51 protein-coding genes, 1 tRNA gene and 1 other RNA gene (1 of these 53 running past the window's edge) are annotated in these 57,671 nt (G+C 56.6%); 17 read left to right on the top strand and 36 right to left on the bottom strand.

The genetic code is table 11. The features are described from left to right. Window positions 1-497: the 5' end (the start) of an NAD-dependent DNA ligase LigA gene (ligA, locus tag Q0V70_RS09185; RefSeq protein WP_297591058.1), read on the bottom strand. Its footprint begins 1,900 nt before the window's first position; 497 of the gene's 2,397 nt are visible here — the first part of the coding sequence; it begins with the start codon at window positions 495-497; the stop codon falls past the left edge of the window. 179 nt (window positions 498-676) lie between these two features. Between ligA and Q0V70_RS09180 the strand changes: the two genes are divergently transcribed. From Q0V70_RS09180 to Q0V70_RS09170, 3 genes are all read left to right on the top strand, one after another. After that, entirely contained in the window at window positions 677-1,240 is a 564-nt protein-coding gene (locus Q0V70_RS09180) for a DJ-1/PfpI family protein (RefSeq protein ID WP_297591038.1), read from the top strand. A 172-nt stretch (window positions 1,241-1,412) separates the two neighbouring features. Further along, entirely contained in the window at window positions 1,413-4,685 is a 3,273-nt protein-coding gene (locus Q0V70_RS09175) for an FtsK/SpoIIIE domain-containing protein (RefSeq protein WP_297591036.1), read from the top strand. A 136-nt stretch (window positions 4,686-4,821) separates the two neighbouring features. Further along, complete coding sequence (locus tag Q0V70_RS09170; protein ID WP_004008046.1) at window positions 4,822-5,085, top strand: WhiB family transcriptional regulator; 264 nt, start codon at window positions 4,822-4,824, stop codon at window positions 5,083-5,085. Between the two features lie 117 nt (window positions 5,086-5,202). On the opposite strand, the gene Q0V70_RS09165 is transcribed toward Q0V70_RS09170, so the two are convergent. Further along, window positions 5,203-6,669, bottom strand: coding sequence for a sensor histidine kinase (locus Q0V70_RS09165; protein WP_297591033.1), 1,467 nt, complete (start codon window positions 6,667-6,669; stop codon window positions 5,203-5,205). Between the two features lie 85 nt (window positions 6,670-6,754). On the opposite strand from Q0V70_RS09165, the gene Q0V70_RS09160 reads away from it, so the two are divergent. The 3 genes from Q0V70_RS09160 to Q0V70_RS09150 are packed head-to-tail and all read left to right on the top strand — an operon-like array spanning window position 6,755 to window position 8,757. After that, the gene (locus tag Q0V70_RS09160; RefSeq protein WP_297591031.1) at window positions 6,755-7,246 is read left to right on the top strand and encodes a DUF2505 domain-containing protein; all 492 of its coding nucleotides are present in this window, start codon (window positions 6,755-6,757) and stop codon (window positions 7,244-7,246) included. 55 nt (window positions 7,247-7,301) lie between these two features. Then, window positions 7,302-8,102, top strand: coding sequence for a thymidylate synthase (locus Q0V70_RS09155; RefSeq protein ID WP_297591029.1), 801 nt, complete (start codon window positions 7,302-7,304; stop codon window positions 8,100-8,102). Window positions 8,103-8,115: 13 nt separating this feature from the next. Continuing rightward, window positions 8,116-8,757, top strand: a complete 642-nt coding sequence (locus Q0V70_RS09150; protein WP_297591027.1) for a dihydrofolate reductase — start codon at window positions 8,116-8,118, stop codon at window positions 8,755-8,757. Between the two features lie 91 nt (window positions 8,758-8,848). On the opposite strand, the gene Q0V70_RS09145 is transcribed toward Q0V70_RS09150, so the two are convergent. From Q0V70_RS09145 to Q0V70_RS09120, 6 genes are all read right to left on the bottom strand, one after another. Next, complete coding sequence (locus Q0V70_RS09145; RefSeq protein ID WP_297591025.1) at window positions 8,849-10,468, bottom strand: succinic semialdehyde dehydrogenase; 1,620 nt, start codon at window positions 10,466-10,468, stop codon at window positions 8,849-8,851. 112 nt (window positions 10,469-10,580) lie between these two features. Then, window positions 10,581-11,843: a tyrosine--tRNA ligase gene (gene tyrS, locus Q0V70_RS09140; protein ID WP_282921795.1), complete on the bottom strand. Its 1,263-nt coding sequence runs from the start codon at window positions 11,841-11,843 to the stop codon at window positions 10,581-10,583. Window positions 11,844-12,018: 175 nt separating this feature from the next. After that, the gene (locus tag Q0V70_RS09135; protein ID WP_297591022.1) at window positions 12,019-13,497 is read right to left on the bottom strand and encodes a sodium:alanine symporter family protein; all 1,479 of its coding nucleotides are present in this window, start codon (window positions 13,495-13,497) and stop codon (window positions 12,019-12,021) included. An 80-nt stretch (window positions 13,498-13,577) separates the two neighbouring features. Continuing rightward, complete coding sequence (locus Q0V70_RS09130) at window positions 13,578-14,066, bottom strand: carboxymuconolactone decarboxylase family protein (protein ID WP_297591020.1); 489 nt, start codon at window positions 14,064-14,066, stop codon at window positions 13,578-13,580. Between the two features lie 41 nt (window positions 14,067-14,107). Continuing rightward, the gene (locus Q0V70_RS09125; protein ID WP_366126985.1) at window positions 14,108-16,144 is read right to left on the bottom strand and encodes an OPT family oligopeptide transporter; all 2,037 of its coding nucleotides are present in this window, start codon (window positions 16,142-16,144) and stop codon (window positions 14,108-14,110) included. Window positions 16,145-16,397: 253 nt separating this feature from the next. Further along, window positions 16,398-16,814: a (deoxy)nucleoside triphosphate pyrophosphohydrolase gene (locus Q0V70_RS09120; RefSeq protein ID WP_297591018.1), complete on the bottom strand. Its 417-nt coding sequence runs from the start codon at window positions 16,812-16,814 to the stop codon at window positions 16,398-16,400. A gap of 80 nt (window positions 16,815-16,894) precedes the next feature. Here Q0V70_RS09120 and msrA point away from each other — a divergent pair, with 80 nt between their 5' ends. Beyond that, window positions 16,895-17,515, top strand: coding sequence for a peptide-methionine (S)-S-oxide reductase MsrA (gene msrA, locus Q0V70_RS09115; RefSeq protein WP_297591016.1), 621 nt, complete (start codon window positions 16,895-16,897; stop codon window positions 17,513-17,515). Between the two features lie 102 nt (window positions 17,516-17,617). Here msrA and Q0V70_RS09110 read toward each other — a convergent pair whose 3' ends face one another. The 11 genes from Q0V70_RS09110 to pheS all read right to left on the bottom strand — a co-directional run bounded on the left by Q0V70_RS09110 (window position 17,618) and on the right by pheS (window position 30,467). Continuing rightward, complete coding sequence (locus Q0V70_RS09110; RefSeq protein ID WP_297591013.1) at window positions 17,618-17,770, bottom strand: hypothetical protein; 153 nt, start codon at window positions 17,768-17,770, stop codon at window positions 17,618-17,620. Between the two features lie 219 nt (window positions 17,771-17,989). Further along, window positions 17,990-19,393: an argininosuccinate lyase gene (gene argH / locus Q0V70_RS09105; RefSeq protein WP_297591011.1), complete on the bottom strand. Its 1,404-nt coding sequence runs from the start codon at window positions 19,391-19,393 to the stop codon at window positions 17,990-17,992. Window positions 19,394-19,500: 107 nt separating this feature from the next. Next, window positions 19,501-20,733 (bottom strand): argininosuccinate synthase, encoded by a 1,233-nt coding sequence (locus tag Q0V70_RS09100; protein ID WP_297591009.1) that lies wholly within the window; start codon window positions 20,731-20,733, stop codon window positions 19,501-19,503. Window positions 20,734-20,817: 84 nt separating this feature from the next. Continuing rightward, entirely contained in the window at window positions 20,818-21,309 is a 492-nt protein-coding gene (locus Q0V70_RS09095; protein WP_295027357.1) for an arginine repressor, read from the bottom strand. Then, window positions 21,302-22,552: an acetylornithine transaminase gene (locus Q0V70_RS09090; RefSeq protein ID WP_297591006.1), complete on the bottom strand. Its 1,251-nt coding sequence runs from the start codon at window positions 22,550-22,552 to the stop codon at window positions 21,302-21,304. Before Q0V70_RS09090 ends, Q0V70_RS09095 begins: the two co-directional genes overlap by 8 nt. 44 nt (window positions 22,553-22,596) lie before the next feature. After that, on the bottom strand, window positions 22,597-23,520 hold the full coding sequence (gene argB, locus Q0V70_RS09085; protein ID WP_297591003.1) for an acetylglutamate kinase: 924 nt from the start codon (window positions 23,518-23,520) through the stop codon (window positions 22,597-22,599). Between the two features lie 66 nt (window positions 23,521-23,586). Next, on the bottom strand, window positions 23,587-24,750 hold the full coding sequence (argJ, locus tag Q0V70_RS09080; RefSeq protein ID WP_297591001.1) for a bifunctional glutamate N-acetyltransferase/amino-acid acetyltransferase ArgJ: 1,164 nt from the start codon (window positions 24,748-24,750) through the stop codon (window positions 23,587-23,589). Between the two features lie 80 nt (window positions 24,751-24,830). After that, window positions 24,831-25,913: an N-acetyl-gamma-glutamyl-phosphate reductase gene (gene argC / locus Q0V70_RS09075; RefSeq protein WP_297590999.1), complete on the bottom strand. Its 1,083-nt coding sequence runs from the start codon at window positions 25,911-25,913 to the stop codon at window positions 24,831-24,833. Window positions 25,914-26,004: 91 nt separating this feature from the next. Then, the gene (locus tag Q0V70_RS09070) at window positions 26,005-26,706 is read right to left on the bottom strand and encodes a DUF1287 domain-containing protein (RefSeq protein ID WP_297590996.1); all 702 of its coding nucleotides are present in this window, start codon (window positions 26,704-26,706) and stop codon (window positions 26,005-26,007) included. Window positions 26,707-26,766: 60 nt separating this feature from the next. Beyond that, on the bottom strand, window positions 26,767-29,385 hold the full coding sequence (gene pheT, locus Q0V70_RS09065) for a phenylalanine--tRNA ligase subunit beta (protein WP_297590995.1): 2,619 nt from the start codon (window positions 29,383-29,385) through the stop codon (window positions 26,767-26,769). Window positions 29,386-29,387: 2 nt separating this feature from the next. Continuing rightward, the gene (gene pheS, locus Q0V70_RS09060) at window positions 29,388-30,467 is read right to left on the bottom strand and encodes a phenylalanine--tRNA ligase subunit alpha (RefSeq protein WP_297590993.1); all 1,080 of its coding nucleotides are present in this window, start codon (window positions 30,465-30,467) and stop codon (window positions 29,388-29,390) included. A 241-nt stretch (window positions 30,468-30,708) separates the two neighbouring features. Between pheS and Q0V70_RS09055 the strand changes: the two genes are divergently transcribed. Both Q0V70_RS09055 and Q0V70_RS09050 read left to right on the top strand, forming a co-directional pair. Next, window positions 30,709-31,767, top strand: a complete 1,059-nt coding sequence (locus tag Q0V70_RS09055; protein ID WP_297590991.1) for a methyl-accepting chemotaxis protein — start codon at window positions 30,709-30,711, stop codon at window positions 31,765-31,767. 50 nt (window positions 31,768-31,817) lie between these two features. Continuing rightward, a complete protein-coding gene (locus Q0V70_RS09050; protein WP_297590988.1) occupies window positions 31,818-32,690 on the top strand; it encodes a YwiC-like family protein in 873 nt (290 codons plus the stop codon). Window positions 32,691-32,799: 109 nt separating this feature from the next. Here the strand turns inward: Q0V70_RS09050 and Q0V70_RS09045 are convergent, their stop codons facing one another. Beyond that, complete coding sequence (locus tag Q0V70_RS09045) at window positions 32,800-33,705, bottom strand: diacylglycerol kinase family protein (RefSeq protein ID WP_297590986.1); 906 nt, start codon at window positions 33,703-33,705, stop codon at window positions 32,800-32,802. A 32-nt stretch (window positions 33,706-33,737) separates the two neighbouring features. Then, the gene (locus tag Q0V70_RS09040) at window positions 33,738-35,291 is read right to left on the bottom strand and encodes a C69 family dipeptidase (RefSeq protein WP_297590983.1); all 1,554 of its coding nucleotides are present in this window, start codon (window positions 35,289-35,291) and stop codon (window positions 33,738-33,740) included. A 154-nt stretch (window positions 35,292-35,445) separates the two neighbouring features. Here Q0V70_RS09040 and panB point away from each other — a divergent pair, with 154 nt between their 5' ends. From panB to ppgK, 3 genes are all read left to right on the top strand, one after another. Further along, window positions 35,446-36,276: a 3-methyl-2-oxobutanoate hydroxymethyltransferase gene (gene panB, locus Q0V70_RS09035; RefSeq protein WP_297590980.1), complete on the top strand. Its 831-nt coding sequence runs from the start codon at window positions 35,446-35,448 to the stop codon at window positions 36,274-36,276. Window positions 36,277-36,318: 42 nt separating this feature from the next. After that, window positions 36,319-37,239, top strand: coding sequence for a type I methionyl aminopeptidase (gene map / locus Q0V70_RS09030; RefSeq protein WP_297590977.1), 921 nt, complete (start codon window positions 36,319-36,321; stop codon window positions 37,237-37,239). A 129-nt stretch (window positions 37,240-37,368) separates the two neighbouring features. After that, on the top strand, window positions 37,369-38,112 hold the full coding sequence (gene ppgK, locus Q0V70_RS09025) for a polyphosphate--glucose phosphotransferase (RefSeq protein WP_297590973.1): 744 nt from the start codon (window positions 37,369-37,371) through the stop codon (window positions 38,110-38,112). 148 nt (window positions 38,113-38,260) lie between these two features. On the opposite strand, the gene rnpB is transcribed toward ppgK, so the two are convergent. The 3 genes from rnpB to Q0V70_RS09010 form a co-directional block, all read right to left on the bottom strand. Further along, an RNA gene (gene rnpB, locus Q0V70_RS09020) (RNase P RNA component class A) lies at window positions 38,261-38,638 on the bottom strand. Window positions 38,639-38,655: 17 nt separating this feature from the next. Then, window positions 38,656-39,381: a zinc ribbon domain-containing protein gene (locus tag Q0V70_RS09015; RefSeq protein WP_297590970.1), complete on the bottom strand. Its 726-nt coding sequence runs from the start codon at window positions 39,379-39,381 to the stop codon at window positions 38,656-38,658. A gap of 60 nt (window positions 39,382-39,441) precedes the next feature. Further along, window positions 39,442-40,329, bottom strand: a complete 888-nt coding sequence (locus Q0V70_RS09010) for a Nif3-like dinuclear metal center hexameric protein (protein ID WP_297590967.1) — start codon at window positions 40,327-40,329, stop codon at window positions 39,442-39,444. 49 nt (window positions 40,330-40,378) lie between these two features. On the opposite strand from Q0V70_RS09010, the gene Q0V70_RS09005 reads away from it, so the two are divergent. Beyond that, window positions 40,379-41,998: a class I adenylate-forming enzyme family protein gene (locus Q0V70_RS09005; RefSeq protein ID WP_297590965.1), complete on the top strand. Its 1,620-nt coding sequence runs from the start codon at window positions 40,379-40,381 to the stop codon at window positions 41,996-41,998. Between the two features lie 24 nt (window positions 41,999-42,022). On the opposite strand, the gene lipA is transcribed toward Q0V70_RS09005, so the two are convergent. The 5 genes from lipA to Q0V70_RS08980 all read right to left on the bottom strand — a co-directional run bounded on the left by lipA (window position 42,023) and on the right by Q0V70_RS08980 (window position 47,755). Then, entirely contained in the window at window positions 42,023-43,057 is a 1,035-nt protein-coding gene (gene lipA, locus Q0V70_RS09000) for a lipoyl synthase (protein WP_297590961.1), read from the bottom strand. A 175-nt stretch (window positions 43,058-43,232) separates the two neighbouring features. Further along, window positions 43,233-45,041, bottom strand: a complete 1,809-nt coding sequence (locus Q0V70_RS08995; protein WP_297590959.1) for an FAD-dependent oxidoreductase — start codon at window positions 45,039-45,041, stop codon at window positions 43,233-43,235. 49 nt (window positions 45,042-45,090) lie between these two features. Beyond that, a complete protein-coding gene (gene lipB / locus Q0V70_RS08990) occupies window positions 45,091-45,777 on the bottom strand; it encodes a lipoyl(octanoyl) transferase LipB (RefSeq protein ID WP_297590957.1) in 687 nt (228 codons plus the stop codon). 594 nt (window positions 45,778-46,371) lie between these two features. Beyond that, window positions 46,372-46,448 (bottom strand) — tRNA-Val (locus tag Q0V70_RS08985). An 80-nt stretch (window positions 46,449-46,528) separates the two neighbouring features. After that, the gene (locus tag Q0V70_RS08980) at window positions 46,529-47,755 is read right to left on the bottom strand and encodes a hypothetical protein (RefSeq protein WP_297590956.1); all 1,227 of its coding nucleotides are present in this window, start codon (window positions 47,753-47,755) and stop codon (window positions 46,529-46,531) included. A 188-nt stretch (window positions 47,756-47,943) separates the two neighbouring features. Between Q0V70_RS08980 and Q0V70_RS08975 the strand changes: the two genes are divergently transcribed. After that, a complete protein-coding gene (locus Q0V70_RS08975; RefSeq protein ID WP_297590953.1) occupies window positions 47,944-49,062 on the top strand; it encodes a sialidase family protein in 1,119 nt (372 codons plus the stop codon). Between the two features lie 117 nt (window positions 49,063-49,179). Further along, a complete protein-coding gene (locus Q0V70_RS08970; protein WP_297590950.1) occupies window positions 49,180-50,481 on the top strand; it encodes a YibE/F family protein in 1,302 nt (433 codons plus the stop codon). 62 nt (window positions 50,482-50,543) lie between these two features. Here the strand turns inward: Q0V70_RS08970 and Q0V70_RS08965 are convergent, their stop codons facing one another. Next, window positions 50,544-50,870 (bottom strand): type II toxin-antitoxin system RelE/ParE family toxin, encoded by a 327-nt coding sequence (locus Q0V70_RS08965; protein ID WP_297590947.1) that lies wholly within the window; start codon window positions 50,868-50,870, stop codon window positions 50,544-50,546. Continuing rightward, entirely contained in the window at window positions 50,854-51,081 is a 228-nt protein-coding gene (locus Q0V70_RS08960; protein WP_296183459.1) for a DUF6290 family protein, read from the bottom strand. The genes Q0V70_RS08965 and Q0V70_RS08960 overlap by 17 nt, the downstream gene beginning before the upstream one ends. 166 nt (window positions 51,082-51,247) lie before the next feature. On the opposite strand from Q0V70_RS08960, the gene Q0V70_RS09670 reads away from it, so the two are divergent. Beyond that, on the top strand, window positions 51,248-51,565 hold the full coding sequence (locus Q0V70_RS09670; protein ID WP_366126971.1) for a hypothetical protein: 318 nt from the start codon (window positions 51,248-51,250) through the stop codon (window positions 51,563-51,565). Here Q0V70_RS09670 and Q0V70_RS08955 read toward each other — a convergent pair. From Q0V70_RS08955 to Q0V70_RS08940, 4 genes are all read right to left on the bottom strand, one after another. Then, window positions 51,513-52,640 (bottom strand): IS1249 family transposase, encoded by a 1,128-nt coding sequence (locus tag Q0V70_RS08955; protein ID WP_297590943.1) that lies wholly within the window; start codon window positions 52,638-52,640, stop codon window positions 51,513-51,515. The genes Q0V70_RS09670 and Q0V70_RS08955 overlap by 53 nt on opposite strands. 775 nt (window positions 52,641-53,415) lie before the next feature. After that, window positions 53,416-53,766, bottom strand: coding sequence for a hypothetical protein (locus Q0V70_RS08950; protein WP_297590940.1), 351 nt, complete (start codon window positions 53,764-53,766; stop codon window positions 53,416-53,418). 259 nt (window positions 53,767-54,025) lie between these two features. Continuing rightward, window positions 54,026-54,526 carry a hypothetical protein gene (locus Q0V70_RS08945; RefSeq protein ID WP_297590938.1) on the bottom strand — a complete coding sequence of 167 codons (501 nt, stop codon included), beginning with the start codon at window positions 54,524-54,526 and terminating at the stop codon, window positions 54,026-54,028. 14 nt (window positions 54,527-54,540) lie between these two features. Beyond that, window positions 54,541-54,861 (bottom strand): hypothetical protein, encoded by a 321-nt coding sequence (locus tag Q0V70_RS08940; RefSeq protein ID WP_297590935.1) that lies wholly within the window; start codon window positions 54,859-54,861, stop codon window positions 54,541-54,543. Between the two features lie 365 nt (window positions 54,862-55,226). Here Q0V70_RS08940 and Q0V70_RS08935 point away from each other — a divergent pair, with 365 nt between their 5' ends. Next, window positions 55,227-56,126, top strand: coding sequence for a DNA adenine methylase (locus tag Q0V70_RS08935; protein ID WP_297590932.1), 900 nt, complete (start codon window positions 55,227-55,229; stop codon window positions 56,124-56,126). Here Q0V70_RS08935 and Q0V70_RS08930 read toward each other — a convergent pair. Continuing rightward, entirely contained in the window at window positions 56,071-57,567 is a 1,497-nt protein-coding gene (locus Q0V70_RS08930; protein WP_297590929.1) for a hypothetical protein, read from the bottom strand. The two genes, Q0V70_RS08935 and Q0V70_RS08930, sit on opposite strands and share 56 nt — an antisense overlap. Window positions 57,568-57,671 lie beyond the last annotated feature (104 nt).

Below are 57,671 nucleotides of genomic sequence, written 5' to 3'. Positions count from 1 at the left end.
GTTTTCACGTTTTCAGTCACGTCCTCGCCGGTAAAGCCGTCCCCGCGCGTAGCCCCGACCGCGAGCGTACCGTGAAGGTAGGTCAAACTCATCGCCACCCCATCCACCTTGACCTCGGCAGAAACCGAGAAATCCTGGCTCTCGAGGCTCTTTTCCACCCGCGCCCACCACGCGTCAACCTCCGCGTAAGAGAAAACGTCATCGATAGACCCCATCTGTTGCAGGTGGCGATGCGGGGGGAACCCCTCCGAGCTAGCCGTTTGCCCGCCACCCCCGACCGTTTGCGTTGGCGAGTCCGGGGTCACCAGACCGGGATAGGCCGCCTCCAACAGCTGGAGTTGTACGAACAGGGCGTCATATTCCGCATCACTCAGCCGGGTCACGCCGGTTTCTGGAGTTTCGTCGTAGTAGTCCGTGCGTGCCGCCTCGATTTGGTCCACCAGGTCAGCATGTTGGGCTAAAGCAGCCTCAGGGAGGGAGGTTTTTTTCTTCACGATTCCATCTTAAGGCCAACCCGGAAAGGCAAAATTTGGACCTTGGCGTACCCGGGACTTTCCGGTAAATACTCCGTGCTCTCACAACTTGCGGTGGAACTTACGAAGTTCCTGGGGTCTCAAATTAACCCGCCTCCTTGTAAACTGGGAACGAAAATGAAACAAATGATTAAGGAGACGAGATGGAAGCCAGTATTTTTATTGCTAATGGTGTTGAAGAATGCGAAGCCCTGCTGGTCGTAGATTTGTTGCGGCGCGGGGGAATCGAGATTCAAACGGTGGCGGTCAACGATGCCGCCGGCGATGATGAAAAGGCGCGAACCATCGTGAGCTCGCACCAGGTTCCTTTGATTTGTGATGTACACCTCAATAGCTATGCCCCCAGCGACGAAAAAGTCCTGGTCATCCCTGGTGGTAAGCTCGGGGTAGATAACCTCAAAGCGTCATCCAAACTGTCCCAGATTCTGCGTTCTCATCAGGAAAATCTGGCAGCAGTATGCGCCGGACCGACGGTATTGGGGGCACTGGGACTGCTCGATGAACATAAAGCTACGGTTTATCCCGGTTTCCAAGACGGCTTGGGGGCTGCAGATTATACCGATACCGGCTTGATTCACGACGGTCGGGTCATCACCGCCCGGGCGCTGGGCTCCTCCATCGACTTTGCTTTGGAAATTATTACTCTGCTGCGTGATGAGGCTCAGGCGCAACAGGTCGCTGCCCAGATTTGCTACCAAACTCACTGATTTTCCTGGTTTAGGTTCTTCCGGTTACTATCCTGGTTCTCTGGGTCAGAGCTACGCTCTAAACAGGTTTTGCACAACTTTTTGAGGGTTATCAACAAGTCCTCACCTACGGTTATCCACAGGCTGTGGATAACCGTTTGTGAAAATCGACTGTGGTCCCTAACTTGAGGGTATGGAACATTTTTTGCAACCACGGGCGGCTCTGACATCACCGCTGCTCTGGGTCGTTGTCAAAGGACCCGATTCAGGCCAAGCATTGCCCGCGATTCCAGGGATTTTTGGCAGACTGAGCGGGTTGAGCGACCCGCAAATCTCGCGTCAAAATCTGCACCTGGAGCCGTCGAAAAAAACTTTGCGCGCTTTGCCGTTTCCTGGTTCCGCGCCTGTGTACAAACTGTGGAAAACATTGCCCTGGACCCACCGGATACGTCGGGCCTGCCGTCTCAAGCCCGGTGCGCGCCTAAAACTTGGGGCCACCATCTTGCGCCTAAGCCACCGCCCACCCGACCTTCGACTGACTCCTCCCCCGGCACCGCGACAGTTTGCGGGACGTACCGCTTTGTTTATGTTCCTACCGCTGCTGCTCATGTTGGGATTGGGAGCTTTCCTGGGGTGGCGCCTGCTGGTGATTCTGGGCATTGCCGCCGCGATTGCCCTGGTGGTGTTCATCCGACGGGCGCTGACAGTACCGAATCCGGAAAAGCTGTGGCTTGCCTCCGCCACCCCTTTGGCGACGCCCTCGCAAAAGGTCACCGCGATTCGGGTGTTTTCGGGTCGGAAACTACGCCGGCGAGTCCTGCAGATTCAACCGGGGGAAACGCTGTGTTTCACCGGAGCGAGAGGCACGGACCAAGCCCGGTGGGTCATCGCACAAGCTATCCTGTTTGGTCAAGCTCGTCTCAGCGAAAAGAATCCAGACCCGTGGCGCGGAATCAAACCTCGCGAAGAACCGGGCCAGACCGCACCGCAACCCCTGGTAATTCGCGTGTTTGACCCCGACGAAACCCCACATTTAGAGACGGACGAAGTCGGGATGACCATCACCGCCGATACGCCTCCGCCGTGGGCGCAACGTATACTCAACCCGTCCCCACGCCGCCGCATTATTACAGCCGCCTGGTTCGACTCTCTCCTGGAGGCCTTGGGGGACAATCCGCAGCGCCTGAACTTGACCGCCATACCCCCCGCCGAAAGCCTGCCCGACTTGGTTGATGTCAGCCAGTGGGGGCAAACCAGTCCCGAGGCTATCGCCCAAAGCTGGCAGACACCTCCCCCAGGCTTGTGCGCCCAGCTCGGGGTGAGCGCCGCAGAACGTCCGTGGCGGATTGATTTGGTGAAAGAAGGACCTCACGCCCTGGTGGCGGGCACAACCGGGGCCGGGAAATCGGAGCTGCTGACCACCTGGTTGCTGGCATTGGCTCTGCGCTACTCTCCCCGTGACCTACGGTTTATTTTGCTTGATTACAAGGGTGGGGCGGCATTCGAGGCGCTCGGCGCGCTGCCCCACACTCACGGCGTGTTGACGGACTTGTCACCGCAGCTCACCGCTCGTGCCCTGGCGTCCCTGGAGGCGTTCCTGAAGCAGCGCGAGACGGTTCTGTCCCGGGTTAAAGCCCGCGACCTGGAGCACTATCACCAGCTCACGGGACAACGGCTACCTCGAATCCTCATCGTAGTGGACGAATTTCGCGCCCTAGCCACGGATCATCCCGAAACTTTGGAAAACCTGATTCGCCTGGCTACGCACGGACGTTCGCTGGGACTACACCTGATTTTGGCTACGCAAAAGCCCGGTGGGGTGGTTAACGGCCAGATTCTGGCTAATACCAACCTGCGGATAGCTCTGCGGGTTCGTTCTCCCCAAGACTCGACCGAGATACTCAGCGATACGCGGGCGGCGAGCCTCCCGCCCATTCCGGGACGTCTGTATTGGGAGGGGCTCACCTCCGGCGTGGCACAAGCCGCCTGGTGCGGCAAAGCCGACTGGGTACGACACAGTGTGGATCAGGTTCGCCAAGCCTGGGAGCAAAGCTGCGAAAATGCACCCCTACCGGAAATATGGTGTCCCGATTTACCACTGGCCACGCCGTGTCCCCCCGGCCGCTTCGCCCTGCTGGACTTTCCCCACCAGGCTCACCAAAGCTGGCGCTTGCCCCAAACGAGCTTGGGGATTTTCGGCAATCCCAGCAGCGGACGTACTACCGCCCTGGCCACCCTGACCACGACATGGCTGAGGCAAACTCGCTCGGTGATAGTCATCACCCCCAACCCGTCGGCGTTCTGGAACCGGTGGGGCAGGCTGCGCGAACCGTTGGCATCCCCACTCCAACGTATTCTCACCGTATTCGCCCCGAAAGACTTGTGGAAACTCGATCAATTCATGTCCTTAGCGGCAAACCGTGGTTTAGAGGGGGCTGCGGTGGCTATTGACCGTGCAGATTTGCTGGCTGACGAGCTGGAACGACTCTATCCAGGCCAAGGAATCAAGCGCCTGGAAACGTTGCTGAGCGAAAATGGGGCCGGGGGCTATTTGCTGGCTTTCACGGCTCCTTTGAGTGCTGGGCATACCGCTTGGGGAGCCTTGGCTGGGGAAAAGTTTGTGTTGTGCCCACGCGATACGGTGGATTTGCATTCTGCCGGCATTGAATCCAACGGAGTACGCGGGCGTCTGAGTGAGGCTTTGCCTGCCGTAGTTACGCCCGGCCGCGGGGTGTGGCAAATCGGCAACACGTGTGCTACCGCCCAAATCGGTCTGCCCAACTGCGAGGGTTTAGCCGAAATGGCCGGTACTGTGCTTCGCGCGGATTCTCCTGACGACGCACCGACGGCCCCGTGCGGTGAGGTAATTGTCATAACAGATTTGCCGAAAGTGTTTTCCCATCGAGAAATGCCCCACTCCGCTCAGCAAGTTACGCTAGGCTGGTCCTCATCGCGCCGTGATTGGCTAAGCCTCTCACCCGCGCGGCGTCACTGGGTAGTAGACGACCTCGCCGAGATGCGTCCCCTGGTGGCTCAATTGAAACGGGAATATCGCCGTCTCGGCTATCGGGTGATTGAGGCAGAAGATTTTGAACTTGAACACATCGACCGGGATATCTTTGTTGTTGTTTCCAATTCTGAACACAACACCCCTAACCTGAATATTTTACGGGAGTGTGTTGAGAGTAGCCTGAAGTTTGACCTAACATTCCTAGAATTACGTTCACCTGGGCTTATGTCGGGAAATTTAACCCTCTCATTACCAAATTTTACCAATCGGAAAGTAACGCTGGCCCGTTTAGGAAACACCATCGAAGCCAGACACCGGGTAGCAAATTACCTCGATATCGAGATGGACTTCGTCCGAAAACTCCAGGCTATTGGCGAATTTACAGCAATTTATCAGAACGGTACCGAAGTGGGCGCGCTGATCCCTCCGAGTGCTAATGTGACACATATCACCTGATTTTTGAAAAATTCTTCATTTACATCTCTTGAAAATGCGCTGGAATGATGTCACCCTTGTTAAGTCGAATTTATTCCACGCAAAAGTTTTACAAATCCCTAACCGAATCTTTTGCACCGAACTCTAAGGAGCAATTATGGACTGGCGCGATCAAGCAGCTTGCTTAACCGTAGATCCTGAACTTTTCTTCCCCGTAGGAAACACCGGCCCGGCATTGGCTCAGATTGAAGAAGCTAAGGCCGTGTGCGCGACCTGCCAGGTTGTGGACATTTGCCTGAAGTGGGCTCTGGACAATAACCAAGATGCCGGTGTCTGGGGCGGCACCAGCGAGGATGAGCGCCGTTCTTTGAAGCGTCGCAATGCCCGCAATGCCCGTGCGCGCCGCGCCTCGAGCCTCTAAGTTACACGCCTCTGGGGACGTCAACCCCAGGAAAGACCCCGCTGGTGGTGAGCGCATTAGGTAGCTCACCACCACGGTTTTTTTACCAGCTCCAGCAGGCGACCGGAAGCTGCCGGCTTACAGCTTGGTAGCGGTGAGGCGCACAATCGTACCGCTAGCGGGAGGCTCTCGGTTTTCCCACTGCACTGTCCCAACCAGTTCGGTTTTGACCAGAGTCTGGACAATCTGAGTACCCAAGCCCGAACCGACCGATTTGCCGGTGAGTCCGTGTCCGTCATCGGTCACGGTCACCACCAAAGTCTCGTTGTGGTCGTCCCGGTGGGCCTCGACCTCTACCACCCCGCTACGGCCTTCCAAACCGTGTTCAATCGCGTTGGTCACCAGCTCAGTAAGCACCAACCCGAGGGCGGAGGCCGCGTCCGCACCCAGCGTCCCAAAGCTGCCCAAGAAACGCGTCTCCACAAAGTGGTCCGAAGAGGCCGCGGTCGCCACCAAAGCCAGTAGCTTACGGAACGTGTCGTCAAAAGACACGGTCTCATCAACCGTATGTGACAGCGCCTCGTGCACCATCGCGATAATCGAAATTCGCCGTTCCGCCTGAGACAATTCCTCTTGAACCACCGCGTTATCCGAACGGCGAGCTTGCAGGCGCAACAAAGCACTGACCGTTTGGAGGTTGTTTTTCACCCGGTGATGCACTTCGCGAATGGTGGCATCTTTGCTCAACAGTTCCTTTTCACGATGGCGTTTTTCGGTCACATCACGGCACAGTAGCAGGGCTCCAATCCGTTCCCCTTCCTCGACCAGCGGTAGCGAACGAATGGTCAAATCCACTCCGCGCACGTCAATCTCGGCCAAGGCAGAAGATCGTCCCCGCAGCACTGTTGACAAATCCTCATCGATGACGGCGCCTTTTTCCAACAGCGGCAAGACGGAGTCGCTAAGTTTCGTGCCATGAAGCTGGTTGTGAAAACCAAGCCGTTTAAAAGCAGAAATCCCGTTCGGTGAACAATGTTCTACCAGCCCCTCATTATCCAGCATCAAAGCCCCATCGGCCACCCGGGGATTGCCGTGTTTGCCGGTGGTCGGGGTGACCTCAAAAGGAAAGTCTCCGGCCGCCACCATCTTCCACAACGTCCGGGAAACCGCTTTAAACCAACCCTCGCCACCAATCTCGCCGACCTGGAAAGCCAGGTTGGTTTCAATCGCCAGGACTCCAATGTTTCGTCCCGCAAAAGGCACCGGCACCAGCACCTCGGATACCGTGTTCATTCCCGTCCAACGGCGTACGGGGTTCTCAATAATTTCCCCTTTCAACAAGACCTGTTCCAGAAGGGGCAGACGGGTGGCAGGCAAGTTCAGTCCAATGACGTCATCGAGGTGAACCGTAGGGCCCGTAGCCGGGCGGCAGTGAGCCGCGCAAGACATTCCGTCATAACGGTTCGGCAGCCACAGCAACAAATCAGCTTGGGACAGGTCAGAAATAATCTGCCAATCCGACACCAAACGATACAGCTGTTCTACAGCTTCTTCGGTCAATGCCTGAAATGGGGATTCCCCCAGGGAGCGTTTAAACGTCGACACCCTCTCAGGTTATGCGTTGAGCTGTGTTTTGAGCAACCTGCATTTAGAATATAAAGGTAAATTGAAACTTCAGGAGAAACCCGACATGAAATTCACCCAGACCCTGGTTTATCCCGGATCTCGCGCCCAAGTCACCGCGATGTTGAAAAACCCGGAATACTACAAGAAACGCTGGGCGGATTTTGATAATCACGCCCAAGTCGATTTGAGCCTGACCGATAACCGCATCCGGGTATCATCCACCGTGTCCATTTCTACTGAATACCTAGACCAACTGGCCAACAAGCTCAATACCGGGCTGAACCTAAAAGTGGTGGAAGTCTGGGATTTGAATCAGTCCGGGTGGATTGAGAACGGCACTATGAGCGGCTCGATGGCAGGTGTCCCCGTAAAGTTTTCGACCACTATGGTGGCGAAATCTGAGCCGACCCCGCAGTCCGGCACCGAAATTACGCTAGAGGGCGAAGCCACCTGCGCGATTCCTTTTTTTGCGGTGGGAGTGGAACGAGCCGTAGTAAAGACCATTGTAAATGCCTTCGCCAAAGAGACTGTCAAGGCGGACGAATTTTTGCTGTAGGGGTCCCTGATACAGTGGTTTTATACCGCCTTCAGCGTGTTTAAGAAGGGAAGATATGACCATCACCGACCACCAATACGAGGACTTATTAGCCGACATTATGTCCCACGGCGTGGAAAAACCCGACCGTACCGGCACGGGAACCCGCTCGATTTTCGGGCGCCAGCTGCGCTATGACCTCTCGCAAGGTTTCCCCGCCATCACGACCAAGAGTCTGTACTGGCACGGCGTGGTCGGTGAGCTGCTGTGGTTCTTACGGGGAGGGACCAACAACCGCTGGCTAGAGGAGAACAACATCCATATTTGGGACGAGTGGGCGAACGACTCGGGGGATTTGGGACCAATCTACGGTCATCAGTGGCGTGCCTGGCCCACCGCAGCCGGCCCGGTGGATCAGGTGAGAAACCTGCTCGATACCCTGAAAAACGATCCTTCTTCCCGACGAATGCTGGTGTCGGCCTGGAACGTTTCGGAGTTGGATCAGATGGCGCTGGCTCCCTGCCACGCTTTCTTTCAATGCTGGGTCGGGCAAGGCCGGCTGTCCCTGCAGATTTACCAGCGTTCGGCGGATATGTTCCTGGGGGTGCCTTTCAACATCGCCTCCTACGCTTTGCTGACCCATATGCTGGCTCAACAGTCTGATTTACAGGTCGGCGAACTAGTGTGGACCGGCGGAGACTGCCACATCTACGCCAACCACGTGGACCAGGTCACCCAACAGCTGTCCCGCGAACCTTTCCCCTTCCCCACTTTGGAACTGGATAAAGCCGACTCCATTGACGACTACACTTTTGACATGATTCGTCTGGCGAATTATCAACACCACCCCAAGATTTCCGCTCCCGTAGCGGTCTGATGTGAGAGGCAGCATGGTCGGCTTGAATCCTGGCGCAAATAAACCAATACACAATCCCTACGGATGGACTCCGCCAGTCCCTCCTGACCCGACCCCCAGCCCGGAGAGTTCACCGGCTGAATCTCGCGCCGGACACGGCATCGGTGTCCTCGGGATGATTTGGGCCGAGGACAAGGCACGAGTGTTGGGTGCTGGCGGCAAAATGCTGTGGCACGTCCCCGCGGACTTTAAACATTTCAAAGACACCACCATGGGCAGTCCGGTTATTATGGGGCGCGCCTCGTTCCTCTCCCTGGGACAGGCCCTGCCCGGTCGGCGCAATATCGTGCTTACCGGGTCTCGTGAGTTCACCGCCCCTGATGTCGAGGTAGCCCACAGCCTCCCCGAAGCGTTGGAACTTTGCGCTAACACCCCCCAGGTGTGGATTACCGGCGGTGCCAAAGTGTATCGCGAAGTCATGGAGTTGGGATTGGCGGATTTGCTGGTAGTCACCCAACTGGACATGACCGCGATAGTGCCTCCGATGAGCACGGTGGCTTATGCCCCGGTCATCGATTCGGTTCGCTGGCAACTGGACCTGACCCGTTCGGACGAAAACTGGCGCCCAAAATCCGGAGACGCCGCCTGGCGGGTACGCTACTACATTCCCCGCTAAACGTTCCGGCCTCCAAACGCCGGCGGGTCCGGTCACACCGAACATTACTCCGGCACGATTCCGAACCCGTCGCGAAGAGGAAAATGCGTCCCTAGAGATGCAACCAGCGCAGAGCTTTCAGGGCAAACTTCAGTACCTTGACGTATTGTTCCTGACTCAATCCCATAACCGGCGCAATCGGCACTGCCCGGTTTTGCACCGCGATAGTACGTGATTCCATGTATTTATGGATGCCCTCGATACCGTGGCGACGCCCCAGACCAGAATCTTTCCAGCCACCCATAGGAGCGTCCGTGGAACCCCAGGCGGCGGTGAACCCCTCGTTGACGTTGACCGTGCCGGCCTCAATCCGGCGAGCCACCGCCACTGCGTGAGCCGGCTTGCCCCAAACCGAGGCGTTCAAGCCGTAATTCGTGTCGTTGGCCAGAGCGATGGCCTGTTCATCGGTATGGAAACGATACAGAGAAACCACGGGACCAAAGGTCTCATGATTGAACAGAGTCATCCCTTCCTCGACACCTTCTAGAAGGGTAGGTGCATAAGCGGTGTAGCTAATTTCAGGCAATGCATGGCCGCCGGCCAGAGCTACCGCGCCCTTGCTCAGAGCGTCCTGAACTTGGGTATCAATCGTTTCGAGCTGGTGGTCGGAAACTAGAACCCCCATATCGGCCTCCCAGTCAAAGGAAACCTCAACCTTCATATCGTTGATACGTTTGATGAGCTTGGCCTTGAACTCGTCATAAATCGAGTCTTGGACATAGAGGCGCTCAATGGAAACACAAAGCTGGCCGGTATTGGCGTAGGCAGACCGAACCAGGCCTCGCACCGCGTCGTCGACCCGCGCGTCCTCCAGCACTATCATCGGGTTCTTACCGCCCAGTTCAGCTGAAACTCCGATTAGGTTTTCGCCCGATTGTTTGGCGATAACCCGTCCCGTGGCGGTCGAACCGGTAAACATCATGTAGTCGACTTGTGCAATGAGCGGGGTTCCCAGCTCGGAGCCACGTCCGGGCACCAAAATAAACAAATCAGGATCCAGCCCGGCTTCTACCATCAGGGCTTTGCCGACCACCACCGACAACGGAGTATTGGAATCCGGCTTGGTCACAATGGCATTACCAGCCGCCAAAGCCGCGATAGCATCCGTAATCCCCATCGATAGCGGGTAGTTCCACGGCGCAATCACCCCCACAACTCCCTTGGGCTCATACATTACGAAAGTACGCGTCACACCGGGAAACGCCCCGCGGCGCCGCTCGTCGCGAACCGCATGAGGCAGGGTGCGCGCATAGTAGCGGCAGTTCAGGGCGATATCCTGAATCTCGTCATAAGCATGGTAGCGAGACTTGCCGGTTTCCCACTGAATCACGTCGAGGATTTCGTCCATGTGCTGCCACAGCAGGTCATGAAGTCTATACAAAAACTGCGCCCGGGTGGCGGCAGGAGCCTTGCCCCAGCGCCGCCCCGCACTACGGGCACGCACGATGGCTTGATCCAAGTCTGCCAGGGTGGCTTGGGGAACCCCGAAAGCATCAATTCCAGTAAATGGGGACTGGACGGCTCGTAACGGACGGCCTTCCGGCAGTCCCACCACCCGCTCCAGGTTTGGCACCAAACTACGGAAAGAAGCCTCACAGCGCTGGTGCATCTGACGTGCTTGGGCTTCGGCTTGGGCAGAAGGATAAATCATCTTAGTTTCCGTATCGGACATCGCAGTCTCCTTTGACAGTTCAGTATCACACCGTTGGGATATACATCCATCTTAGGACAGATTACTCATCTACGAAAGGTGAACGCCGTTCAGGAAAAAACCGTCATTGCCTTCATTCCGTAACGGCTACGCCGAGTTGCCGTTTGCCCTTCCGGAACAAGACAACCCCGCCCGGCAGCACATCTGCGGCGGTAACGACCCGACTTTCGTCCTCAACCTTTTCGTTATTCAGGTACGCACCCCCGGAGGCGACAGTACGTTTTGCCGCCCCAATGCCCTTTTCCAGCCCCGAGTCCACCAACAGATGCAAAATATTGGTTTCTCCCAGCACAGCCTGGGTCCGCGGCAGGTCCGCAGTGGCCGCTACCAGGGTTTTCCCGTCGACCTCACGCAGGTCGCCGCGTCCGAACAGCGCCGTCGAAGCGGCCTTCACCCGCTCGGTTTGATCCGCCCCGTGCACCAGGGTGGTCACGGCTTCAGCCAAAGCTCGTTGGGCAGCGCGCTTCCCCGGGTTTTGCTGTGTTTCGGTTTCCAATGCTTCGATTTCCTCGCGGCTCAGGAAAGTAAAGACTTTCAGCAAGTTGACTACGTCGGCGTCCTCAGTATTCAACCAGAACTGGTAGAACGCGTAGGGACTGAACATTTCCGGATCGAGCCAAATCGCCCCGCCCTCGGATTTGCCAAACTTGGTGCCGTCTGATTTCGTAATCAGAGGCGTCGTCATCACGTGGACATCTTTGCCTTCAACCTTACGAATCAGGTCCATGCCCCCGACCAGATTGCCCCACTGGTCGTTGCCCCCGGTTTCCAAGGTGACGCCGTATTTGCGGTACAGCTGCAGGTAATCATTGGCTTGCAGGATTTGGTAAGAAAATTCTGTAAAAGAAATGCCTTCTTCGCTCTTGAGTCGCCGCGCCACGGCGTCCTTGGACAGCATGGTACCCATCCGGAAGTTCTTGCCCAGGTCGCGCAGCAAATCAATCGCGGACAGGGGCGCGGTCCACTCCAGGTTGTTGACCATTCGCGCCGGATTATCGCCCTCGAAATCGAGGAAACGCTCGATTTGGTGCTGCAGACGGTCCGCCCAGCCCGCCACCGTTTCCTTGTCCTGCAGCTGGCGTTCCGAAGTCATACGCGGGTCACCAATCAAACCGGTCGCTCCCCCGACCAGCGCGATGGGATGGTGTCCTGCCAGCTGCAAATGGCGCATCATAATGAGCTGCACCAGGTGTCCATGATGCAGGGATGCCGCGGTCGGGTCGAAGCCGCAATAGAACGTGAGCGGACCTTCGTTCAAAGCCCGGCGCAACGCGTCCAAATCGGTGTGTTGCTTAATCAGGCCCCGCCAAGTCAGTTCGTCAATCAGATCGCTCACGTTTACTTCCTTCAATAGTTCGTTGTCATCGCGTTTTCACGCCCCTCTATGCTACCGGGTTTGCCGCGTGCATACGAAAAGGCCGAATGCTTGCGTGGCGGTAGCGACTCCGTGCGAGAGGGGATACAGTTGGCCCCAGGAACATCGCGGTTCCTGGGGCCAACTTGATTTCAGATTAATCTCCGTGTTCCCACGAAGTCGGGTCACTGGAAATATTGTGTCCCTGCGCGATGGCTTCTTTTGTCCAAATATCGGTGGGAAGCTCACCGGGAAGGAACTTATTGTCAGTGGAACAGAACTGGATTTCGTCCTCGCTCTTCGTTTCCAGTTGGTGCTGGTAATCCTTGAGGGCACCCAGAGCCCACTTGAACAGCAGGGTGCAAGCCACCAAGTTCATGATGGCCATCAACGCCGCGGTCCAGTCGCCCAAGTTCCACACCATTTCCAAGGAGAGCACTGAGCCCAGGAACACCGCGATGATGGAAATCGCCTTGACAATCCACGCGTTGTTTTCGATGCCCAGCAGGTATTTGATGTTGCCTTCGGAATAGCTAAAGTTACCCAGCAAAGTCGAGTAAACGAACATAAAGATGACGATGAGGATAATCGGCTTAGTCCAGGGACCCAAAGCAGCCAGGGAATCAACCGTGAGGGCCGCGCCGTCAGAAGGCTGTTCAGCCGCGTTCGGATCGTAGACCCCTCCGAGCAGCACGATGAAAGCGGTAGCGCTGCAGACCAAAATGGTGTCCACGAATACACCTAGGGACTGAATCATTCCCTGCTTGACCGGGTGGGACACGGTGGCGGTCGCAGCCGCGTTCGGGGCGGAACCCATACCGGCTTCATTTGAGAACAAGCCGCGCTTCGTGCCGTTCATCAGAGCCGCAAAGAGCCCGCCTAGAGTTCCACCTGCTACCGAGCTCGCACCGAAAGCGCCCTGGAAAATCATGGCGAAAATTGTACCGAGTTGTCCGATATTCTCGATGATGACAATCAGTGCCAAAGTCATGTAAATGACTGCCATCAGCGGAGCCAGATATTCAGCGATACGCGCTACCGAACGAATCCCGGCAATGAAGAACGGGGCGGTGATGGCTACCAGCAACAGCCCGGTGGCGTAGGTAGGCATCCCGAAGTTTGCCTTTGCTAAGCCAGCCAGGGTATTGGCCTGAATCAGCTGGAAGGTGAAAGCGTAGGTGAAAATGAGCAAAACCGCAAAGACGGAGCCCCAGGCACGCGAGCCGAGACCGCGTTCGATATAGAAAGCCGGGCCTCCGCGGAAGGTTCCGTCGGGATTGCGGACCTTGAACATCTGGGCCAAGGTCGCCTCGATGAAAGCGCTCGCCATACCGACCAGAGCCACGATCCACATCCAAAAGATGGAGCCGGCACCGCCCAGGGTAATCGCGATAGCTACCCCGGCGATATTGCCGGTGCCGACACGGTCAGCCAAGCCCACCGCGAAAGCCTGGAAAGAGCTGATGCCTCCATGGGAGCCTTTCCGGGAACCCATCACGGTCTTCCACATTTTAGAAAACATGGTGAACTGGACGGCACCGGTGCGAATTGTCGCGTAGATTCCGAAACCGAGCAGTACCACAATCAGCACATAGCCAATGCTCATGCCATAGACGGTACCGAGGGCATTGGCCACAAGTTGATTAAATTTTTCGAAAGGTGAAAGTTCCTCGGGCTTCACCGGGACTATTGCTGGAAACGACAACGTTTTTTCTCCTAACTGGATACTGGTGGATACTTGCGAATCGGGTGATGCGAAGCAATTGAAATCCGGTTGTTGGCATTAATCATGATGGCGCACCATTCGAGAGCAGCCACCTGAGCTTCGGTAAAGAATGTCTGCGCACGCTCCCCCACGCTGGAGTTGCGCACTCCTTCGGGGAGCCTGGTTATATGCTCGGTCAACTCCAGTGCGGCCTTTTCCTGAGGTGTAAACAATTCCGTGTCTTCCCTCCAACTGGGCAACACATCAATCTGCAATTGGGACACACCGGCTTGTAGCGCCCGCGGCACATGTACAGAAAGGCAAGTCCCACACCTGTTCATTTGACTGGCACGTAGGCAAACGAGTTCAATCAGGCTAGCCGGTAGACCGACCTGCTCGTAAACGGGCTTAAGCCTGCGAGTCACTTCCTCCATGGCAGCAGCGACTTCGGGAAAGGCTTTATCCAAGTACGGTACTCTCCTAGCGGCTGTTTCTGTCATTGCGTCTGTTCCTTTCCGTAAACCCACCCAGACCGGGTCTTTTAGGCTTCACTTCGGGAAGAATCGTTGATTTCTGAGGCTGGTGTCGACTCGGACTCGCCGGATTTCTTCATCACCCAGCGGTAGCTGACGGCCAACAAACCCACAAAAACAATCACTCCCACGACTTTGGCAACGGGGGCAAAAGAATCCGGGACGATTCCTAGGGCATCAGCGTTACTGGTAGCTCCGATGATGCCGGCGTTGAGAATCCCAAACAGTGAATCACCCACAATCATGCCGGTAGCCAGCAGCACCCCGAGACGCTTGGACTGTTCTGCCTTGTCTTGACGCAGCGCCCAACGGTTGTAAATCCAGCCCACCAGGGCGCCCAGCGAGATGACCAGGGTGGTCGTAATGTTCAGGTACATGCCCATGCCCACAGCGAGCGGAGCCAGGTTGAAACGGCTGACGCGACCCATGATTTCATCAACTATGACGATGACGACACCAATCAAAGCCCCCAGACCAAATAACTGCCAGTTCATGTCCCCGCCAAAAATTCCCTTGGCGATGGTGGACAGCAGGGTCGCTTGCGGAGCTTGCAGAGCGGTAGTCTCATCTACGCCCTCCATCCCGGAGAAGCCAAAGCTGGTCATCAGCAGCTGTAGAACCGGAGGAATCACCAGAGAGCCAAATATAACCCCGATAATGAGAGCCACCTGCTGTTTCCACGGGGTAGCTCCGACCAGCTGGCCGGTTTTCAGGTCTTGCAGGTTGTCATTCGAGATAGTAGCGATACCAAAGACGATAGCGGTCGTAAACAGCGCGTAGGCGGTCAGTTCAGTAGGGTGAGTCTGGCTGGTATTGCCGGTCACCAACAAAATCAACAGCGAAGCCGCAATAATCACGATGATGCCCACGCCAGAGATAGGAGAGTTCGAGGCCCCAATCAGACCCGCCATATAGCCACAGATACTGGCAATCAGCAAGCCCAGAACCAGCACAAACAGAATGCTGAGGATAATAAGCGCCACGAGATGATGCGAAATGGGCGAATCTCGCAGGAAGTTCCACAGCAGCAAACCAATCGGAATCATGGACAGCAAAGTAATGGCAGCCACGTATTTGAAAGGAATGTCCTGTTCCGTCAAGGGAACTTGATTTCCGGTTTCACGCAGTTTCGAGGATTTTAAGGACTCCGTGATACCGCGCAAGATGGGGCCAATAATTTTTAGCAGAGTCCATACTGCAGCCACCGCCATAGCTCCAGCACCAATCATCCGCACGTCGTGGGCGAAAACCGTGCTGACCACATCACCGAGATCCTCACCGGCGACCTGTCCTTGGGTCAGAATCGGCAGCAGAATGCCATAGGAAAGCAGCAAACCGACCAGCATCGCGATGCCTACCGCGGGACCAACCAGGTGTCCTACCCCCATCAAAGCCAGAGACAACGAACCACCAATCATGGTGCCTCCGGCGCCAATCCTAAAGCTCACGCTCAAGGACCCCGCAGCGGCTTTTAACGCCGTGAGCAGTGCCATTGCGGCGGACGCCAAGCCGCCCCAGATAATCACCAGCAAGCCGCGGTGATTTTCCTCAGCAGAACCGTTTTCGTCCCCCACTTTCAACACTTCCGCGGCCGCTACCCCTTCCGGATAAGGCAGGTCGGAGCCGGTCACCAGGGCACGACGCAGCGGAATCGAATACATCACACCGAGAATGCCGCCGACCATGCACACGGCTGTGGTCTCCCAGTAGGGGAAGCCCGACCAATAACCCACCATAACCAGACCGGGAACCACAAAAATAATGGCCGAAAGCGTCCCGGCCGCCGAAGCGATGGTCTGGACGATATTGTTTTCCACGACCGTGTGATCATGGAAGTAACGCAGGATAGCCATGGAAATCACGGCAGCCGGGATGGAAGTGGCAAAGGTTAGGCCAACTTTCAACCCGAGGTAAGCGTTAGCGGCGGTGAAAATCAGGGTGATTAATCCGCCGACAACAACGGCTCGGAAAGTTAACTCGCGATAGGGATGAGCGGACTTGGCTCCGGCATTTTTTGTCGCAGCGGCCGCAGACTGGTTGGACAAGGATTTCTCGCCTTCTCTATATAAATAGTTTCAATTTTTGTCGCCCCCGGTAGGGCAAACAGCTTTTTACACGGGGTCTAAACTATCACTATCCTGACCTAACGCACCAATATCCCAGCTTGACCGGGCGAGAGAAAACCCATGTTTTCGCGCCATACCGCCGCAGCTCCCTTGTGAACCCGAACCTCGAAACCGGGTGAGCCCACGCCGCGCCCGAAGATACCCGAGCGGCACGAGCGCAATGTCACGCCGTTTAGCTCTGTGTGATGCCGTAATGCCGCGCAATCGCGGTCAGAATCGGATAATCGGCGGGCAGCCAAGGCAAGCTCTCGGAATGTTTAAGGTCGACCCAACGCAGGGCCAGATGCGCCGCTCCTACCTGTGCCGCGCTGTGTGGCGCGAGGGCGCACAGATACACGAACATCTGAAATCCCCCGTGAGCGGGCCAGGTTTCCTGCAAACGCTCACCCACGATAATTTCCGCTGATAGTTCCTCACGCAACTCCCGGCGCAGAGCCTGTTCGGGAGTTTCTCCGGGTTCAGTTTTACCGCCGGGAAACTCATAGAAACCCCGCCATTGCTCGGGATAAGAGCGCTGCGCCCCCAGCACCTGCGTTGGTCGGCTGAGGTCGTCCACAATCGCTGCTGCGACCACTATCGGCTGAAACATACTTTCGAGTCTAATGACTCTGTAGCCGGGAGAGAAACCTCTCCCAGGACAATCCCAGTGCACGGTGTCACACTAGGATTATGGATTTTGGCTTTCATAACGATACCGGGATTGCCCCGACCGATATTCACCCTGTGCTCAAAACCTCTCTTACCGGGCCGTGGCCCCTCCCCCACGAGGTTCTTTACGTAGCGATGGGATGTTTTTGGGGAGTGGAACGTATTTACTGGAGCCAGCCCGGGGTTATCAACACGGCGGTAGGTTATCTGGGAGGTCGCTGGCCGCACCCCACTTATGAAGACGTCTGTACAGGTCAAACCGGGCATGCTGAAACGACCCGCATAGTCTACGACCCAACCCGCACGAGTGCGGGAAACCTGCTGAAAGTGTTTTGGGAAAACCACGACCCCACTCAGGGCGAGCGGCAAGGCAACGACCGGGGCAGTCAGTACCGTTCGATGATTGTTTACACTACTGCGCAACAACGCCAGCTGGCTGAGCAATCCCGGCAAACCTTCGGGAAAACCCTTGCCCAAGCCGGTCGAGGGCCGATTACGACTGAAATTCTCAGCCTGGCCGCAGCCGGCAAGTTTTGGCTTGCGGAGCCATATCATCAGGCGTACCTGTTTCACCACCCCCACGGATATTGCAATCACGGATTCAAAGGCTTCGTTTGCGAGACTCCGCGGCTGGCGAACTAGCTGGCACTCGCGTTTCAGTCCCGGCACGCCGGATTTTAGGCAACAAAAAAGCGGACATCTTCGTCCGCTTGCGTCGTTGCTGTTTTTTGGTTTCCGTCCCCCTTAACGGTCAGCCAAAAATTCATGCGCCATATTCACTCGATAGGCTTTCGCCATCACAGTGTCTGCGCACATCCGGGGCGCCTCGCCGGAAATAACCTTCACGCTGGTGAAAGTTTTTGGGGCGGTCTTTAGCCAGTTCAATATGCTACTCATAACCGTTGCACCTCCTTCGCTATTGCTCTGTACACGTCTCGGTGAGCCTGGAGTCCACCTCTCGAATCCGGCCATCACAGATGTCCGCTCGATGTCTTTATTATACCTCGATTTACATTCTATGTACATTAAAGTTTAGTTTGTCTACACAACATGAACGGTAGGTGGGGTGCCGCTGACCTCTCCCGGGCGGCACTGCCCCACCCCTGTCGGGCCGCTTTAGCACTGGAACGCTTGTAATTGCTGGCGTGCCGCCGCAATCTGTTCAGCCACACGCTCCGGAGCGGTGCCTCCCACCCCGCGGCGGGCTCTAACCGAACCGGCAGCGGTCAGGATGTCGCGAACCTCAGGGGTCAGCAGCGGGTCAACCCCCACAAAATCAGCATCGCTGAGGTCCTCCAACCCAACGCCTCGTCCTTCTGCCAATGCAACACAGGCTCCCGACACTTCGTGCGCATGACGGAAAGGCATACCACGTTTCACCAGCCATTCAGCCACATCGGTGGCCAAGGAGAAACCTGCGGTAGACAGCGTTTCCAGGCGCTCATAGTGCAGGGTCATGGTATCCACCATCCCGGTCACCGCCGGTAGCAGGACTTCCAGGGTGTCGATAGCGTCAAACACCGGCTCTTTGTCCTCCTGCAGGTCCCGGTCGTAAGCCAGCGGCAAACCTTTCATCGTGGCAAGTAATCCCGTCAAGTCGCCTAGTAGACGTCCCGCTTTGCCGCGAGCCAGTTCAGCCACATCCGGGTTCTTCTTTTGCGGCATGATGCTGGACCCGGTCGAATAGGAATCATCCAAAGTGACGTAGCCGAACTCGGCGGTGTTCCAGATAATGATTTCTTCCGCCAATCGTGACATATCCACCGCCACCTGGGTGAGGACATAGAGAAACTCCACCACCCCGTCTCGTGAAGCCGTGGCGTCAATAGAGTTCGGACACACCTGGGAAAAACCCAACTCACGGGCGACCAGTTCCGGGTCGAGCCCCAACGTATTGCCGGCCAAGGCTCCGCCCCCATACGGGGAGGCGTCATTGCGCTTTTCCCAGTCACGCAAACGCTCCAAGTTACGCAGCTGGGGCCAAAAGTGAGCCATCAGCTGGTGCGCCACCAAAACGGGCTGGGCATGCTGCATATGCGTGCGACCGGGCATGATATGGGTTCCAGCACGGTCGGCCTGGGACAAAATTGCCTGGCAAAGTGCCGTTATCAGCCCTTGCAGGTGGGCGGCGGCGTCGCGCAGGTACATCCGTACCAGGGTGGCAATCTGGTCGTTGCGGGAGCGTCCCGCCCGCAGTTTTCCGCCCAGTTCCGGCCCGGCGTAGTTCTCTTGCAGCAATCCGCGTTCCAGGGCGGTATGAACGTCCTCGTCATCGGGAGAAAAAGTGAAAGTTCCGTCAGTCACGTCCGCCCGCAGTCGGCGCAGGGCGGCGCTCAAGTCGGCGTATTCGACCTCAGTCAGCAGCCCCGCCGCCCGCAGCGCCTGCGCATGAGCCAAAGAGCCCTGTAAGTCGTAGTCTGCTAGACGCCAATCAAACTGGGTGGACACCGACAGTGCCGCCAACGCTTGGGCAGGTCCGCCCTGGAATCTTCCGCCCCACAGGGCCAACTTTTCACTCATGTGTACTCTTTTCTCTCAATGCCACAGTACCACCGGCAGCCAAACCGATTGGCTCGGCTGCCGGGGAACTGAAACGAGGCTGCAGCCCGGAAAACCGGGACAGGGACTTAGAGGTGCGAGGCCTGCAGCGTGATGCCCTTGCCATACCTCACGTCACGCGCCGCGGCCAGCTTGGACTGCAATCCGTAAAGTTCAATGAAACCGCGCGCCGCGTCCTGGTTAAATGAATCCCCAGAATCGTAGGTCGCCAGTTTGAAATCGTAGAGGGAAGCCTCAGAACGACGCCCATTGACCACCGCCCGCCCGGCGTGCATGACCATCCGAATTTCGCCGGACACGTATTCTTGAGTGTGCGCCACAAACGCGTCCAAGGATTTCTTGAGAGGCGAATTCCATTGAGCCTCGTAAACCAAATCAGACCACGCCGGCTCCACCATCTGACGCTTGTAGCGCAGCTGCATCCGCTCCAGGGTCACGGCTTCCAAGGCTTGATGGGCAGTAATCAGGGCAATCGCGCCGGGAGCTTCATAGATTTCGTGCGATTTAATCCCAATCAGACGATCCTCCACCACATCAATACGCCCAATACCCTGGGCACCGGCACGCCGGTTCATCTCTTGGATGACCTGTAGCGGAGTCATTTTTACCCCATCAATCGCCACGGGAATGCCCTTTTCAAAAGTAATGATTACTTCATCAGGGATTCCCGCGAATGCCGGATCATCGGTGTAGTTGTACACATCTTTGGTGGGGGCGTTCCACAGGTCCTCTAAGAAGCCGGTTTCGATAGCCCTGCCCCACAAGTTTTGGTCAATCGAGAAGGGGTTGTGTTTCGTTGCTTCGATGGGCAGGTGATGTTTCTCCGCGTAGGCAATCGACACGTCGCGCTGCAGGGACAAATCACGAATCGGCGACACGCATTTCAAGTCCGGCGCCAGCGAGGTAAATGACACCTCGAAACGAACCTGATCATTGCCCTTTCCGGTGCAACCGTGAGCCATGGTAGTGGCACCGAACTGTTTGGCTGCCATCACCAGGTGTTTGGCGATGAGCGGCCGGGACAGTGCCGAGATCAGGGGGTATTGGCCTTGGTACAGGCCGTTGGTTTGCAGAGAGGGCATACAGTACTCGGTGGCGAACTCGTCTTTGGCGTCAGCGATGTAGGCTTCCACCGCCCCGCAATCAAGAGCGCGCTGGCGAATCACATCCATATCCTCGCCGCCTTGGCCCACATCAACCGACACCGCAATCGTGTCCACACCGAGCTTGTCTTTCATCCAGCCAATAGCCACCGAAGTGTCCAAACCGCCGGAATAAGCCAGCACTACCCGTTCAGTCATTGTTCTCTCTCTTTCTCATTTTCGATAAATAGGTCTAAAAATTGTGTTCTTGAGGTTTTAAATCTGGGGAAATAATATGTAGGTCTAGCGCTTGGCCAGGCCTCGCAGCTTATCGCGCAGTTCTTTGGCGGATTCCACGCTATCGCAGATGACCAAAATGGTATTGTCGCCCGCTAAGCAGCCCAACACGTGTTCCAGATTTTCCTTGTCAATGACCGATGCCAGAGTGCCGGCTGTGGCTGGCGGAGTGCGCAGCACCACCTGATTCATGGCCTGAGTCGCCTGAATCAAAAGCGGGGCGCACCAACGTTCCAACGTTCCCGGCAGCTGCAACGGCATATCTGCGGCAGTGCGCACGCCGCCCAAAACGTAGCGTAAATCTCCCTTTTCATCACGCACTTTAGTAGCCGCAAGTTCCTCCAGGTCGCGCGATAGCGTCGCTTGTGTGACCGAGAACCCGGCGTTTTCCAGCAGAATTTGCAAAGCCCCTTGAGAGCGCACCACGTTATCCGCCAACAGCCGGGAAATAGCACTGTGGCGAGCAATTTTCGATTGGACTACCAGGTTTTCAGACACGAGGAACTCCGAGTCGAATTTCTTCGTCTGCCTGGCGCTGCACCCGGTCCAAGATTTCCGGCAGCGCTTGGGTAAACATGCGGGTCTGAGAGGGGTTGATTATAAGCGGCGGCGCCAGACGAATGGTGAACGTATCCGGGGCGTTCACGATGAATCCGGCTCTGAACAGTTCATCTGCCAGCAGTTTGGCCAGAGGATTGCGCAACCCGATTCCCAGCAGCAAGCCCCGCCCTCGAACTTCGCTGATGAGGGGGTGCTCCAGTGCGAGGATTTCACGTTTCCAGATTTCCCCTACGTTTTGCACATTAGACAGCAGGCCTTCCTCTTCAACCGTGTTAATCATCGCCAACACGGAGGCTCCAGCCAGCGGATTTCCCGCAAAAGTTGAACCGTGCATCCCCGGCTTTAACACGCCTGCCGCCTCGGCGTTAAGAGCCACGCAAGCCCCGACCGGGAACCCGGCGCCCAGCCCTTTTGCCAACGTCACTACGTCCGGAACTATTCCCGCCGTGTGGTGAGCCATCCAGGCTCCTGTCCGCCCCATGCCGGTTTGCACTTCATCCAAAACCAGCAGGGCGCCGGCACGGGCCGTTACTTCGCGCGCGACCTTGAGGAAATCGTCAGAAATCGGACGCACCCCGGCTTCGCCTTGAATCGGCTCGATGAACAGAGCCGCGATGGACTCTCCCCGCTCCCCGTCAAAAGCGCGTTCCAGAGCAGCGATGTTGTAAGGCAGGAAATCAACTTCGGCGGGCATCGGCAGGAAAGGATCGCGGAAAATCGATTTGTAGGTCAATGACAGGGCTCCCATGGTACGGCCGTGGAAAGAGTTTTCCAACGCGAGGAACCTGCTTCGCGCAGCTCCTCCGCGCGCTCGCGCCAACTTAAACGCCGCCTCCAGCGCTTCGGTACCAGAGTTGGTAAAGAACACGCGGGAACCCTGCGGAGCCCCTCCGGGCTCGACTATGGACAAAATCCGCTCTGCGGCCTCAATCTGAGGTTGGGTCGCAAAATAGTTGCTGACGTGGCCTAACGTTTCGACCTGTTCGTGCAAAGCAGTGACGATATTCGGGTGTCCGTGTCCCAGCGCGTTGACCGCAATGCCGCCCAACAAGTCGAGGTACTGATGGCCGTCCTCGTCCCACACGAAGCAGCCCGCCCCGCGGGTCAACACGGTTTTCGGAGTCCCGAAAGTATTCATAATCGAGTTTTCGTAGCGCGAAATCCACTCTTTGACGTCCATTTTTACTTCTTTCACTAGGCTGGTTCGGAGGTATGAGGCAAGGCTCACCGGAACTGTATCGTGGGCAGAGGCTCACCATTATGAAGGCCCGACGGACGGAGATTATCGGGGATAACCTCGGTACCGGTTCCTTGATCGGTCACGATTTCGAGGAGCATGGAGTGAGCCAGGCGGCCGTCAATGATAGTCGCTCGAGACACGCCGCCCTGCACAGCATCGAGACAGGCCTGCATTTTTGGCACCATTCCCGATTTCAAAGTTGGCAGCATGCGCGCCAATTCGCTGGCGGTCAAGTATCTGATGAGGGATGCCGGGTTATCAATATCCCGGTAAAGTCCCTCGACATCGGTGAGGATAATGAGCTTGCGCGCCTTTAATCCGATAGCCAGGGCCGCCGCGACCGCGTCGGCGTTGACGTTCAGCACGACGTTAGGGTCGTCAACGGAAGGGGCGATGGAGGAAATGACCGGAATGTTGCCCCGTTCCAGCAGATCCACGACAGCACGGGGATGAACATTGACGATATCCCCGACCAGTCCCAGGTCGCAGCCTGGTTCGCAGTGGCGTTTCCGCGCCCCAAATAGGCCGGCGTCCTCACCGGTGAGCCCAATTGCCAGAGATTCCTCAACATTGAGCAAGCCCACGAGCTCACGCTGAACCTTGCCGGTGAGGACCATGCGCACGACCTCCATGACTTCCGGGGTCGTCACCCGGTAGCCGTTGATGAACGGCGCCTCCAAACCCAGACGGTCCAGCATCTCCGTAATCTGCGGACCTCCGCCGTGTACCACGACCGTCCGCAAACCGACCTGGTGCAGGAACTGAATGTCAGCAGCGAAAGCACGACGCAAGTCTTCGTTGACCATCGCGTTGCCGCCGTATTTGATGACGACGGTAGCGCCGCGGTAACTGCGTAGCCACGGCATGGCCTCCAGCAGCACTTCGGTCTTTTGTATCGGCGTAATCATCGCGTTCCTTCCATTATTCAGTCCTGGACCGTGTCGTTAGGCTGGGAATTGTCCCCCCAGGGTTGGTTACGTGGTGTAATCCCCGTTGATATGCACGTATTCCTGGGTCAAGTCACTGGTCCACAAGTGGGCCTCTTCCTGACCGGCGTGCAGCTCGACCAAGATTTGGCACTCTCGCGGGCTCATGTCAACCGAGTAGGGGTCCTCACCGATTCCCCCGTTTTTACAGACTTTCACGCCGTTGATGGCAACATCCACATGAGCCGGGTCGAAAGGCAAGACGTCTTCCGGCACTGTGCCCAGCTGGGACAGAATACGCCCCCAGTTTGGGTCGTTGCCGTACACGGCGGTTTTCACCAGGTTGGACCGCGAAATCGTCCGGGCGGCCTCGAGTGCGCCCGCTTCACTGGCCGCCCCGGTCACCCGAATCTCGATATCATGGTGGGCTCCCTCGGCGTCTCCCAGTAACTGCAGGGCCAGGCTTTTGCAGACCTGCATAAGGCCGGTGGCGAACTCGTCCGGGTCAGGCTTGATTCCGGAAGCGCCGGATGCCAGTAGCAGCACGGTGTCGTTGGTGGACATACAGCCGTCCGAGTCGAGACGGTTAAACGTTTTTTCAACCGTGTCGGACAGCATCGTCTGCAGGGTGGCACCGTCCCAAACCGCGTCGGTGGTGATTATTACAATCATGGTCGCCAGGGCGGGAGCCAACATTCCGGCGCCTTTCGCCATGCCGCCGATTTTCCAACCGGAAGGATTTTCGTGGGTGGCCGTTTTCGACTTCGTGTCAGTAGTGAGGATAGCTTCGGCCGCTTCGTCGCCCCCATCCGCACGCAGTTTGGCAGCGACTGTATCAATTCCAGCAGTTATTTTTGGCATATCTAGAGCTCGTCCGATGATTCCGGTGGAGCACACCAAACATTCATTTTCAGCCACGCCCAGGACCTGACCCAGATGCGCTGCCGTCGCGGCGGCATCCCGATCCCCCTGTTCACCAGTACAAGCGTTGGCGATTGCCGAGTTAATGACTACCGCTTGAGCCTGGCCACCCGCAACGATTTTCCGGTCCCAACCCACCGGAGCGGCAAACACACGATTGGAAGTAAACACTCCCGACACGGTGTAGTCAGGACCTAGATTCCTGACAATAGCCATGTCCGGGTGCAGTTTGCCGCGCAGGCCCACGTGAGCTCCGCTAGCCTCGAATCCTCTCGGGAAAGTCACACTCATTGCGTTTCCTCCTGGTACGACTGTTTCCTAAACAGTTTTCATAAATATAAGCTATCCTGTATAAATTTACAAAATAGTGTTTACGGCGCGGTTGATACCACCGGAACCCCGGTCAACTCCGGGAATCCCAAAGCCAGATTCATGCCCTGAATGGCGCCCGCTGCGGTGCCTTTGCCCAAGTTATCGATAGCGCATTGCGCCACAACTTTACCAGCGCGTTCATCCACCGCCATTTGGATGGCAGCTTTGGCGCAGCCGCTCACCATCGACACGGTGGGCCAACTGCCCTCGGGAAGGAATTCCAATAGGGGTTCTTTGTCACAAACTTCGTGATAGGCGCGCCGCAGTTCGCTCGGGTCACCAGTCCCAACCAGGGGCGCGGTAACGGTAGCGAGAATGCCGCGATTCATGGGAACCAGTACGGGGGTGAAACTGAGCTTGACTTCGGTGGCGCCGGAGACTCGGAAATTCTGTGCGATTTCGGGGATATGCCGGTGTACGCCAGCCATAGAATAGCCTTGGGCGTTGCCGAATGCCGCCACAGCCAGCAAGTGAGATTTCATGGCTTTGCCAGCCCCAGAATAGCCCACCGCAAGGTTCGCCACGATGTCAGACGTATCCACCAGTCCTGCCCACACCGCCGGCTGCAACGCCAGAGTCACCGCGGTCACATTGCACCCCGGTACCGCAATCTCCGAGGCCTGACGCAACGCGTCACGCTGTGCCTGTGCCGCACGTTCATTAGCATGCAGCAGCTCCGGCAGCGAATACGTCCAAGGTTCTTCGGGTTCCGAATGGTAGTAGTCCCGCCACGCGGCCGGGTCGGTCAAACGGTGATCCGCCCCGCAGTCAATGAGCAGGGACTTCACCCCGGCATCGCGCAGGGCGCGTGTCACCTGACCCGAAGCCCCATGCGGAAGCCCTAAGAAAACGACATCGTGTCCCGCCAGATTCTCAACATCTGTAGACTCCAGCACTCGTTGCGCCAATGAGAACAGATGGGGGTGATGCTTTCCCAACGGCTCGCCGGCTGAGGACGCCGCCGTTAGAGCTCCGATTTCCACCTGGGGGTGATTCAACAGTAATCGCAGCAGCTCACCGCCGGCGAAACCGGAAGCGCCCGCGACTGCGACTTTGACCTTTTTGCCTGAAATCTCTGCCATAACACCACTATACATGTTTATTCATAGAGTTGCATATTTATGCTAAAGGGTCTGGGTATCGGCGTGAAAGGACCAAAAACGCCCTGGCAAACTAGTGCCCGGCGAGTTGCGCACCCAAGGATTCTAGCCGATAGTGCCGCCAGGGTTTCCCGCGTTGCCGAAAAGCATCCGCTTCATAGTGGGACCAAATCCCGTTACCTTCGTGGTGCAAAACATAGGGTAAACCCTGGGCGTTGCGTCTATCTGAGATAACCGCCACGTGCTCTTTCCACACCACGACGTCTCCGGGCTGCCAAGACGCCACGTCCGTTGTGTCGGTGGTCAGGCTCTGGGCGTGACGGTCGAAATAGACGATGAGATTGCGCACGCGGCGGTAATCAATGTCTGGATTGGGAATCTCGTCCTTCGGAGCCGTGGCGGCGTACGCCTGCGGGTCAGCCCGCCGATCCGCGTCAACCAGTTCGCGCAAGTCCATTCCCGCCGCTTTGGCGGCGTACCACACCACATCGGTGCACACCCCGGTGCCGTCATTGGGCACCCCGCCGGGATACACTTTGGAACCATCATAATTCGGCGCGGTATCTAGGTAGGCTACGGCACCCGCCAGCATCCGTTCCCCTACCGGCCCCGGATGATTCAGGTTCTGGCCGGCCCAAGCGCTGTCCAGGCGCCACGAACCTTTCGCGTTCCCGTTCCACAGTAGGAACGCGGCACCGCCCGCCAGTACCAGGACCAGAACCAGAATCACTCCGATGAGGAAACGCTTTCGACCTCGTGAATTCTGGTTAGCCACGCTTACTCCTTAAGTTGCGTCACCCACTGCACCCGGCTGGGGCAGATTGTTCCGAGGCTCCTAGCGCAGGGTCGCCTGGCAGGTTTTCTCGACCTTCTTGATGATGCGGTTTCGGGTTTCCTTGATTTCCTGAGGGCTCAGCGTATGGTCAGCGGCACGCAGCCGCAACGCAAAGGCCAGGGATTTCCGATCCTCCCCCAGCTGTTCCGCATTCTCAAACACATCGAACAAGCGCAGTTCCTCAACTAGCCCTTCACCGGCCTTCGCGATGGCGTTATAGACCTTCAGCGCGGGAACGTCTTGCTTCACGACGAAAGCCAAGTCTTCCTTGGCGACCGGGAATGTCGAGACGGGACGCAGCTGGAACGCGTCCTTGGGGCGGGACTTTTCAATCGCGTCCAGATCCAGTTCAAATGCGCAAGTCCGAGGCGGCAGGCCGAAGTTTTGGCACACCTTGGGGTGCAGTTCGCCGGCGTAGCCCAGCACCTTTCCCCCGGTGAGCGCCCCTACGCGAATTTGCGCGACCCGTCCGGGGTGGAAAGGCGCGGCGACCGTGGCTTGTCCCCCGGCGCCCAGGGCTTCGGGACGCACCGCCAAACCTTGCGAAACCGCAACGCGAATCGCCAGCTCGATAGCGTCCGCCCAGTCCCAGGCCCGCGCCGCGTCGTGAGGGCTGGCTTCTATAGCGTTTCCCGCCAGCACCGCCGCCACGTGCCAGGGTTGCTTCGGCACTCCCGCTCGCAGCGCCTGCATAACTTCGTCGCTGGGCTTTTCCTCCACTCCGGGAATCGGCGCCGGAACGACTCCCTGCGCACTAACGACCTGGTCCAACTCAAAAATCGCCACCCGCGGATTGCCGCGAGACACATTGCGCGAAGCCGTGTTCAGCAAGGTATCCAGCAGAGAACTGCGCAGTGCGGGGGCATCATCAGCCAGCGGGTTGGCCAGCTTGACGGTGTCGCGGCGCGGATCATCGGCCGGCAGCCCCATCAAATCGTGTTCATTGCCCAAGAAGGGGTAAGTCATGACTTCGGTCAAACCCGCTTCGGCCAACGTATCACTGACCTCACGACGGGTTCGCAGCGGCGCCGGGTTACCAATCTTGGCGGGTCCGACCGGCACCACGGAAGGAATCTTGTCGTAGCCGTCCAGTCGGGCAATTTCTTCAATTAGATGGGCGGGACCACCGACCAAATCGGGACGCCACGAGGGGGGCATGACCGCGAACGTGTCATCGCTGGACTTAGTAACGTCACAGCCAATGGCACGCAAGAGTTCCTCCACCCTCTCGGGCGCGTAGTCCACCCCGACGAGTTGAGTTGCGGCCGCAAAAGGCAAGGTCACGGTTGGTTGGGGCGTGACGTTGTTGACGTCGGTGACCCCCGCGTCAATGGTGCCACCGCCGTATTCCACCAGTAGCTCGGCCGCATACTGAGCCGCCACCGGCGGAAGTTCGGGGTCGGAACCGCGCTCGAAACGCTTTGAAGCCTCGGAGGGCAGCTTGTGACGGCGCGCCGAACGAGCCACGGACACCGCGTCGAAATGCGCCGCTTCCAACAGAACGTTCGTGGAGGTTTCGGTCATCTCCGTTTCCGCGCCACCCATCACTCCAGCGATGCCAAGCACACGCGCGCCGTGACCGCCCTGGCAGTCAGTAATCAACAGATCCTCCGCGTCCAAGGTGCGTTCTACGTCGTCCAAGGTAGTGTGCTGTTCGCCTTGACGGGCTCGGCGCACCACAATGGGGCCGGTCACTTTGTCCAGGTCATAAGCGTGCATGGGCTGACCCAGGTCCAACATGACGTAGTTCGTCACATCAACTGGCAAAGATATGGAACGCATTCCCGCCGATTCCAGCCGTGCCACCATCCACTGCGGCGTGGGGGCGCTCGGATTCAGTCCGCGCACTATCCGCGCCACGAACCGATTGCACCCCACATGGCCGCGAATCGGAGCCGCGTCCTCGATTTCGACCGGGAAGCCGGAATCATTGGCCGCGGGCAAGCCGTTTTTCAGGTTTTCAGCCAAGCCCCAGTCGATAAACTTTGCGCCCGTGGAGTGACTGCATTCACGACCTACCCCGCGCATCGAGAAACAGTAGCCACGGTCGGGGGTGATGTTGATTTCCAAAAGTTCCTGGTTCAGTCCCAAGATGGGCAGCATATCGGTGCCGGGGGTGGGAACTTGCACACCGCGCTCGCCCAGGTACTCCTCCAAAACGATGATGCCATCAAATTCCTCGCCTAAACCCAACTCACGAGCCGAACAAATCATGCCGTCCGAAATATGTCCGTAAGTTTTCCGGGTGGCGATGGCAAAATCGCCGGGCAGCACGGCTCCCGGCAGAGAAACCACCACATGATCGCCCTCTTTGAAGTTGTGTGCCCCGCAAATGATACTGCGGCTGGGAATGTCGGAGGGCTCCTTGCCGGTGCCGGGCGCATCGTTAAATTCCTCACCCACGTCTACCCGGCAGTAGTTGACGGTTTTACCGTTGGAAGCCGTTTCGGGAACCATCGAGGCCACCCGGCCGCACACCAGCGGACCCGTCACCCCGGACGTGTGGATCGTTTCCTCTTCCAGACCGACCTTTACCAGGTCTTTTGCGAGTTGGGACGCGCTGGTGTCCGCGGGAACTTCCGTCCACCGACGCAACCATTCAATCGAAACAAAAGCCATTTTTAGCGCCCCTTTCCATTCACGCCGAACTGATCTGAGAACCTCACGTCGCCTTCCACGATGTCGTGCATATCCTCTATGCCGTGACGCAGCATCAGCGTGCGCTCAATGCCCATCCCGAAAGCAAATCCCTGATAAACCTCTGTGTCAATCCCGCAGGCACGCAGCACATTCGGATTCACCATGCCGCAACCGCCCCACTCAATCCAGCCGGGGCCTCCTTTCTTTTGCGGGAACCACAGGTCTACCTCCGCGGAAGGTTCGGTGAAGGGAAAGAACGATGGTCTGAAGCGGGTTTTCGCCTCCGGGCCGAACATGGCGCGGGCAAAGTGATCCAGAGTCCCCTTCAAGTCCGCCATCGTTAGACCCTGATCCACCGCCAAGCCCTCCACCTGGTTAAACACCGGAGAGTGGGTGGGGTCAAGTTCGTCAGCGCGAAAGACTTTGCCGGGAATAGCCACGTAAATCGGCAACTCGCGGGTCGTCAACAGACGCGCCTGAACCGGGGAGGTGTGTGTGCGCAACACCAGGTTGGCGGGGTTTTCCGCGCTGCCCCCCACGGAAGTGGAATCGACATAGAGAGTGTCTTGCATCTGACGTGCCGGGTGATCGGCATCGAAGTTCAACGCATCAAAGTTGAACCACTCGTGTTCCACTTGGGGACCAGCCGCAATGTCCCACCCCAGAGACACGAAAAAGTCCGCGACTTCCTCTTCCAACACCATCAGCGGGTGGCGCGATCCCAGCGGGTGACGCGAGGACAACACGCTCACGTCCACGGTCTCCGCCTCCAAAGCTGCCTCTTGCGCGGCTTCCTGCAGTTCGATCTGTTTGGCGTCCAGAGCCGCCCGGACCCGCCCTTGGGCAGCCCCCAAGTTCTGACCCGCGGTGGCTTTATCCTGAGGATCGAGTTTCCCGATAAGTTTCTTTGCCAGGGTCAAGGGCGCTTTGTCGCCGTTGTAGCGGGAACGCACCGCTTTCAACGACTCCACATCGGCGGCCGCCGCGATGTCCTGTAAAGCCGCGGTGACTTCCCGTTCCAAACCCTCTGTATCCAGCGGACTCAACACGTTTTCGCTCATTTTTCCTCGATTTCCTTGACTCCGAGCCAGCTCAAAACCCTTTCAACTTTAGTCGAAATCCCGGCCCGCCCGGTAATCAAGATTTTTCAATGCCACCGCTGATTCCGCGGCACTCTTGGGGGTGAACGAATAAATTGTGTACCGGAAAGGTAAAAAACCGGCGAAATGTATACAGAAAAGGCGCCTGATGAGATAAATTATTTACTGTATTTCCAGAATTTTTTTAGTCAAGGATACCAAAGTGAAAAAAGCCAAAACCGCAGTGGAAACGCAACGCTTACAGGCAGAGATTGAGCGCCTCCGCACTGAGCTCGCTGAGCTTCAGGCTGAGAAAGAATCTCAAGATACCGCTCTCAGTGAACTGAGCCAAAAACAGGCCTTCACCCAGAGTACTCATGACCCTCTGGCTCGATGCTTCGGATCGGCGGAAAATGTCCGCGATTCCCTGGGCAAGATTGTGTCCGAATTGGACGCAGATTCCGCCGATACTGCGGAAGCCCGTCGAATCGTGGCGGAATCAACCCGCGATTTGCACGACATGGCCAACGGTGCCGGGGACATTTTCAAAAAGCTGCAGGATATGGGCGGGAACATGGAGGCCTTGTCCAAGGCTTCCGAGTCGATTCATAATTTTGTGCAGCAAATCGAAGGTATCGCTTCGCAAACAAATTTGCTGGCTCTGAACGCCACCATTGAAGCGGCACGCGCAGGTGAAGCGGGCCGTGGTTTCGCCGTGGTGGCAGGAGAAGTGCGCACTTTGGCAGAACGGACCGCCAGTGCCACCCAGGAAATTGGCGCCTTGGTTACTTCCATCACCGAGGGCACCGCCAGCGCCCTGGAAAACATCACGGAGGCTATTGACGAATCCAAAGAATTCGAAGAAAAATCCAGCCAGACCGCGACCGCGGTGGGAGAAAAAGTTTCCTCGATGGCAGACTCGATTGCGCACGTGACTACGGATTCATTTGTTTCGGTGGTGAAACTCGACCACTTCATCTTTAAGTTGGGGATTTACCGTCAAGTTACCGGAATTGCTGAGCCGAACCCGGAGGGGATTTCCTCCTCGCACACTTGCCGCTTGGGCAAGTGGTATTACGAGGGGCGCGGTCACCTCGACTACTCAGGACAGCCCTGTTTCCAACAGCTCGAGGGTGTTCACGAAGGTACCCACGTTTCTGGTAAGGCTGCGGTCGAGGCCTTTATAGCAGGCGACAGCGAACTGATGAAAAAGCATCTGGAGACTATGGAAGACAACTCCGCTCAGGTCGGCGCCCTGCTCGATCAGTTGATGGACAGCTAGATAGCCAGTTTTTTCGTAATCCCTCCCAGAATAAGCCTAGGCTCGAGGTCATGACCCTACCCCTTGCTCGTGAAAACCGAAAAGTTAGGTCTGTTTTGCGCACCTGGCTACCCAATCAGCATGGGGCTTGGTTCATCGTCACCGTTCCGGCGCTATTCGGGGCAACGCTTGGCGGATGGGCCTGGCAGCATGCGCTGCTGCTCTCCACGTGGATGATTGGTTTCTTCTTTGTATTTTCGGCGCTACGCCTGATTAAGAATCCTCGGAAGAAATCCTTACGATACCCCGTTTTGATTTACGGAATCCTGGTTGGGGTGCTGGGAATAGGAGTCCTGGCGATGCTGCCGCTACTCTGCTGTTGGATTCCGGCTTTCGCTATCCTCATCGGGATTTGGGCTGGTGAGGTGCGCTGCGGGCGAGAACGCGGTTTGGGAGCGCGTCTGACGATTATCCTGGCAGCAGGACTGATGACCTTAGTTGCCTATCACTGCGGCTTGATGGCTGCGGCTTTGCGGATGGGTCAGGACGCGATGTACGGGGTTCACGAGGCATCTGCTCTGGGCGGACACGCTCTATCCACTGTTTTACGGGGTTGGCCGGCGGCAATATCAGTAGCTGTGCAGCTCACAGCCTATTATGCAGCTTCAGTTCCCTACGTAAAGACGATTTTTCGGCAGCGTGGTAACCAGCGTTTCCTGGTCATTTCGATAATTTCGCACGCCCTAGGTTTTGCCGCTGCGCTGCTTTTCGCCGCTCTGTCTTGGGTATCTCCTCTGGTAGCAGTCGCATGGCTGGTGACATTAGCTCGTTCGATTTGGTTCCCCTGGCAGGCACGCCGGCGCGGCAAGCCCTGGCGACCGCGAGTCATCGGGCTGACCGAAGTGGCGATTTCAGTATTGGTTTTTGTGGCAGCGGCGCTGTAAAAATTGCCGGAGTCTGACGTGATGGTAAATCCTCGCGTTTTGGGTGGTAAATCCTCGCGCAACGCCGAGTTTTCCGTGCTATTCTAACGAATTCGCGATTTTATCCGCTCTATGAGACCGGGTTCCCGGCGACAACCGTGATGGCCTGCGGAACGACCTGGAAAACCCAGTGCCGCGCCGCTGCTTCGGGGTCACCGTCCATCTCCCACACCGCCGGCTTATGCAACAAGACTTCGAAGCGTTTGCCGCTGAAATACTCCAGCGTGCTGTTGTGCCGTCCCAGCCTCAAAACCACGTTCTTGACTACGCGCCACCAGCCGCCGACTCCCTGCGGGGCCCCAATCAGCAAATCTAGGGAACCGTCAAAGGGAGTGGCATCGGGAAATAGCTGGATTCCGCCGGTCAGCTCCGAGGTGTTGCCGACCATGAAAATAATCACGTTACGTTTCAAAATCTGCTTGCCGTCAATGCGGAACCGGCAGCGATGCACAGAGTTGTTGACCTGCCTGAAAAAGGACATGACGTAGGCCACGGGACCGACCACCTTTTTCAGCCCCTCATCCACGTGATGCATGACTTCGGCGTCTATCCCAATCCCTGCCATACCCGTGAAATACCAAGGTTTACGGGAAGTTTCGTTATGCACCTTCACGATGTCCATCGAGACTTTTTCCCCCGTGAACGCCAGTTCCATGGCGGCTTTCATATCCAAAGGCACGTTGAGGTTTCGCGCCAAAAGGTTCGTGGTCCCCGCTGGCAATACCGCCACCGGAATCTCGCTGTGACGCATCTCGGTGCTGACCACGCGCACGGTGCCGTCCCCGCCCGCGGCGATGACCAGGTCGGGATGCATCTCTCGAGCCTGCGCGGCCATCGCAAAGCCGGGGTCGTCAACGCTGGTGGTGAGGTATTCCACGGTGAAATCGTGCTGTTGGGCCGCCGCGTTCAAACCGGCTGTAAACTCGTCTTCGTCCCCGACTTTCACGGGGTTATAAATGACTATCGATTTTTTCAACTTCGGCTCCTCATCTGAAACTTCTCGCCAGTTCAGGCATCATCACGCGAGAACGAATTGTGCATATTGAGGCTGGCGTCAAACAGGACTTTATCCAGCAGGTCGTCCGTTTCCCGTTTCAGCAGGTCTGCAATTTCGGCATTAGCGGCCTCCAGCAGTTCGTAAACGCGGGAATCTTCCATGTTGTTCGCCGCGTCTTCACCCAGCTCAGCCACCGCCCGGTCGGTACGCGCCACAATCTGTAAAGCCGCCGCCACGACCTTCTGCTGGTAACGCTCCACGTGCGGAATCGTCTGATGATAGTGAGCGTCCACCAGGGCGGCAATAATCCGATTGGCCCAATAGTGATGTTCGGTGGTGACCCGCTGGGTCGTCGCCTCCAGATACTCCGGGGTGTGCCGCACGTTGGCATAGAACGGCACCAGGGCGTTGAACGGCATGGCCCCGTAGGCTATCCAGTTCAGCCCGGTGGTGGCGGCGGGTTTTTCGGGACGAATCTGGAGGGCAGCCACGAAATTGGTACGGTTGATCCCAATCGGGCGATACATACCGCGTTGGTCAGCGCCGCCTATCAGAGCTTGCTCCGCCCTCGCGTAAGGATTAAACGGAGTGCCTTGATAGTGGTAGGACTGGGTGTATTTCACGTCCTCCATAGTGATGAGGCGTTCTGGAATCAGGCACCAATCCAAGTCGTCTGAATCCGGGCGGGAATCCCCGTGGAAACCAAACCGAGACACGTCCGTGGGGTTGAGGAACCGCTGCAACGCCCACACTCGCGGCGTGTTGTAGGTGTGATCCGAATCCGAACGTGACCCGAAAGCCAGGCGAGGATTGAAACGCTGAGCCGGCTGGCCGTCAGTTTGCGCGGTATCCAGGTGGTTGTCCGCCACAAATTCCCGCAAATCGGGCGAGCACAGGTAATCGCGCCCCTCCCCGAGGGCATCGTCAAAATCGAAGTCGTCTAGGCTGAACTGGTTAGCGATGACGGCATAGCATTCCTCCGGCAGGCGACGCGCCAACCAGTGATGTCCCCCCACCGTCTCGAGCCACCACACGTCGTCGTTATCGGCAAAACCGATGCCGTTCATCTCGTAAGTGCCGTACTGTTGCAGCAACTCCCCCAAACGCAGCACGCCTTCACGAGCCGTCTTAATGTAGGGCAGCACCAACACCACCATGTCTTCTTCACCGATACCGCCGGGCTGTTCCGGAACGAAACCATCCTGGCCCTCCTCGCCTTGGGCTTCACGCAACTCAACCAGCGGGTCGGCGCCCAGCACACGCTCGTTCGAGGTCAAGGTCTCGGTGGCGGTCATCGAGACGCGAGCCGAGTTGATCCCCGCGCCCGCCCACAGGCCTTTGTGGGTATCAGCATCGGGGAAACGGGTGTAGCGCAAACCGTTTTCCGGCAGGGGAATCTCCACGTGGGACAGGACCGAACGGTAGGTTTTTGGCAAATCCTCGGGTGCTATGACCTCAAATCGTTTCGCTTCAAAAGAGCCGTGCCCCGAGTCGTCGGTCCGAGCCATAATCGTCGACCCGTCCGCCGAAGCCTTTTTCCCAACCAAAATCGTCGTGCAACCCATGTGTTTTCGCCTTTCTCATACTTGCTGGTGACTGTACCCAGTCTGCCAATATCTTAAAACGTTTCGCCATCTGATGCTGAGGGAAAGTCTATCTGAGGAACTATCGCCCCCGGCAAAGTCATAGGATGTATAGGGACAGACTCAAGGAGTGACTATGCACAAAGATAATCCAGACATTGGCCCCAAGCCCGGAAAACCGTTTCGCGTCCAGCACGTCCAGCAATACTTTGCTGCCGGACGTCCGCTGACGATGCTGACCGCCTACGACGCGATTACCGCGAGGATTATTGATTCGGCCGAAATCGACATGATTTTGGTCGGGGATTCTTACGGGACCACTATGTTGGGAATGTCCTCCACCGTCGGGGTGACCTTAGACGATATGGTTCGCGCCACTGCCGCGGTCGCGGCAGGGGCTTCCCGAGCTTTGGTTGTGGCGGATATGCCTTTTGGGTCTTACGAGTCCAGCCCCGCCCAAGCCGTGGATACTGCGGTCGCGTTGGTGCGTGCCGGAGCTGCTGCGGTGAAGCTGGAGGGGGGACGTCGTATCCTACCCCAGGTCAAAGCCATCGTGGATGCGGGTATCAACGTGATGGGGCATCTCGGTTTCACCCCGCAGTCTGAAAACCACTTGGGCGGCAAACGCATGCAGGGGCGTGACGATGCCGCTCCGGCCTTGGTTGCGGACGCGTTGGCTTTGCAAGAGGCGGGGGTGTTCTCGATTGTGTTTGAGATGGTTCCCGCCGCGACCACTCGCGCCGCCATTGATCAGCTCAACGTGCCCATCATCGGTATCGGCGCTGGTCCAGACGCTGCCGGACAGGTCCTGGTGTGGACTGACATGGCGGGAATGCAGGACTGGAAACCCTCGTTCGCTCAGGTGTTCGGTCAAGTGGGGGCGGAGCTGAAACACGCTGCCCAAAGCTACCGTGACGCCGTGGTGAACCGGACTTTCCCGGCCCCGGAAAACTACCATGAAAACTAGGCCGTCCCCGAGAGGCGACCTGAGAACTTTTGAATCGAAAGAATGACTACCGTGTTACACAAGAAAACTCGAACTGACGAACTGGCCCGCCGTGCGCCCTTGGGAAACCTGAAACCGGGACGCATTTCCGCTACCTTGCCAGTCCCCTCTCACATTGACCGTCCGGAATATATGTTTCACGACGGCCCGGAACGGGTCACGGCCTCCGACGTTAAGAGCGAGGAAACGATTGAAAAAATCCGCCAAGCTGGGCGTATCGCGGCCGACGCCATCGTGGAGACCGCCAAGTACATCGCTCCTGGCGTGACTACCGATGCTTTGGACCGGGTGGCGCACGAGTTTATTTGTGATCACGGCGCTTATCCGTCCTGCCTGGGCTATATGGGATTTCGTAAATCCATCTGCACCTCGGTCAATGAATGTATCTGCCACGGAATCCCGGACGACCGGCCGCTGGAGGAGGGCGACATCATCAACCTGGACATCACCGCTTACAAGGACGGGGTCCACGGCGATACTTGTGCCATGTTCCCGGTCGGGACGATTGACCCCGAGTCCCAGCAGCTCATCGACTGCACCAAAGAAGCCATGATGCGCGCCATTAAGGTCTGCAAACCGGGACGTTCCATCAACGTTATCGGGCGAATTATCGAGTCCTATGCCAGCCGGTTTGAATACGGAGTAGTGCAGGATTTCACCGGTCACGGTGTCGGAGAGGCTTTTCACAGCGGGCTGATTATTCCGCATTACGATTCCCCCCGCTATGACACGGTTATGGAAGAGGGCATGGTTTTCACCATTGAACCGATGTTGACTATGGGCTCAATCGCTTGGGAACAGTGGCGGGACGGCTGGACCGTAGTGACCCGCGACCGGGGACGCACCGCCCAGTTTGAACACACCTTGGTGGTGCGCGAGGACGGCGGAGAGATTCTCACCTGGCCCAGCAACCATCAGGATTGATTTTCTTTTGTACTGTCCAAGGTCCCTGGCGAGTACGTGATTTTTACCGGTACCAGGCTGTGATTTGGTGAAATCACGGCCTTTACCCTAGAGTATTTGCCAGTTCATCCCCACGCGAAAGGGACTTTTGTGGCAACTGGATTTGGGATTGATGTTGGCGGCTCCGGTATTAAAGGCGCTTATGTAGATTTGGAAACTGGCGATTTCATTGGCGATCGCCTGAGAATTAAAACCCCGGCACACTCGACCCCCCAGGCCGTGGCGGAAGTGTGCCGTCAGATTATTGAGGAAAAGGGCGTTCCTGAGGATATGCCGTTGGGCCTGACGATTCCGGCTCCGGTTAAGAATGATTTGGTTCCGTTTATTGCTAATCTTGACCAGGGGTGGGCTGGCATTGATGTCCGCGTCCTGTTGCGCAAGTACACCGGTCACATGGTCAAGTGTGTGAATGACGCTGATGCTGCAGGTTACGCAGAAGTCCGTTACGGGGCGGCCCGCGATGTGCCCGGCCTGGTCATCGTCACCACTTTGGGCACTGGGATTGGCACCGCGCTCATTTATAACGGGATTCTGGTTCCTAACAGCGAGCTGGGACATATTGAGATTGATGGCAAAGATGCTGAGAGCCGCGCTTCCTCTGGGGTAAAGTCAGCCAAGAAACTGTCCTTTAAGCAGTGGTCCAAGCGCCTGCAAAAATATTATTCTCAGCTCGAGATGCTGTTCAGCCCTGATTTGTTCGTGGTTGGCGGCGGCGTGTCCCGTCAGCACAACAAGTTCCTGCCCCTGCTGGATCTGAAGACCCCGATTATCCCCGCTCAACTGCGTAACCAGGCTGGCATTGCGGGGGCTGCCGCGCTGGCCGCTGGGGTGTAAACCGAACAGACTGCTGTTTTGCTCCGGGGTGCTGCGGTGCCCCGGAGCATTTTACATTCGGCATTGCCGGCGAACCCGAAACTGCCATTGCCCGGCGAGGCCGCCTCCCCCGCTTGTGCCCCGGCAGTTGCGAACCGGCTGATTTGAGCGGAAAAGCCGGGCATAAGCCGGATTCTGTAACGCGCTTTGTTGCCGCCGCGCGCCGGTAGCCATTTCTCTGGAAGGCCGGTTACCCGACCTCTCTAGCAGCCTACCCGCAGGCTTTGAACGGGCCGCCCAGCCTGCTGCTTGGCCTTGCTCCGGGTGGGGTTTACCCTGCCACGACTGTCGCCAGCCGCGCGGTGAGCTCTTACCTCGCCTTTTCACCCTTACCCCGCCGTGCATAAGCCCGGTGGGGCGGTTTCGCTTTCTGTGGCACTGTCCCGCGGGTCACCCCGGGTGGCCGTTAGCCATCACCCTGCCCTGTGGAGTCCGGACTTTCCTCGGGCTCATCGAATGACTCGCCCGCGGCTACCTGCCCGGCTTTTCCGCCCGATTATTGTACTACTTACGCACCAAAATAATTTCGTGGTCCTCGCTGACGATGACATCATCAGGAGCCGCGATGTTTAAACGCGAGATTTCCGCCATCGAAAATTCCAAATCCATCCCGACCGACTGGTTCCCGCTGACCGCTACTACCCCAATTCCCCCGGTCGCCCGTTTGCAAGTTTCGTATTCCCGCAGCAAATCGGCGGGTAGGGTGGCGGCCAGTTCGTCTCGCTGGGTTTGCTGACCGGTCAGTTCCTGCTGCAGTTCGCCGGCAGCGCTGCCCGCTTCGGCTTGTGCTTCGTCGAACTCACCAGCCAGTTCCGCCCGGCGGTTTTCCACCAGTTTCACTTTTTCACTAGCGCGTTCCAGCGCGTCCAACGCGTCCAGGGCGCTGTCTTCCAGTTCGCCCTGACGCGTCGCTAACTGAGCGAGTTCAGCTTGGATGCGTTCCATCTCTTTGGGGCTCAACTGACCCGAATCCAAGCGTTCACGTTGAGTTTTCGCCCGTTCTTGAACTTTGCTGACTTCCCCTTCGGCTTGTTTCAAAGCCCGGTTCAAGTCGTTGCGGGCGGAAGTCGCCAAAGCCAGCGCGGTGCGCAGCTTGTCCTGCTCAGCCTTGATTTGTTCCAGACGCGCCGCGGCCGGAATGCTGTCCAGAGCGTGTTTCAAGCCGGCAATTTTTCGATCCAGGACCTGCAGGTCCAAAAGTTTTTCTTGGTCTTCGGGCGCAGCTTTCATTGACTTCTTCCTTGCAGATTCTCGGGGGTCTTTTCCTAAATCGTAACTTGATTTCGGCTATTAGTTTATCGAACTGCAGCCGGCATCGTCCGGCTCAGTCTCGTCCTCGGTAACGGTGGAGATATAGGCGTCCCAGGGTTCGGAAATGACCGTGCTGATTTTTGTTTCCAGGGGTTTCCCGATTTCACCGGCCCACAGGTTCAACGCGGTTTCTAAGCGGGGCAGCCACAACCATTCACTGGCCCAATGCGACGGCATGATGAGGGCGGGAGCCCCGTCCATCTCCAGGAAATCTAGCGCCGGGTGGTGGCGCAAATCGGCGGTTACGAACACATCCGCGCCGGCATCTAGGGCTGCGGGCAGCAGGGATTGACCCGACCCGCCGCTGACCGCCACCGTCTTGACTGCGCGGTCAAAGTCGCCCGCCACCAGTAAACCTGCTGGTGAATCGGGTAATAGGTTCGCCAGGCGACTGGCGACCTCACCCACCGTGGTGGGCGTGACCGGACCGACTCTTCCGATGCCCAAGGACGTGTCGGCGGGGGCGGGCTGCAGCGGCCGCCAGGTCTGCGGGTTGAGTCCCGCTGCTTGGGCCAGAGCGTCCGCCACCCCATCACGCGCCGAGTCCGCATTCGTGTGGGCGTTAAACAGGGCAGCCCCGCCGCGAATCAGGCGATGTACCACCCGGCCTTTGGCAGTATCAGTAGACACAAAAGAAGTGCCACGCAGGAACAAGGGGTGGTGTGTAATGACCAGCTGCGCCCCCCACTCGAGGGCCTCGTCAACGACCGGCTCGACCGGGTCCACCGCGAGCAGAATCCGCGTCACCGGGTCATCCCGATCCCCGCAAATCAGCCCGACCCGGTCCCAATCTTCCTGCAACTCGGGCGCAAAACGCGCGTCCATCCACTCACAAATTTCACCTACGGTCAATCCGGTATTTTGCATACTCTCATCCTAGCGAACTTCGATTTGCTCCCGTTGGTAACCTAGAACTGTGGTCGATTATTCCCCGATGAAATTCCTGCAAGCAGCCGCTTTACGCCACCCTGGACGCACTTCGATGATTTGGATTGCCCAGGGAGTCAGCGCCGAGACCATCGCTGAGCCTAGTTTTGCCCCGCCGACTTGGAACGTGGCCCAAACACTGGCGCGCGCCACCCAGCTGGCACTCCAGTTCCGGTCTTGGGGCGTTGCGCCCGGCGAGCGCGTGGTCGTGATTGGAAAAAACTCCCCCTGGCATCTGCTGACTTTCGTGGCCGCCGCGGCCATTCCGGCGATTACAGTGCCCTTGGATCAAAATCTCCCAGCCCCGGAGTTGGCGAAAATCCTGGCGCATTGTGAACCGAAAATCATCATTTGTGACCCCGCCCAGCACGAAAAGCTGACGGGCTGCGACCTCACCGCGAACCCTCGCCCCCGCCTCGTGACGTACTCTGACCTGGAGGATTGCCTAGAGCCGCGCGATGACTCGGCCCCGCCCGTAACATTGGCGCTCGCGGCCACCAAAATGCTCGACAACCTGCCCGAGTGCGGAGAGGACGTGCCCGGCGCGATTATCTATACCTCCGGCACCTCCGCTCACCCGAAAGGCACGCTGCTGACGTACAAAAATCTGTGGTGGGGCTGCACGAATTTCCGCGAAGTGTTCGAGTATTCTCCGGCCACCGTCGAGGCGGTCACGGCTCCCCTGTCGCACATCGGCGGGTTCAACGGCACGACTACGGATATTTTTTCCCACGGCGGCACGATCGTCATTTTTGAAAAGTTTGATGCGGCCGCCGTCCTCGCCGCTATCGAGAAGTATCGTGTCCAGATGATGTTCGCGGTGCCGACCATGTACCGGATGCTGGTGCGCGAGGTCCGGCAGGCGGCGCAATCCGGGCGGCCGATAGACACGTCACGGTTCACAAAAGCCCTGGTGGGCGGCGCGCCGTGGGATGAACAGCTGGCCGCTGACATGATTGGCTTGGGGTGGAACCCCATCAACATTTGGGGCATGACCGAGCAAAGCGCGTCGGGAGCCGCCCTGACCACGGACATCATGGCGGGGCGCGAGCTGGCGGTAGGCCGGGCGTTTCCGCATATCGAGCTGCGTGCTGTTGATGGAGCGGGAAAACCGGTCGAACCTGGGGTGATTGGCCAGCTGGAATGCCGCGGCCCCAGCGTGACGCGGGAATACTTCCGCAATCCGGAACTGAACGCCGCCCTCATTGACTCGCATACGGGCTGGTTACGGACCGGGGACTTGGGATTTTTTGATGCTGACGGTTTCCTTCACCTGGTGGGACGCCTGACCGACACGATTAACTCCGGCGGGGAAAAGGTCTTTTCCCAGCGGGTCGCCGCGGTGCTCTCGCGTCATCCGGGGGTGTCAGAAGCGCGGGTCGTCGGGGTTCCCGACCCGACTTGGGGTGAAATCGTGGCCGCGGTGGTGGTGCAAACCCCCGACACACCCGAAAACGCGGAACCGCTCAACTTGGAACAACTCCAAGACTTCGCCCGCTCTCACCTGACGAAAGCGGAACTCCCCCGAGCCTTGCGCCTCGTGAACCATATCCCGCTAAACTCGAACGGCAAACCTGACCGGCAAGGCCTTCTGGCGCTGTTCCAATAACCCCCGAAACACCCGCCCGCGCACTCAGGCGCGCGATTGCCGCTGTTTTTCCCGTTCCACGACCGCTTCGGCTTCTTGACGAGCCGGCGGTCGGTCCTGTTCCAGATGCGCGAACTGGGGCGGAATGAAACGCTCGTAGTGCCGCATCGCCTGGGCCCACAGTTTGCCGGCACGATACGAGGAGCGCACCAGCGGCCCCGACATGCACGCAGCAAACCCCATGTCCAACGCCAGCTCCTTGAGCTGCACAAATTCTTCGGGCTTGACCCAGCGCACCACCGGCAGGTACCGCTCGGAGGGGCGCAAGTATTGGGTCAGGGTTAAGATATCTACCCCCGCGTTCAGCATATCGCGCATGGTCGCTTCTATTTCCTCGGGTTCTTCGCCCAGCCCCAGCATCAGGTTCGACTTCGTGATGAGCCCAAACTGTTTGGCTTGGGTGATGACGTCCAAGGAGCGCGCGTAGGTGAACGCGGGACGCACCGTGTGCATCAGGCGCGCCACAGTTTCCAAGTTGTGGCCAAAGACTTGGGGCTCGCTCGCAAAAACTTCCTCCAGGGCCGCAGTTTTGCCTTGAAAATCGTCGACCAGCAGTTCCACTCCGGTTTCGGGACAGAGCGCGCGAATCTGGCGGACCGACTCGGCATAGAGCCACGACGCCCCGTTTTCCAGGTCATCGCGAGACACTCCGGTGACCGTCACATATTTCAGCCCCAGATGCTTGACCGTTTCCGCGAGGCGGCGCGGCTCGTCACGGTCGTAGCCCTCCGGCTTGCCCGAAGCCACGTCGCAAAACCCGCACCGGCGCGTACACACGGCCCCGCCAATGAGGAAAGTCGCCTCCCGGTCTTCCCAGCATTCAAAAATGTTGGGGCATCCCGCTTCGGCGCAAACCGTGTGCAGCCCCGCCCCCTGCATAAGGGAACGCATTTCCTGGTATTCCGGCCCGGCTTTTGCCACCACCCGCAGCCAGCGCGGATGGTTCTCACGAGGTTGGCGCGCATTGGCCACTTCCAGGCGCAACGGTTTTCGGTGCTGCGCGGACTCCAGCGTGGACATAGTGGCTCTCCCTCAGTCGGTTTGGGGACATTCTCTGTTCATTTTACCCACGTTTTTCCGCCAGCCTCACCACCGTTCCCCCGACAGTACACACATGACAGTGCACACGCTACAAAACAATCCGGGAACCTCACCACGCGGTGAAGTTCCCGGAAAGTCTGTTGGCCCGGTAGGGCTAGTGCGCTACGAACACCGGATTGTCGGCGAAAGCCTCGTCAGCAGCGGTGTTGGCGGCGATGTAACCAAAGACCAGCGCGGCCCCGATGGAGGTGCCTCCGGCCGTGTAGGTGTGTCCGATGACCGACTTGGTCGTGTTGCCAGCCGCCATCAGGCCGGGGATAACACTGCCGTCCTCACGCGTGACGCGGGCTTTGGTGTCGATGACCAAACCGCCGGCGGTGCCGATGTCGCCGGGGTACACCTGGGTGGCATAGAACGGACCCTTTTCCAAGCGTCCCAGCGAGGGGTTCGGGTGATGGTAGCGGTTGGCATAGAACTTGTCGTGTTCGTTTTCGCCACGATGGAAGTCCTCGTCGATGCCGCGGTCTGCGAAACCGTTGAACCGCTCAATCGTCTCTGCTAAGGCGTCTGGCGGCACGTCGATGGCTTCGGCCAGCTCATCCAGGGTGTCGCGGCGCACCAGGGCGCCGGATTCGTAATAGATGTCGGGCAGTTCTACGCGGGGCATATGACCGTAGGCAAAGAAGTATTTGTCACGGAACTGCTGATCGAAAATCAGCCATGCCGGCATGTTTTCGGCGTCGCCCTCGCCTTTCCCAAAGACACCGCCGTACAGGCCTTGGCCGGCCGCGCAATAGGGCAGGGCTTCGTTCATGAACCGCTTGCCCTTGCCGTTGACCATCAGGGTGTGCGGCAGGGAGCGGTCGGGAATGATGAAGCGTTCCTCGTCCTCAATCACGATGGGCTGGAACCCTTCGGTGCGCGGCAGCTTAATGACCGGCGACCAGATGGCATCAGCCATGTTGTCGATGGCCGCGCCGTGTTTCATACCCAGTTCGATGCCGTCGCCCGTGTTGCCTTCCACGCCTACGGTCCAGGTGCCGGTGATGGGGTGGCGTTGATACTTTTGCCGCATCGCTTCGTTGCGTTCAAAGCCGCCACAAGCCAGGATGACGCCGTGGGTCGCGTTGATTTGGTACCGGGTGCCGTTGTGTTCCAGTACGACGCCGGTCACGCGCTCCTCCCCTTTGCCTTTCTTGCCTGCATCGCCGCCCTCGGTGAGGAAGTCGACCAGGGCGTTTTGCAGTTTCACTTCCACTCCCTCACGCAGGACGGAGTACATAATGGCAGCGGTCAAGCCCGCGCCCATAGTGAGCGGGCGCTCGCCTTTGGCGTAATGTTTCAGGTTGCGCCACAACAGTTTCATACCCCGCACCCAGGGACGCAGGTCGGTCATGGCCAGCAGCAAATCGGCCGAATCATAAGAGTTCATGTCCACCGGAGACATGGGGCGGAAGTACGCCTTGACGTGAGTTTTCTCCCACGGCCCCAACAGGCGGGTATCGAAAGCACCCGCTTCGACGCCGCGCCCGTTTTTGGCCGCGCCCGGGGCGTCCAGCCAATAGTCGGGGTAGCCTTCCATCCGCCTAAACTCCAGGTAGGGGCACGAAGCGGTGAGGAAGTCCATGCACTTCTTGCCTTCCTCCAGGAAGGTGTCAATCATTTCATCGCTGGTGCAGTCCCCCACCGTTGCCTTCATGTATTGGCGGCCCAGGTCAGTGGAATCCGAGCCTCCGAGTCGAGCGAAAACGTTGTTTCCGGGTACCCACACCATGCCGGCGGATTTGGAGGTCGAACCTCCCCACTGGTCGCTTTTTTCGACCATCAAAACTTTCAGACCACGCCTCGCGGCGGTCAGAGAAGCGGACAGGCCGGCAGCTCCGGAACCAACGACGATGACGTCATAGGTATCTTTGCTGGGACGGCCAAAGGGTTTACGAGCTGAAGACTTCTTTGTGTTCATAAACTAAATGCTAGACCACTTCGACGGCTCGCGTCAGGGTCTTCAGTCCCTAAATTTCTGAAAACGGAGCCAGCAGGGGGGTGAGTTTCGCGGTGAGCTGGTCCACTAGGACTTTTGCGGCGGTGTCGAAGTCCGTTTCGATACCCTCCTCGAACAGGGAGGTGACCCCGGCATCGTTGAGCCCGCAGGGAATGATGCCCGTGAAAGCGCGGTTGAAATCCGGGTGAATGTTGAGCGCCAGCCCGTGCAGGGTTGCGTTTTGTACGACTTTCAAGCCGATGGCGCACAGTTTGCGGTCGCGTCCCGTCCCCCGCTCGGCGGCGGTGCGCCCCGAGGCGTCACGGTAGCGCAGCCACACTCCCGCACGGCCCTTCACGATCTCAACGTCCAAGCCCCAAGTGTCGCGAACCGCGTCGATGACTGCGCCTTCCACCGCGCGAATGTAGGCAATCAGGTCCACCGGCTCGCGCAGCCTCACCACCGGATAGACCACCAGCTGACCCGGCCCGTGCCAGGTGAGCGACCCGGCCCGGTCGGTGCGAATGACCGGCAAGTCTTTGTTGATGAGGTCGTTGTCGTGGGTGTTGCGTCCGGCGGTATAGGTCGGTTCGAACTGTCCCAAGATGAGGGTGTGGTCAAGTTCCCCGTCGCGCACCTGTGCCCAGGTGTCGCGCTGAATCCGGTCCGCTTCCTGGTAAGACACCAGCCCTCTGGGCAGCAAATTTTCCACTCGCACGGGGTTTACTCTATCGCGTCGGGCGGGTGCGAGCGCGAATCAGACGATCTGGGCAGGGTTTTCCCCGCAATCTGGCGGGGAATTACAAGCACAAATGTTTGGAGAGGACACGGTTAACGATCAACGATAGTCCGCTTTCTCCTGATAACTCTGATGCCCAGAGTATCTGGGCTATCTACCATCAGGCAACGAAGCCTATCAAGATTACCTAGACTTACCAACCGTGCGCTCTAACCCAGAGCTATTCACGGTTGACGATGCCTATTAAGTAAAATAATTAGCCATATTTTGTATGATTTCTATTCAACGACCTAATGCGCGTTTTCAGGCGGCGCTGCCCCTCACGGGTTCGAGTCCCCAACCCCTTTAAATATTTTCGGACGGAATAAACCCGCCCGACAAAAAAGTGGACCCAGAGAGACTCAGTGATTTTGCTGCGCAAAATAACCGCCCGCTCGAAATCTTCGATTTCTCACGCCAGCGCCTGAAAACGCTCCCGCGTTTTCGGGCGGCGCTGCCCCTCACGGGTTCGAGTTCCTCTGGCCCGTAAATTGTTTTGTGAGGATGGGGATAAACCCCATCCTCACAAAACACTGGTGGACCCAGAGGGACTCGAACCCCCGACATCCACGGTGTAAACGTGGCGCTCTAGCCAACTGAGCTATAGGTCCTGAAGGTTGGCGCGAAACGCCAACACAAGACTATTGAGAATAACATTTGCCACGGCAAGTTGCGAAACGACCAGCCCGAATCACTCCGCAAAAATAATCTCTCCACCACCTCTGGGCTCCCCCAACGGCAGGCTTGTATCCGAAGGCCACCCCACGTCTTCTGCAGTTCCCGCGACAACGACTCTTTTACCGTTGTAAGGAACCCACTCGGGGGTGGTATCAACACTGTCTACGCCCGGATAATAAGCACCCACACAGAGCAGCTTCGCCGAACCAGTTTGCATGCCGCTTCCATCCCCGCTCATGCCTGTCACTGTTTGTGTCCCATCAAAGACCAGAATCGCGTATTTTTCGTACTTAAATGTCCCGCTATAGTCGGGATTTGGCTCTGGGACACCTTGAAAACCAACTAGCTCCGCGTGATTCATAATCCGGATGGTGCCTTCAAACACCTGCTTGCCTTGGGCTTTGGCCGCTGCAATAGCCTTGGCTTTCTGATTCGCAGATTTACCCCCTGCGGGCTGCTTAGCCCCCGCAGTTCCGGCCGGCCCCGCCAGCTTCTGCAAGGCGGAACGATCCGAAACATCCAACCACTGCAGTTCGGCTCCATCCCCACCCAAAACTGGAGTGGACTCACCAATCGTGAAGTCACAATTTTCGCTCTCTACCAGTTCGGAGCCTTGCAACACCATACGATTGCAGTGCCACTGGGGATTCGAGGCGCTGCCAAGGACTTGAATAATCCCATTCCCCGTTTTACTCCCCATAATGGAGGCCCGCGTTCCTCCACCCGCGGCAACCCCATCCAGGAGGACCTTAGACGGCGCTATAAACGGATTTCCCGACCCGTCCGCAGAGAAAACTTGCACATTGAGCAGGCCATTACCATCGTCTGCACCGAATAGCAGTTCTGGAATACCGTCCCCATTCATCTCAGTCAGGGCGTATTTATACGCTCCGCTTGAATTATCCAGATCTAAAGCAGTCAGATACTTGGCAGGGGCATCCAGTATTTCGGTGTACTGTTCAAAGGCTGTTTGCAGTTTCTGAGCCTGTGAACCCTTCTGGACTGTCGCGGTTTTTCCTGCAGCCGAGGACGTCCCGGCAGCTCCCTCACCGCCGGCGGACCCCTTCCCGAGCAACACCACCAACAAAATAATCCCGGCAACCAATAACAGTGCCAACGCAACTATGATGCCAATCAACGGCACATTACGGCTCTTTGTGACCGCATCCCCCTCAGGAGGTGAGGTCGGCGTGGGGTTGGATTCAGACGGAATCGGTGCGGGCGGCATCGGGTCAGACATAACTTCCTACTTTCTGCATGACGGCATGTTTATGTTAGCATCACCAAAACGCCCTCCGTTATAGTCTGGCAGACGATTTTCCGCAGCCTTAGAATCTGGACGACACTAGGCCACGGTTTTCGCGAGGCGAAAAATCTCTGGGGAGCAAAACCGGTTTCCCGCTGAAACTTCGCAGTATCCTAATCGTGATGGTTAAAGTATCCGCCCGCAGTCTATTTCCCCAGTACGGCGAAGCATTCTTCCGTATTCCGGCCCTCGTGCTCACCTCCGAGGATTCGGTGCATCCACATCGCTTGCTGGCATTCTTTGATTCACGGCCCGACTTCCATGACCTTCCCGGCCCCATCTCCTTGCTGACCTGCTCTAGTGATGACTTGGGGATTTCCTGGACACCCTATGTTCCGTTGGTTTCAGCCCGTGACGGGTGGGGTTTTGGCGATGCTTGCCCGGTGGCCTTGCAGGATGGAGGGATTCTTTGCGGTTACGTGGCAAGTCAGGGAATGAATTTCTGGGATGATGCCGCGGCAGGAAACAACTGGAAACTTTACGTCTGTTTGAGCGAGGACACAGAAACCTGGTCCCACCGAGACATCACCGCGCAGCTGTGGACTGAGGAGACTGGGAACCTTTTCTTTGCATCCGGAAATGGCATTCAGCTCACAACTGGCTCGCACCGGGGACGGATTCTTCTGCCGATGGTGGAACGTCGGGTTAACTCCTCAGACATCAAAGCCCTCATCGTGTTTTCTGATGACGGCGGAGCCACCTGGCAACGTGGCGGGACCTTGCTTGGTGGGGACGAAAGCAAGCTGTTGGAACTTCCCCACGGAGATATTTTGATGAGCTCCCGCGCTTATCCGCAACGCCTGTGGGCGCTCTCAACCGATGGCGGGCAAACTTTGACGATGCGGACCTTGCAGGTAAAGGACCCCGGTTGCAACGCAGGATTAGCGATGTATCAAGGAACACTGGTCCTCACCAGCCTCGACCCGCCCGAGGAGCCTCCGGAGGCACGTCCCCACCAGGATCTGGACCCGTCTCGCGGAAAGAGCCACGACCAATTGCAAGACTGGTTTTCTCGCAAGAACTTGGTTGTCCGACTGGGAACCCTCCCGGAGCCACCCACGAGCCCTCTCGACCCCGCTGAGATTAGCTGGGGTGAGCCCCACGTCATCGACCCGGGTCCCGCCGCCTACTCCGTGTGCGCCGCGCTTGGCGACCGGATTGCCGTGATGTGGGAGACCGGTCAGCAGAGCGGGGGGTCGCGCTCCCCCTACGGGTCCATTGCCTTCACCACTCTCGAATAGGCTATATCACCGATAGACCGCAACCGCACCTCGGTTCGATTCACGCCCCGAATCATCGTAAAAGGCAGGTCATTTCACTCAGCGCGACTGTAACCGGCATGGATATACTTGCTCTTTGTGTCTCATTCTCACTCAATCTCTCGGATTTCTCGGACTCAAGAGGCTTCGACGACTTCTCCCGCCTCGCGCCTAGCGATGATGGTTGCCCTGGGCTTGATTACGGTCTTGACCTTGGCAGGAGTGGTTTGGCTCTGGCCCGATTGGCATCATCTGCAGGAAGTCCGCCAGATGAACTTCAGTTTCGCGACCGCTCCGGGAGTTTCCTACGAACGTGCCAACATCGTGAAACTCGAACCGAAGTGTCGAGACACCGACATCGCCCCTTCTGACGTCCAAAGCCACCTGGACGACTGCGTCCGCCTGACGGTGCGCCTGACCAGCGGACCGGATTCCGGCCAAGTCACCACCCTGGAAGCGGTCGGACCCGGCGCGCATTCGGAACTGGCTCCCGGCGACACGATCCAAGTCATGCGCTCACCCGGGGAAAAACCCGGCACTGCCAGCTACACTTTCACCGGCGTCCCCCACGACCTGCCGATTATCCTCTTTGCCGTCCTGTTCGCCGTGGTAGTTCTAGCGGTCGCTCGCACAAAAGGAGCGCTTTCGCTGGTGGGACTGGCTTTCGCGACCGTGGTGATTGTGTACTTTATGCTGCCTTCCCTGGCCAGCGGACGGCCCGGCATTTGGGTCGGAGTGGTCGGATCATGTGCCATCATGCTCATCGTCATTCACGTCGCCCACGGCATATCTATGCGGACCGCATCCGCCCTGCTGGGCACCGTATGTGGGTTGGGGCTTTCGGCCTTGCTGGGCGCCATCGCGGTGAAAAGCGCGCACATCTCGGGTTACATCGACGAAACGTCCTTTGACCTGGCCGCCGCCATTCCGCAACTCAACATGAGCCAGCTGTTCGTCGCTGCCACTATCCTGGCTGGGCTGGGGGTACTGAACGACGTGACCATCACCCAAGCCTCGGCGGTGTGGGAACTGAGATTGGCCGCCCCGACCTACACCCGCCGCGAAATCTATCAAAGTGCCATGCGTATCGGCCGAGACCACATCGCTTCGACGATTTACACCATTGTTTTTGCCTACACCGGCGCCGCGCTTTCTACGGTGATGCTCATCGTTTTGTTCTTTGAACGCTCACTCAGCGACCTCTTCACGACGGAGGCCCTCGCCGCCCAAGCCTTGCAAATATTGGCTTCCGGCTCCGCCCTCATTGCCAGCGTCCCCATCACCACCGCTATCGCCACCCTGGCGGTACGCAAGCCCACCGAGCCGAGCGAACCCGACCGACCTTGTGCACCCAACCGACCTTGTGAACCCGACCCGAAAGAATCTCTTGACAAGCTCTAAAAAGAGTACCTAACAAAATTAGCGGTTACATTTAGGTTTCTGGATAGAACTGCCGTATCCGTTCAGTGAAAAAGGTTTCCGATTTCGTCCTGTGGAATAGCGGGGGGACGCTTATAGACTTTTGCACGGTTCTCAATGGTGAGCGCTACCACTACGAGCTTTTCATCATAGATTTTGCAGATGATTCGGTACTGGCCTACGCGATACCTCCACAGTCCTCGCATATTTCCGGTCAGGCTCTTCCCCCTCGCACGCGGGTCACCTTTGCTCACAACGTCATCCAAGAAGTTCCATATCCGCCGGCCAACCGACTTATCAAGTTTCTGGAGCTGTTTTTGAGCAACGATGGTGAAATATAGCGACCAGCCAGAGTTAGAATCCAAGCTCACGCTTCACCTGTTCCGCGCTGACCAAACCCAAATCGCCCGATTCCACTTTGTCCACCAGGTCAACCGCAAGATAATAATCCTCCAGGTCATCCAGATACTCTTCCAGAGCCTGACGGATATAAAAAGATGCTGGCCGGCGCGTCTGTTCGCTCAAAGCATCCAGGCGTTGCTTGGTTTCCTGGGGCAAACGCAGGCTCAACACTTCACTCATGTAAACAAGTATACAACTGTCCTTTCCCGCCGACCAGAGCGGGCAAGGAATCGTAGAGCGAAGTTCGGCTCACCGGGCAGATTGAAAATCGCTTCGAGGTGAACTATCAGAGCACGATTCTCTGCTAGTTCGTGCTCACACGCCGGTTTACCTTCAGAATCTAGGAATGCCTGATTTGCCAATGTTTTATACGCAAAGTCATCTTCGTTATGCAATCCTTCCGAAAACACCGACAGATTCAAGGAGACATGGGCTATCTAAACAAATCGTCAGAGAAATGCCAATACTTCTTGAAACTCCCGCTGTGGTGATGCGGAGCCTTACTCAACCTTCAAGAGTTGTCTGTATGCTTCCCCAGGTTGATAACAATCGACTTCCATTGATCGCGGTGATTAATCTCGGGTTACATGACAAATTGTGTGTCTGGGGGGTTAGTCCCATGTGTTGTTGTAGGGGGTGGTGTGGTGGAGTTCGCTCCAGATGATTGCGTCGCCCCATCCGGGGAGGTTTCTTTGGGTGATGTGTAGGTTTTCCTGGTTTAGGTAGTATTCCTCGAGTTGCGCATCCGTAGGCATTATTTTCAGGATTTCTGCTGGAGTCGCGGGGTTTTCGATGTGGTGGTAGCACCACCAGAAAACCGCTTTGATTCGCCTGGCCAGGCTCATTCCGCGGTGGTCTTTGAGCATGGCACGGAGTTGAGCGTTTATCCCGCCTTCGATCTGGTTGTTCATTGCTGGTAGGCAGGTCAGGGTCTGGTCTGCGAGGTCAGGATCGAGATAGGTGAACAGGTTACCGGATTTTATGAGCCTAATTAGCGAGTCCCGGGCGCGAGCGAGTTTCTCGTGGGTCAAGCATCTTGTGCCGTATTCGTTTATGGTTTCCTCCGCGAGGAAGGCTTCCCATTCCAGGCACCAGTTGTTGAACCCGACCAGCCATTGTAGAGATTCTTCCACGTTATGGACATGTAACAGGTCGCGTACTATTCTCCCGAGTTGTTTCCCGGCTGGCAGCTTCGGATTCATGGTGATGTAACGTCGTACCTGCATAAACGCGTGATATGTGCAACGCTGGACCTGCGTGCCAGGCCAAGAAGCTGCTCTAGCGGTTTTGAAACCTGACCCACCATCGCTCACGACTAGAAGCGGGGGCGCTATCCGATCCAGCAAGGCTTTCCACGCGTTAATGTTCTCGTTCCTAGCCACATACCAGCCCAACACATGCTGACGAGTACAGGCAATCAAAACCACGGCCTTGCGCCCCAGATAAATCCCGTCGACAAACACCACGTCATGAACCTCGTCCACAATCGGAGAGAACGGCCATAAACACCAGAACTTAGCTACATGACAACGAAACGTCCGGCCCGCTCCGGGCATGTCTTTCTGCCGCTGACACGACAACAGCCAGCTCAGGAAACGATTAAGCTCTTTAGCAGAGTTATCAATCTTTCCGACCTGAGACCTTCCACACTCCTTACAACGCCAACGCTGAGAACCAGAAGAAGTCTTTCCATTACGTTTCAAAAAAGTATTACACGCCGGGCATTTCACCATATTCATGCCAACAGCATGAACCAACCAACTTTCAACCCGACTTTCCCCCACCAACACAAGCAAAACACAAGAAAACAGACACACAATTTGACCGACCCCAAAGTTCAGCCAAACCAACTATCAACCCGACTTTAAGGCCCTACCACAACAAAAAACCCGGATAAAAAACACACAAATTGTCCTTTACCCCTGTGTTGTTGTAGGGGGTGGTGTTACCTGCACAGCGAGAACCCGCTCCAGCCCCACGAACTCACCCGACCCAAGCACCTAAACCCCCAACCAAAACCCGAAATCAAAGAACCCAAGCCAGGACCAGCCGAATGGGACATCGGCATAGAACTCACCCGCACCGACTACCACCCAGACATCTCAATCCGCAAAGGATGGGCAGACCACTCACACTAACGACACGCCCGGCAAAAGACACACAAAATGTTACTTAACCCGATTATCGCCTATGATGTCAAACAACTTGAAAGGCTCGAGCCGTTATCCGCGCTACAATTGCTCGGGACGTTCTCAAGCCTCAATAATAACATATCACCGCAGCGGGGGAAAAGTCAAGAGTTGAAACCGCAAACTAGGCAGGATCTAGCGGATAGCCTGAAAACTCGGCTAGAGGCTAAGAACAGGACACTTCCCGAAAAGAGTATCGGGGAGCGGAAGCCTCTTAAGCGAGGATTCGGTCTCTGATGGATAGTGTTCCTTCAACCTGGCTTCGGCTAGGTCGAAATGGAACGCGAAACGGAACTGATTTTTTTCGGCCATGTCGGTATTGGTTTTATGCGTAGATTCGCTCCGGGAAGTGCTCTTGGACGATTTCTATGTAGTCGATGGGGTCGGTGCCGCGCTCGTATGCAGTAAGGGAGCGTATGTTTTTCATGACCCATTTCTGCTTGGAGAGCATGGACAGCGAGAGGCATTGAGACTCTACCCGGTTATCTTCGTTGGCTTTCCACGTGCCCCGAGCCAGACGAGTTAGACCATAACGCTGAACATTCTCATCCACACACTCATACAGGGCGTCAACATCGTAACCGTTACATGCAGCCTTCTCAGGGTCAAATTCGATTGTAAAACTCCAAGGCATAACATCCGTCATCGCAATCACCTCACGAAAATCGACTTCCACAGTGATAAAAACATTCTACCGTACCGATTTTGCCCTACCTCTCAGCATTCTTGCCAACTCCCACCAGAAGCCGCGTTGAGCAGAGTCAAGAGGGGTTGCCAAGCGCGGCGCCCCCTCAAACTCCCCCCCAGCGCAAAAATGAATCTACCCCAACCAATCGTGGGGTTAGGTAGCGTCTTCCGGACTTGGTGCAGTGCCTCACCTCACTGCGAGGTTACGAACGTGAGGCAAGTTTTAGGACGTTTGAATGGGAAAGATTTTATCTTGAAGGACGCTTTTTACCCCGGCCAGGTGATGATGTACCTTTCGACTTTCTTTCCTCAAGTTTCGCCTTAACCGCTTCCGCAATATTTTTGGCAACATCCTCAAGGGACTGCGGAACACCAGGCGCGTCACTCTGTAGAGCTTGTTCAGGCATTGTATGCTGCTTATCTACTGTCTGTGCCCTCAGGTACTCCAGCACGTCGTAACGCTCTCCGATTTGAGTAAGTGTCGCACCTCGCGCACATGATTGGAACCACGAAAACTGGTCTTGTAAATTGTCCAATATGTTGTAAGCATCAAAATAAGTCATAGGTTCAACAGATTCATACCCTGAGTACTGTGTATGAGTGAAACCGTTTGCTTCCAGGAATGAGCGAATATCCGCCCAAGCCAGTTTATACCCGGAAGGTGATCGTGATGGATACAGTTCCTTCAACCTGGCTTCGGCTAGGTCGAAATGGAACGCGAACCGAAGCCTCCGATTTTGCTCATCCATTAACAGTTACCAACCTATGCATAGACGCGTTCTGGGTTGCGTTTCCTTAGAGCTGCAATTATGTCGATGGGGTCGGTACCGCGTTCATAGGCTGTAATTGAGCGCACATTCTGCATAACCCATTTCTGCTTGGAGAGCATCAACAAAGAGAGGCATTGAGATTCCACCTTTTTACTCTCGTTAGCCTTCCACGTGCCACAAGCCAGACGAGATAGACCGTAGCGCTGCACATTCTCATCCACACACTCATACAGAGTGTCAACATCGTAACCGTTACGCGCGGCCTTCTCAGCGTCAAACTCGATTGTAAAACTCCAAGGCAAAACATCCGTCATCGCACTCACCTCCGATTGCATGTTCTTCCCCTCGTATTCAATTCTACCAGTTTTGAGTCAGTTTACCGAGGACTCATCCTCCGCCGACGTCGCCGACGTTGCTGGCAATGCTGGCAAAGCAGAGTATTTCCGTTATTTGGGTTGACTGCGCTAATTGTAACGGTTACTATCTGTTACATGGATATGTCTACTCTTTCAGAGGCGCAGTTGTGTGTTCTGGGCAGTGATTTGCGTAGGGAACGGTTGCGGCGCAGGGGTGCGTGGCGGAGCTGTGTTTGGTGTGGGGATTCTTTTTTGGGTAGGAGTGATGCCCTCTATTGCTCAACTCGGTGTCGGGTAGCTTCTTTCCGAGCGAAGGGATAAACGTGCAAAAATGTGATTTGCGAACTGTAGGGTCTCGCCGCTATGGTGCTTTGTCTCCGTTGCGGTATCCGGGCGGCAAGGCGTCTTTGGCTGGTCTGTTCACTGACCTGATTAAGACGCTTGACAGTCAAATTTGTTGTTATGTGGAGCCGTATGCTGGAGGTGCTGGTGCGGGTATCGCGCTGTTACGTGAGGGGATAATAGATCAGTTAGTGATTAATGATATAGATCCAGCAGTTTGTTCTTTCTGGAAGGCTGTTACCGATGAAAATAATCGAATGTTGGAGCAAATCGCAAAGGTTCCGTTGACTATAGAGGAATGGAAGCGGCAGCGTGATATTTACCGTAATCCAGGCGCTAGGATTGGATTCGAGCTTGGGTTCGCGTTCTTCTACCTTAACCGCACGAACAGGTCTGGGATTCTTACTGGTGGCGTAATCGGTGGAATTCAGCAGGAGGGGCGCTACAAGATTGACGCGAGATTCAACCGGAAAACACTCATCGAGAGAGTGTCTGCTCTAGATGATTATCGCGACCGGATAGTGGTAACGGCCAATGATGGCAGAACTGTGATTAGGAAATATGCAGACAGGACGGATACGTTCATGTACATTGATCCTCCATACGTAAAAGCTGGCGCGAAACTGTATTTGAACTCGTTTGACGGACGTGACCACATAGCCCTATCGAACATCATTAAGGAATTAGATCCGCCCCACTGGCTGATAACATACGACGATTCCTCGCTAATCAAGGCGCTATACCGCGACTATCCGCAAGGGCTGCTGGAACTTTCTTATTCCGCGAATCGAAAAACTCGCGCTGAGGAACTCCTCGTTGCCTCTGCTAAGGTTGCTGCGGTGATGCGACAGCTTGACTCTTGTTCTGCTCAATCTGCTTGAGTAGGAAGACTATGACGGGGCAAACCTTTCCCCATGCTATAAACACTTCTTTTTTGCTAACCGGAAAATTTTTGTCATGTGTGATGGCGTTAAACCATCCTACTGACCCATCTTTTTTCGGATTTTGGTCAACGAGGACATTAATTTCGTTTTTAATGCCTTTTGTGTTGCCTAATTCTTTTTGTAAATCAAGTAAGTCTCCTGCGAGGGTTTTATCTTGTTTCAAGGATTTATCGTCTTTTGAATCCAAATAGAGTTTTATAATTGTTTCGAGTGCTGATCTCATAAGAATTGAAGTTGCTATTGGAAAATTCTTGATGTTAATGCGCCCTAGTTCCTCGAATCGAGATTTCATGTTCAGCGAAAGTAAATTGAAATCAATATCGTTAAGGTTGAGAGTGTCTGCATCTTGTTGACGTCTTGGTGGTTTACTGCTCGTCGTCGATTTGACATTACTCCCCTGTGTATCCGCCTTATCCTGAGGTGCTAATGAGGAGTCATCTGGCAGGGATGGGGCATCTGCCTGTGACTTAGGCGTGGTTACCGTTTCCCCTTTTAGCAGTGCGTAGAACTCGGGGCACTTCAATTCTCCATTAGCTTTAAATTCTTTTGAACGAGTGGTCAACTCCTTGTTCATGAACTTTGTTAGCAAAAATTGGAGGGATTTGATTTTAGCTTTAGGAAGTTTTCGGGCTATTTCCTCAATTGTTTGGTCTACAGGTTCTAGTAGTCCGTCTTTGCTAAAAGATACACCTATAGTTGATGCAATAGCTTTCTTGTTGTAGGCGTACTCAAATACCGACATGGAGAGGTCTGTGCTTGATGCGTATTCTTTCACCCTCGAATCAGTAAATGGTACGTTTCTGATGAACCTCCTCATCACCGCCATTTTGATGAATCTGACGACATCTATCCCTGGATATTTTGCTTTCAACATTTCAACTGTCGTTGTATCGTCTAACAGCGAGTAGTAGTAGTTAGCTTGTTGGTCTAGGCTCCATGCTCGTTTGGATTTGCCGGTGTGGAGACTGGCTATATATGCTGCTACTTCCTTCTTACTGGGTGATACCATTACTCTGATTTCAGACGGAAGATCCTCCGCTTCTTCCTGAAACTGGTTGAGAAGTTTATCCAGCTTTTCTTGGTGGGACGGAACAACTGACGGATTATTCAAAGCCTTAAGTGCACTGACTCTCCTGTTTCCTTCTACTACGACGTAGGTGCCTTTGTTTTGCGGGTCGGGATAGACGACGGGCACCTCGTTGTCAAAGTACCCGTTTCGTAATATTATCTCAGCAATCTCCATCACGTCCTCAGACACGAACAAATATTTGAGCGCATCTGCGTCATCGGCACTCGGAGTTGGCACCCGATAATTTTCCAAGTCAAGACAAATGTCACTCAACAGTACTTCTTTTATCGGCAGGGGCGTGTATGCCATGACGTGTTCCTCATCCCTTCTTGTGACCTTTGGTGATAGCTATGAGAGCGATAAAGTCCGTATAATTGTGTAAAAGTAAAAAGGCCATATAACAGTCCTTTTAC

It is taken from the genome of uncultured Mobiluncus sp. (assembly GCF_947087965.1).
Classification (GTDB): Bacteria; Actinomycetota; Actinomycetes; order Actinomycetales; family Actinomycetaceae; genus Mobiluncus.
This window is presented reverse-complemented; position numbering and strand designations above follow the sequence as displayed.

What these genes read in the sequence shown, in the direction of transcription:
- panB (WP_297590980.1), top strand. Translation starts at nt 35,446, where the DNA reads ATGCACAAAGATAATCCAGACATTGGCCCCAAGCCCGGAAAACCGTTT.
- Q0V70_RS09120 (WP_297591018.1), bottom strand. Translation starts at nt 16,814, where the DNA reads ATGTTTCAGCCGATAGTGGTCGCAGCAGCGATTGTGGACGACCTCAGC.
- Q0V70_RS08945 (WP_297590938.1), bottom strand. Translation starts at nt 54,526, where the DNA reads ATGGATGAGCAAAATCGGAGGCTTCGGTTCGCGTTCCATTTCGACCTA.
- pheS (WP_297590993.1), bottom strand. Translation starts at nt 30,467, where the DNA reads ATGAGCGAAAACGTGTTGAGTCCGCTGGATACAGAGGGTTTGGAACGG.
- Q0V70_RS08955 (WP_297590943.1), bottom strand. Translation starts at nt 52,640, where the DNA reads ATGAATATGGTGAAATGCCCGGCGTGTAATACTTTTTTGAAACGTAAT.
- argJ (WP_297591001.1), bottom strand. Translation starts at nt 24,750, where the DNA reads ATGAGTGTGACTTTCCCGAGAGGATTCGAGGCTAGCGGAGCTCACGTG.
- Q0V70_RS09180 (WP_297591038.1), top strand. Translation starts at nt 677, where the DNA reads ATGGAAGCCAGTATTTTTATTGCTAATGGTGTTGAAGAATGCGAAGCC.
- Q0V70_RS09100 (WP_297591009.1), bottom strand. Translation starts at nt 20,733, where the DNA reads ATGACTGAACGGGTAGTGCTGGCTTATTCCGGCGGTTTGGACACTTCG.
- Q0V70_RS09150 (WP_297591027.1), top strand. Translation starts at nt 8,116, where the DNA reads ATGGTCGGCTTGAATCCTGGCGCAAATAAACCAATACACAATCCCTAC.
- Q0V70_RS09130 (WP_297591020.1), bottom strand. Translation starts at nt 14,066, where the DNA reads ATGACAGAAACAGCCGCTAGGAGAGTACCGTACTTGGATAAAGCCTTT.
- Q0V70_RS09670 (WP_366126971.1), top strand. Translation starts at nt 51,248, where the DNA reads ATGCCTGATTTGCCAATGTTTTATACGCAAAGTCATCTTCGTTATGCA.
- Q0V70_RS08960 (WP_296183459.1), bottom strand. Translation starts at nt 51,081, where the DNA reads ATGAGTGAAGTGTTGAGCCTGCGTTTGCCCCAGGAAACCAAGCAACGC.
- Q0V70_RS08930 (WP_297590929.1), bottom strand. Translation starts at nt 57,567, where the DNA reads ATGGCATACACGCCCCTGCCGATAAAAGAAGTACTGTTGAGTGACATT.
- argC (WP_297590999.1), bottom strand. Translation starts at nt 25,913, where the DNA reads ATGGCAGAGATTTCAGGCAAAAAGGTCAAAGTCGCAGTCGCGGGCGCT.
- Q0V70_RS09145 (WP_297591025.1), bottom strand. Translation starts at nt 10,468, where the DNA reads ATGTCCGATACGGAAACTAAGATGATTTATCCTTCTGCCCAAGCCGAA.
- Q0V70_RS08940 (WP_297590935.1), bottom strand. Translation starts at nt 54,861, where the DNA reads ATGACGGATGTTTTGCCTTGGAGTTTTACAATCGAGTTTGACGCTGAG.
- Q0V70_RS09040 (WP_297590983.1), bottom strand. Translation starts at nt 35,291, where the DNA reads ATGGGTTGCACGACGATTTTGGTTGGGAAAAAGGCTTCGGCGGACGGG.
- Q0V70_RS09015 (WP_297590970.1), bottom strand. Translation starts at nt 39,381, where the DNA reads ATGAAAGCTGCGCCCGAAGACCAAGAAAAACTTTTGGACCTGCAGGTC.
- Q0V70_RS08975 (WP_297590953.1), top strand. Translation starts at nt 47,944, where the DNA reads ATGGTTAAAGTATCCGCCCGCAGTCTATTTCCCCAGTACGGCGAAGCA.
- map (WP_297590977.1), top strand. Translation starts at nt 36,319, where the DNA reads ATGACTACCGTGTTACACAAGAAAACTCGAACTGACGAACTGGCCCGC.
- argH (WP_297591011.1), bottom strand. Translation starts at nt 19,393, where the DNA reads ATGAGTGAAAAGTTGGCCCTGTGGGGCGGAAGATTCCAGGGCGGACCT.
- argB (WP_297591003.1), bottom strand. Translation starts at nt 23,520, where the DNA reads ATGATTACGCCGATACAAAAGACCGAAGTGCTGCTGGAGGCCATGCCG.
- Q0V70_RS09175 (WP_297591036.1), top strand. Translation starts at nt 1,413, where the DNA reads ATGGAACATTTTTTGCAACCACGGGCGGCTCTGACATCACCGCTGCTC.
- Q0V70_RS09160 (WP_297591031.1), top strand. Translation starts at nt 6,755, where the DNA reads ATGAAATTCACCCAGACCCTGGTTTATCCCGGATCTCGCGCCCAAGTC.
- Q0V70_RS09155 (WP_297591029.1), top strand. Translation starts at nt 7,302, where the DNA reads ATGACCATCACCGACCACCAATACGAGGACTTATTAGCCGACATTATG.
- Q0V70_RS08995 (WP_297590959.1), bottom strand. Translation starts at nt 45,041, where the DNA reads ATGAACACAAAGAAGTCTTCAGCTCGTAAACCCTTTGGCCGTCCCAGC.
- Q0V70_RS08980 (WP_297590956.1), bottom strand. Translation starts at nt 47,755, where the DNA reads ATGTCTGACCCGATGCCGCCCGCACCGATTCCGTCTGAATCCAACCCC.
- Q0V70_RS09170 (WP_004008046.1), top strand. Translation starts at nt 4,822, where the DNA reads ATGGACTGGCGCGATCAAGCAGCTTGCTTAACCGTAGATCCTGAACTT.
- msrA (WP_297591016.1), top strand. Translation starts at nt 16,895, where the DNA reads ATGGATTTTGGCTTTCATAACGATACCGGGATTGCCCCGACCGATATT.
- Q0V70_RS09090 (WP_297591006.1), bottom strand. Translation starts at nt 22,552, where the DNA reads ATGGACGTCAAAGAGTGGATTTCGCGCTACGAAAACTCGATTATGAAT.
- Q0V70_RS09050 (WP_297590988.1), top strand. Translation starts at nt 31,818, where the DNA reads ATGACCCTACCCCTTGCTCGTGAAAACCGAAAAGTTAGGTCTGTTTTG.
- Q0V70_RS09110 (WP_297591013.1), bottom strand. Translation starts at nt 17,770, where the DNA reads ATGAGTAGCATATTGAACTGGCTAAAGACCGCCCCAAAAACTTTCACC.
- Q0V70_RS09010 (WP_297590967.1), bottom strand. Translation starts at nt 40,329, where the DNA reads ATGCAAAATACCGGATTGACCGTAGGTGAAATTTGTGAGTGGATGGAC.
- lipA (WP_297590961.1), bottom strand. Translation starts at nt 43,057, where the DNA reads ATGTCCACGCTGGAGTCCGCGCAGCACCGAAAACCGTTGCGCCTGGAA.
- pheT (WP_297590995.1), bottom strand. Translation starts at nt 29,385, where the DNA reads ATGGCTTTTGTTTCGATTGAATGGTTGCGTCGGTGGACGGAAGTTCCC.